The sequence below is a fragment of the Agrococcus citreus genome, assembly GCF_039527715.1.
GTDB classification, from domain to species: domain Bacteria; phylum Actinomycetota; class Actinomycetes; order Actinomycetales; family Microbacteriaceae; genus Agrococcus; species Agrococcus citreus.
Genome location: NZ_BAAAKK010000001.1, coordinates 572,068 through 620,840 on the forward strand (window position 1 = coordinate 572,068; position 48,773 = coordinate 620,840).

A 48,773-nucleotide genomic window follows, 5' to 3' on the forward strand; every position below is an offset into this window, starting at 1 on the left:
GGCGGCGCGTGCGGCGTCGGGCGGTGGCATGTGCACGCTGTTGTCGCCTGGCGCCGCTCGAGACGACAACAGGGTGCACATCGGCTCGGGCCTGGCACCCAACGAGGCCGGGAGATGCACGCAGTTGTCGCCTGGGGCCGCTCGGGACGACAACAGCGTGCACATCGCGTCAACGTCAGCGGTGAGTCAGGACGAGAGGTACACGCTGTTGTCCGCTGGCGCCGTCTTCGACGACCGGAGCGTGCACCTCTCTTCCCGCCCGGCGCCGCCGTCCACGGGGATGTGCACGCCGTTGTTGTCTGGCGCGGCTCGGGGCCGCAACGGTGTGCACATCGAGGAATCCCCAGCCGCAGCGGACCACGACGACCGATGCACGCTGTTGTCGCCTGGCGCCGCTCGAGACGACACGTGCGTGCACCTCCTGGCACCGCACGCCGCGGGGGCCGGGCGCTACCGGCGGAGCGGCCAGCCCCGGCCCGCGCTGAACGACGGGTCGGTGCGGCGGCGGTACTGCTCGAAGTCGGCGGCCTGCTCGTCGGCCCACGTCGCGGTCAGCTCGTGGAGCGAGATGGGATCGATGCGCAGCTCGGGGAACCTCGCCGTCATCACCTGCGCGACCCGGCCGGCGGCGATCGCGTCGGCACTCGCGTCGTGGGCGTCGAGCAGCTCGACGCCGTACACCTCGGTCGCGACCGTGAGCGTGCGCTTGCCGCGCCGGAAGCGATCGACGCGCCGGTCGATCACCATCGGGTCGATCACGGGGCGCGCGACGATCGTGTCGAGCCCGTAGCGACGGCACTCGGCGTCGAGGAGCGAGAAGTCGTAGGCGGCGTTGAACGCGCAGACCGCGAGGCCCTTCGCGAAGTGCGCCGCGATGGTGTCGCGGATCTCGCGCACCGCGACCGGCGCCTCGGCGCCCTCGGCGCGCGCACGCTCGGTCGTGACACCGTGCACGGCGATCGATCCCTCGGGGATCTCGACGCCCGGGTCGACGATCCAGGAGCGCTCCTCGACGACCGTGCCGGTCGCGTCAAGCACGCCGACGTAGGCGGTCACGATCCGCGCCTCGGTCGGGTCGACACCCGTGGTCTCGAGGTCGAACACGACGAGCCGGTCGATCCAGCGGTCGGGCGCGTCGGGGCTGACGTCGAGGATCGGCCGCTCGAGGTTGGGCTGCGCGGGCCGACCTCCCGGCGCGGGCACAGCTGCTTCGGCTGGCGTCTCGGCCCGCAGCGGCGTCGGGCGCGGCGGCTCGAGGGTCGTGCTGCTGAGCTGGACGTCTGCCATGAGCCCACGGTAGCCGCCACCTCCCACACCCGCCGGTAGGCTCGGCGGGTGCCCATCGAGTCCCCGTACCGCGCCCTCCTGGACGCGCTGCCGCAGCGCGAACGACGGGTCGAGATCGACGGCGTCGGCACCGCCGTGTTCGAGTACGGCGCCGAGGACGCGCCGCCGATCGTCTTCATCCACGGCTTCCGCGGCGACCACCACGGGCTCGAGCCGGTCGCCGCCCACCTGCCGGGCGTGCGCGTCATCGCCCCCGACCTGCCCGGGTTCGGGGCGTCGGATGCGCTGCCGCACGCCTCGATCGAGGCGTACGCCTCGTGGTTGCGCGCGTTCGTCGCCACGGAGGCGCGCGGCGCCGACGGCGCGCCGCCCGTCGTGCTGGGGCACTCGTTCGGCTCGATCGTCGTCGCGCACGCGGCGGCCGGAGGCCTCGATGCATCCGCCATCGTGCTCGTCAACCCCATCGCCACGCCCGCGCTCTCGGGCGCGAACCGCATCGGCTCGCTCCTCGCGCTCGGCTACTACCGCGCGGCGGCGGCCCTGCCCGAGCGCGCCGGCCTCGCCGTGCTCGGTGCGCCGCCGATCGTGCGGGGCATGAGCGCCTTCATGGCGAAGACGCGCGACCGCTCGCTGCGCGCCTGGATCCACGACCAGCACGACCGCTACTTCTCGCGCTACGCGTCGCGCCGGGCGGTGCTCGAGGCGTTCGACGCGTCGATCCGCCACACCGTCGGCGAGGTCGCGCCGCGCGTGACGCTGCCCGTGCAGCTCATCGCCGCCGACCTCGACGACATCACGCCGCTCGCGCAGCAGCACCGGCTGCGCGGCCTGTTCCCGGACGCGCGCCTCTCGGTGCTGCGCGGCGTCGGCCACCTCGTGCACTACGAGCAGCCGCGCGAGGCCGCCGCGATCGTCCGCCGCTTCCTCGCCGAGCGGTAGCGCGTGCGCGTCCTCTTCGACTGCCGCTACGTGCGGCTCGAGCGGCACGACGGCATCTCGCGCTTCTCTGCCGAGCTCGTCGCCGAGCTCTCGCGCGAGCACGAGGTGACCATGCTCGTGAGCGACGAGCGGCAGCTGTCGATGCTGCCGGCGCTGCCGCACGTGCTGGGACCCTCGCCGACCGGGCCGCTCGAGCCGCTCACGGCCTGGCGGCTGCGGCACGTGCACGCCGACATCGCCTACTCGCCGATGCAGACGATCGGCGCCGTCGGCCGCGCGTGGCCGCTCGTGACGACCGTGCACGACCTCATCTACTACCGCCACCCGGCTCCGCCGCGGAGCCTCCCGGCGCCCGTGCGCGGCCTGTGGCGGCTGTACCACCTCTCGTACGCGCCGCAGCGGCTGCTGCTCGACGCCGTCGACGGCGTCGTGACGATCTCCGAGACGACGCTCGAGCTCATCCGGCGCCACCGGCTCACGCGCCGGCCGGTCGCGATCGTGCCCAACGCGGCCGCCTCGCTCGGCGATCCCGTGGCGCACGACGCGCCGCCCACGCGGCGGCTCGTCTACATGGGCTCCTTCATGCCCTACAAGGACGTCGAGACGCTCGTGCGGGCCGCGGCGCTGCTGCCCGACCACGAGCTCCACCTGTGCAGCCGCATCGACGCCACCACGCGCGAGCGGCTCGAGCGGCTGGCGCCCGGCGCGTCGCTCGTCTTCCACGACGGCGTCTCGGACGAGGAGTACGGCGAGCTGCTGCGCAGCGCGACCGCGCTCGTGCACGCCTCGCGCGACGAGGGCTTCGGCATCCCGCTGCTCGAGGCCATGAGCCTCGGCGTGCCCGTCGTGGTCGCCGACACCGCGATCTTCCGCGAGGTCGGCGGCGACGCCGCGCGGTTCTTCCCGGTCGGCGATGCGGATGCGCTCGCGCGCGCCGTGCGGTCGCTCGAGGGGGAGTGGGCGGCCGCGTCGCGCGACTCGCTCGAGCAGTCGCGGCGGTTCAGCTGGCGCGCGTCGGCGGAGCGGCTGGGGGCGTTCCTGGAGGAGGTCGTGGGGGCGGGACGCGGGCGCAGGAAGCGCTGACGCGCGGGCTCGGGCAGCCGGGTCTCGGTACGCGCGGCTCCTTCGTCGCCGTGCTACTCGACCGTGACACCTCCGCGCTCAACGCTCCTTCGTCGCATTGAGGGCTGCGGTGTCAAAACGGCGCGACGAGGGCGTCGGCGATCGCCGTGAGCGACTCGCTCGTGCCGCCCTCGACGCGCACGGCGGCACGCGCATCCCATCGCGTCTCGCCGCGGTTGACGATCACGATCGGCACGCTCGCACGGCGAGCCACCTCGAGCAGCCGCGTGCCGGAGTTCACGACGAGCGACGAGCCCGCGACGAGCACCGCAGAGCCCGCGGCCACGATGTCGCGCGCCTCGGCGAACACCATCGGCGGCACCGTCTCGCCGAAGAACACGACGTCGGGCTTCAGCACCCCGCCGCACACGGGGCAGTCGGGCACGACGAAGTCGCGCGACGGGTCGATCTCGACGTCGCCGTCGGGCTGCAGCCGCACCTGGTCGGGCACGACGATCCACGGGTTGAGCCCCTCGATCTCGGCGGCGATCCGGTGGCGATCGAAGGTCGTGCCGCACTGCAGGCACGACACGGTGTGCATCTGCCCGTGCACGTGCGTGACCCTCGCCGAGCCGGCGCGCTCGTGCAGGTCGTCGACGTTCTGCGTCGCGATGCCCGTGAGCAACCCCGCCTCCTCGAGCAGCGCGAGAGCAAGGTGGCCCTCGTTCGGGTGCACCGAGGTGAAGCGGCGCCAACCGAGATGGCTGCCCGCCCAGTAGCGGCGGCGCGCCGCCTCGCTCGAGCGGAACGTCTCGAACACCATCGGCGTGCGGGCGGGCGCGCCCTCGCCGCGGTAGTCGGGGATCCCCGAGTCGGTGGACACGCCCGCGCCGGTGAGCACCGCGATGCGCTTGCCGCGGAGGAGGTCGATCGCTGCGTCGAGCACCCAGCCACAGTACTCGCCGGTAGGCTCGTCCATCGGGGCACCGGGGGGAGGCGCACGTGATCATCGCGATCGACTCGCTCGACGACCCCCGGCTCGACGACTACGTCGGGCTCACCGACGTCGCCCTGCGCCGCCGCACCGAGCCCGAGCGCGGCCTCTACATCGCGGAGTCGCAGACGGTGCTCGAGCGGGCGCTCCGCGCCGGCCACGAGCCGCGCTCCGTGCTCGTGGCGCCGCGCTGGCTCCCGCAGGTCGAGACGCTGCTCGGTGACCGCGACGTGCCGGTCTTCGTCGGCGAGGAGCCCGTGCTCGAGCAGATCACCGGCTTCCACCTGCATCGCGGCGCGCTCGCCTCGATGCAGCGGCCCGTGCTGCCGGATGCGGCGGCCCTGCTCGCGAACGCCCGGCGCGTCGTCGTGCTCGACGGCCTCGTCGACCACACGAACGTCGGAGCGGCGTTCCGCTCGGTCGCGGGCATCGGCGCTGACGCCGTGCTCGTCACCGGGACGTGCGCCGATCCGCTCTACCGCCGCAGCGTGCGCGTCTCGATGGGCACCGTGCTGCAGGTGCCGTGGACGCGCATCGACTCGATCCCGGCCGCGATGCCCGTGTTCCGCGATGCGGGCTTCGAGGTCGTCGCGATGGCGCTCAGCGACGACGCCGTCGACCTCGACGCCTACGCGGCGGATGCCGCCGACCGCGTCGCGCTCGTCTTCGGCTCCGAGGGGCCCGGCCTCGGTGCGAGGGCGATCGCCGCCGCCGACCGGGTGGTGCGCATCCCGATGCATCACGGCGTCGACTCCCTCAACGTCGCGGCCTCAGCTGCCGTGGCCATGTGGGCGCTCCGCGCCGCCGGCGAGCGGACGGCGACGTGACGGTCACCGCCGCGACGCAGCGCGCCCGCAGGCCGCATCCGCTCGTCGTCATGCTGCGCATCCTGATCGCGCTCGTGCTCGTCGGCGTCGTCGCGCTCGGGGCAGCCGTGCTGCTCGCGCCGACGCCCGTCGTGGCCGCGACCCCCGTCACGCCCGACGTCGAGCCGCTGCCCGAGCCCTCGATCGACTGGCCGACGACCGCGAGGGCGGCTGGCTACGGCGTCGTCGGCATCGACGGCGGCGCCGACAGCTGGGCGACGACCGGGAGCGACGAGGCGCATCCGATGGCGAGCGTCACGAAGCTCGTCACCGTGCTCGTCGTGCTCGAGGCGCGCCCGATCGAGGGCGACGACCGCGGCGAGACGATCACCCTCGACGACGACGACGTCAGAGCGCTCACGCGGGCGATCGCCGAGAACGCCCCCGTCGCTCCTGTCCGCAGCGGGATGCAGGTGACGCAGCGCGACCTCATCGAGTGGTCGCTCGTCGACTCGGCGGGGAACGCCGTCTGGTCGCTCGCGAACTGGGCCTTCGGCGACATCGACGCCTTCCTCGCCGCCGCCGACGACTGGGCCGCCCGGCACGGCTTCGAGCACACCGACCTCGACGACCCGGCGGGCCTCGAGGCCGGCAGCGTCTCGAGCGCCGACGACCTCACGCGCATCGCGCTCATGGCGGTCGAGGACCCGGTCGTGCTCTCGACGATCCAGCTCGAGTCGGTGCGCATCCCGGGCATCGGCTTCGCGCCCAACACGAACCGCCTGCTCGGCCAGCACGACATCGACGGCGGCAAGACCGGCACCCTCAAGGTGTGGGGCCGCAACCTCTTCGTCACCGCGATCCGCGAGGTCGACGGCGTCGAGCGCCGCGTGGTCGGCATCGTGATGGGCACGATCGCGGCCGACGAGACCGACGCGGCGATGGTGCAGCTCCTCGAGAGCGTCTGGCCCAACTTCGGCAGTCGCACGATCCTCGCCGAGGACACGGTGGTCGCCGAGTACCGGGCGCCGTGGGGCGCGACGACGGATGCGGTGACGACCGGTGCGCTCGAGGCGCACGTCTTCGCCGACCACGCCCCGGGCTGGACCTCGACGACCGAGCCGATCGAGGCGGGGTCGACCGGGACCGCGGTCGGCGAGGTGCGACTCGACGCCGGCGAGGTCGCGGCGCCCGTGCGCACGACCGGCATGCTGCTCGCGCCCGACGTGTGGTGGCGCGTCACGAACGCGCCGCAGGTGCTCGGCTGGTACTGGTCCTAGTCGAGCCCCGCCCCGCTCACTCCTCCAGGTGCTGGAAGGGCAGCACGGGGCTCGGCACCGGCCGCTTCGGCTGCACCGTGTCGCCCGACGACTGACCGCGCAGCCGTCGCACGACCCACGGCGCGAGGTGCTCGCGCGCCCAGTGCAGGTCGTCGAGGCGCACGCGCTGCCAGCTGCGCGCCGGCAGCGGCTCGGGCTCCATCGCCGTCAGCTCGTGCTGCACGCCGAGCACGTCGAGCACGAGCATCGCGATCGCGTGGTGCCCGAACGGCGAGAAGTGCAGGCGGTCCGGCGCCCACATGCGCGGCTGCTGCAGCTCCCTCGCCGACCACATGTCAGCGATGCGCGCGCCGTGCTTCGCCGCGATGCCGTGCAGGTTGGCGTTGTAGATGCCGACCTTGCCCCGGATGCCGCGCAGCACCGGCGTCATGGCGATGTCCGGTCCGTTGAAGAGCACGACCTCGGCGCCGGTCGCCCGCAGCCTGCCGACCACGGTGTCCATGCGCGCGGCGAGCGCGTCGGGATCGCCGCCCGGCCGGATGAGGTCGTTGCCGCCTGCGGAGATGGTGATGAGGTCGGGCTCGAGCGCGATCGCGGGCTCGAGCTGCTCGTCGACGATCTGCTGCAGCAGCCGGCCGCGGATCGCGAGGTTGGCGTAGCCGAGGTCGGGCCGGGTGCGGGAGAGCTCCTCCGCCACCCGATCGGCCCAGCCGCGCACCCCGTTCGGGAGCTGGGGCTCCTCGTCGCCCACCCCTTCCGTGAAGCTGTCGCCGAGGGCGACGTAGCGCGTGTACGGGTGCTCGAGGGCCGGATGCTGCATGCCCCCATCCTGCCGCGCGATCGCGCGCGGCGCATGTCGGCGGCGCGTGGGACGATGGCGGGGTGAGCAAGCAGGACGGGTCCGATCGCCTCGTCTCCGGCCCCGGCGTCGACGACTCGACCGCGACCATCCTGCACGTCGACCTCGACGCGTTCTTCGCCTCCGCGTCGCTGCTGAGCCGACCGGAGCTGCTCGGGCTGCCGGTCGTGATCGGGCACGACTCGACCCGGTCGGTCGTCACTGCCGCGACCTACGAGGCGCGCAAGTACGGCGTGCACTCGGCGATGCCGATGGCGAGGGCGCTGCGGCTGTGCCCGAACGCGGTGATCCTCGAGCCCGACTTCGGCCTGTACCAGCGGCTCTCGGCGCAGGTGATGGGCATCCTCGACGACGTCTCGCCCGACGTCGAGCGGCTCGGCATCGACGAGGCGTTCGTCGGCATCGCTGGCCTCCGGCGGCTCGCGGGCGGCGCGAACCGGATCGGTCCCGCGCTGCGGGCGCGCATCCGGGCCGAGACGGGGCTCGTCGCGTCGATCGGGGCGGCCGGCACGAAGTACGTCGCGAAGCTCGCGTCATCGCGCGCGAAGCCCGACGGGATGCTCGTCGTGCCCGACGATGCGGTCATCGGCTTCCTGCACCCGCAGCCCGTCTCGGCGCTGTGGGGCGTCGGTCCCGCCCAGCAGGAGCGGCTCGCGCGCTACGGCCTCCACACCGTGGGCGACGTCGCCACGACGCCGCCCGAGCGGCTCGCGGCGTGGTTCGGCCCTGCGACCGGCGCCCACCTCGCGGCGCTCGCGTGGGGCCGCGACCCGCGCAGCGTGCAGGAGCGGGCGGTGCAGGAGCGGAGCCACGAGCAGTCGTTCGGCCACAACCACACGTTCCACCACGACGTCACCGACCGCGACGAGCAGCAGAGCGAGATCCTGCGGCTCGCGACCGGCGTCGGGCGGCGGCTGCGCGATGCGGGCGTGCAGGCGCGCACGATCACGCTCACCGTGCGCTTCCACGACTTCCGCACCATCACCCGCTCGCGGACGCTGCCCGAACCGACCGACGTGACGCGCGTCATCGTCGAGACGGCGTGGTCGCTGCTCGAGGCGCTGGGCGAGATCCCGCCGGTGCGGCTGCTGGGTGTGCGCGCGAGCGGCGTGCAGGACACAGCAGACCTCGGGCTGCTGTGGGACGACTCGGCGACGTGGGGGAGCGCGGAGCGTGCGATGGACGCCGTGCACGACCGCTTCGGGGCCGCTGCCGTCGCGCCCGCGAGCATGCTGCGGCGCGAGCGGAAGCGCGCCGACACGGGGCCGTCGGGCGGCGACTGAGGCGCGGAGCGCAGACGGCGCGCACACGCAGCGGTGAGGATGCGGTGAGGCGCCTCAGGTGCACCGCGTTGCGGGCGGTCGCGGCCGCGGGCAGCGAGAGCGTGCACACGGCTCACCCGAGCCGGACCGAGACGCGACGCGTCAGCGGCGACCGAGCCAGCGCTCGAGCGGGATGGAGCCCGACTGGTTCGGCGTGAGCACCCAGATGACGAGGTAGACGCCCCAGCCGAGCACCGGCAGCGCGAACAGCAGCAGCGTCAGGATGCGGACGATCCAGACGTTGATCCGGAGCTTGGCGGCGAGGCCGCCGCAGATGCCGGCGAGCAGTCGCTCGGGACCGCGACGGAAGCCGGAGGAGCGGATGGAGTCGAAGACGGAGGCCATGGCGCGAGCGTAGCCGTGCCACCCGAGCGTCGGCAGTGCCGCATCCGCGCAGTGCTCCCCGAGGGAACGCGAAGAGGCTCACCCCGGGAGGGCAAGAGACTCACCCCGGGAACGGGAAGAGGCCCGGAGCTTCCGCTCCGGGCCTCTCTCTGTGCGCGAGGGGGGACTTGAACCCCCACGCCCTAGTACGGGCACTAGCACCTCAAGCTAGCGCGTCTGCCATTTCCGCCACCCGCGCATGGTGTCTCCACCAGGTGTGATCCAGCGGTGCGAAACCGCACTGCAGGACCGAGAGACGACTCTAGCACGACGCCCGGGCGGTCGATGACCACCCTCGGCGGCTACCCTTGGCTGGTGACCGAAGGCCTCTCCCGCACCGCGCTCGTCGCCCGCGACCTCATCCGCTTCGACACGCAGAACTGGGGCGGCGGACGATCGTCCGGAGAGGCGGATGCGGCTGCCTACGTCACCGCCGTGCTGGCCGCGATGGGCGTCGAGAGCGAGACGTTCGAGTCGGCGCCGGGACGCGCGAGCGTCGTCGCCCGCGTCGAGGGCACCGACCCGTCGCTGCCGCTGCTCGTGGTGCACGGGCACCTCGACGTCGTGCCCGCCGACGCCTCGGAGTGGAGCGTCGACCCGTTCGCGGGCGAGGTGCGCGACGGCTGCCTGTGGGGCCGCGGCGCGGTCGACATGAAGAACATGGATGCGATGATCCTCGTCGCGCTCGAGCGCATCCTCGCCGCCGGCAAGCGGCCGCGCCGTGGGCTCGTCATCGCGTTCTTCGCCGACGAGGAGGCGGGCGGCGAGTTCGGCGCCCACTGGCTCGTGCGCGAGCACCCCGAGCTCTTCGCCGGCGCGACCGAGGCGATCAGCGAGGTGGGCGGCTACTCGATCGAGATCGCCGGTCGTCGGGCCTACCTGCTCCAGACCGCCGAGAAGGCGCTCCAGTGGATCCTGCTGCGCGCCCGCGGCACTGCCGCGCACGGCTCGCAGCACATGCGCGACAACGCGGTGACGAAGCTCGCGCGCGCGGTCGCCGACCTCGGCGCGCACGAGTTCCCGGTCGAGCTGACCGACACGACGCGCGAGCTCATCGCGCGGATCGCCGAGCTGCTCGGCGTGGACGACGACGATCCCGACGCGGTCGCCGAGCGCACGGGCACGGTCTCGCGCTTCCTGCGCTCGAGCCTGCGCCACACCGCCAATCCGACGATGCTCGACGCGGGCTACAAGCACAACGTCATCCCGTCGGTCGCGGAGGCGCGCATCGACGTGCGCCCGCTGCCGGGCCGCGAGGCCGACGCACTCGACGCCATCCGCGCGATCGTCGGCGACGACATCGAGATCGAGCTCGTGCACGGCGACGTCGGCATCGAGCAGCCCTTCTCGGGCCCGCTCGTCGAGGCGATGGTCGCCTCGCTCGGCCGCCACGACCCGGATGCCCCCGTGCTGCCGTACATGCTCTCGGGCGGCACCGACAACAAGTCGCTGTCCGAGCTCGGCATCCGCGGCTACGGCTTCGCGCCGCTGCGCCTCACGCCCGACCTCGACTTCGCCGCGATGTTCCACGGCGTCGACGAGCGCGTGCCGCTCGAGGCGCTCGACTTCGGCACCGACGTGCTCGAAGACCTGCTGCTGACCTACTGAGCGGCCGCACCGCGCTGCTGACCGACCGAACCACCCGAGGACCATGGACTGGCTGATCGCGATACTGCTCGGCGCCCTGCAAGGGGCGACCGAGTTCCTGCCCATCTCGTCGAGCGCGCACCTGCGCATCGCCGGGGAGCTGCTGCCCGGGGCTGAGGACCCGGGCGCGACGTTCACCGCGATCACGCAGATCGGCACCGAGGTGGCGGTCGTGGTCTTCTTCTGGCGCGACATCTCGCGCATCATCGCCAAGTGGTTCGGCGCCCTGCGCGGCAAGGTCGCGAAGGACGACCCCGACGTGAAGATGGGATGGCTCGTCATCATCGGCACCGTGCCGATCGTGGTCGCGGGCGTGCTCTTCCAGGACCTCATCCGCGACCAGCTGCGCAGCCTCTGGATCACCGCGATCGTGCTCATCGTCTTCGGCATCGTGCTGGGCCTGTGCGACATGCTCGGCCGCCGCGTGAAGACGCTCGAGACGACCACCTACCGCGACGGGCTGCTCATCGGGCTCGCGCAGGTGCTCGCGCTCGTCCCGGGCGTCTCGCGCTCGGGCGCGACCGTCAGCATGGGTCGCGCGCTCGGCTACGAGCGCCCTGCCGCCGCGAAGTACGCCTTCTTCCTCGCCGTGCCCGCCGTCTTCGGCGCCGGCTTCTACGAGACCGCGCAGGCGATCTCGGAGCCCTCCTCGGTCGGCCTCGGATGGGGCCCCACGATCGTGGCGACGATCGTCGCGTTCCTCGTCGGCATGGCCGTCATCAAGTGGCTCATGGCGTTCATCTCGCGCCGCTCGTTCCTGCCGTTCGTCGTCTACCGCATCGCGCTCGGCGCCGTGCTGCTCGTCGCGCTCAGCGCGGGCTGGATCCAGGCACAGTGAGGTTCTCCCGATGAAGAGCTGGCAGCGAGTCGCGGTCCCGTCCCTCGACGCCATGGGGCACGGCACGGGGGAGCGGCCGAGCGTGCACGACGTGCGCCGAGACGGCCGAGCCGTGGTGCCTGCGGGCCGCGTCGCATCCATGTACACGTGCGGCATCACGCCCTACGACGCGACGCATCTGGGCCACGCGTTCACGTACCTCGCGTTCGACACGCTCACGCGCGTCTGGCTCGACGCCGGCATCGAGGTGCGCACGGCGATGAACTCCACCGACGTCGACGACCCGCTGCTCGAGCGCGCCGCGCGCGACGGGGTCGGCTGGCGTGAGCTCGCCGACCGCCAGCAGCGGCTCTTCCGCGGCGACATGGAGTCGCTCCGCATCCTGCCGCCGGACGCGTGGGTCGCCGTCACCGAGCGCATCCAGCCGATCGCTGAGGCGGTGCGGCGGATGCTCGACACGGGCGACGCCTACACGCTGCCGGCCGCCGACGCGGTCGGCGAGGGCGCCGTCGACGTGCTGTTCGACACGACCAAGCACCGCCAGTTCCCGGTCGGTGCCGGCAGCCGCACCGATCAGGCCGAGATGCTCGCGCTGACGCGCGAGTTCGGCGGCGATCCCGACCGCCCCGGCAAGCGCTCTCCGCTCGACCCGCTGCTGTGGCGCGCGGAGCGGCCCGGGGAGCCCGCGTGGGACTCGCCCGTCGGCCGCGGCCGGCCCGGCTGGCACGTCGAGTGCACGGCGATCGCGATGGAGGAGCTCGGCGCGCCGTTCACGGTGGCCGCCGGCGGCCGCGACCTGCGGTTCCCGCACCAGGAGATGCAGGGGCACCACGCGCTCGCGCTCGGGGCGCCGATGTTCAGCGACGTACGCCTCAACGCGGGCCTCGTCGCCTTCGAGGGCGAGAAGATGTCGAAGTCGCTCGGCAACCTCGTGCTGGTCTCGCGGCTGCTCGAGGACGGCGCGCGGCCGGAGGCGCTGCGGCTCGCGCTGCTCGACCACCACTGGCGCCAGGACTGGGAGTGGTTCCCGGAGCAGCTCGAGGCCGCGGAGCAGCGGCTCGACCGCTGGCTCGCCTGGTCGACGACGCCGGATGACGACCCGTCGCTCTCGGAGTCGATCGTGCCGTGGCTGCGCGTGACCCTCGCCGACGACCTGCACACGCCCGCCGCGCTGCAGGCGGTCGACACGTTCATCCTGCGTGCGCCCGCCGACGAGGGCAGCCTCGCCGCGATCGACGCGCTGCTCGGCATCGACCTCAGGAGCGTGCGCGCGCGCTGACGTCACCCGCTCGTCGATGCGCGGCCGGACTGCGTCCGGCAGCGACTCGATCAGCGGGGCAGCGTGTCAGACCGGCGGTGCCGGCGGTGCGTCGTCGGGGTCGTCGCCGGGCTTCGGGTCCTGCGCGGGCCTGCTGCCCTCGTCGCGCAGGAACCGCTCGAACTCGTGCGCGATCGCCTCACCGGACGCCTCGGGGCTCTCCACCGCGTCGCGCTGCTCCTCGAGCTTGCCGATGTAGGCGCGCATGTCGTCGTCGCGCTCGGTGAGCTCGTCAATCCCGCGCTCCCACTCGCCCGACTGCTCGACGAGGTCGCCGAGCGGGATCGTCACGTCGACCATCTCCGAGAGCTGGTCGACGAGCGCGATGACGGCCTTGGGAGCCGGCGCGTTGTGCACGTAGTGGGGCACGGATGCCCACAGCGACGCGGTGTGGATGCCTGCCTCCTGCGCGGCGAGGGAGAGCACCGTCATGATGCCCGTCGGCCCCTCGTACTCGCTCTGCAGCACGCCGAGCCGCTGCTGCAGCTCGCGGCTGTCGCTCGAGATCGCCGTCGAGATGGGGCGCGTGTGCGGCACGTCGGCGAGCATCGCGCCGACGAAGACGATCGCCTCGACCTCGCAGCCGCGCGCGATCTCGAGGAACTCGGCCGCGTACGCCGCCCAGTTGCGGCTCGGCTCTGCGCCGACGAGCGCGAAGAGCTCGCCCTCGTTGCCGCTCGAGACATCGAGCCCCGCGTCCTCGGCGAGCGCCTCGCGGCTCGAGGGCCGAGTGGGTGCGTAGGCGATCGTCGACGGCCACTGCAGCGCGCGCGTGCCGTCCTCGAGCGTGCGGATGACGGGCCGGTGCATGGCGAAGTCGACGAACTCGTCGGGCTCGATCTCGTCGAACGGCTCGAGTCCGCATGCGTCGATGAGCCGTCGAACGGCACCGCTCGCGGCGTCTCCAGCGTCGGTCCAGCCCTCGAACGCGACCACCATGATGCGGCCCTCGATCGGTCCTCGTGCCACTCCTGGCACCTCCTCCACGTCGAGGGTCGAGTCTACGCGCGCGCGGTGGAGCCCAGGTCGGGGCCGAGCGCGGGGCCCGGCGCCGACGCGGCTAGGCTGGCTCGGTGACCCTGCCTGCCGCTGTGCTGTTCGACATGGACGGGACCCTCATCGACTCCGAGCCCGCGTGGATGGCCGCGGAGGCCCGCCTCGCCGCCGAGTTCGGCATCGACTGGACGGCCGCGGACGCCGCGGCGCTCGTCGGCATCGACCTCTGGGACGGCGCGGCACACTTCATCGCCCGCGGCGTGACGATGGATGCAGACGCGATCGTCGAGCGGCTCGTCGACGAGGTGATCGCCGACCTCGGCGACACGCTCCCCGCGAGGCCCGGCGCGCTCGAGCTGCTCCGGCAGCTGCGCGACGCGGGCGTGCCGGTCGCGCTGGTCACGATGTCGACCCGAGCGCTGGTCGACCGCGTCGAGGCCGCGTTCGCGGCCGCGCTCGGCTCGACGCCGTTCGACGCGACCGTCGCGGGCGACGAGTGCGACGAGGGCAAGCCGCACCCCGAGCCCTACTTGCGCGGCGCGGCGCTGCTCGGCGTCGACGCGGCGGATGCGGTGGCCATCGAGGACTCCTTCACCGGCGTCGCGAGCGCGCTCGCCGCCGGCATCACGACCATCGGCGTGCCGCACGCCGTCGACGTCTCGCGCGTGCCGGGTGTCGTCCACTGGCCGACCCTTGCGGGGCGCACCCCCGCCGATCTGGCGGCCGCGATCAGAGAGGCCCGCGCATGATGGGCAGGACCGGTCCCTTCCAGTGGGGCGACGTGGTGCAGGTCACCGGCCCGAAGCAGCGGATGAACACCATCGTGCTCACGGAGGGCAAGCAGCTCCACACGCAGCACGGCTCCGTCGACCACGCCGACTTCGTGGGCGCCGACGACGGCTCGCTCGTCCAGATTGGCGAGGCGCCGCACCTCGCGATCCGCCCGCTGCTGCACGACTACGTCATGTCGATGCCGCGCGGCGCCGCGATCATCTACCCGAAGGACGCCGCGCACATCGTCGGCTTCGCCGACATCCACCCCGACCTCACGGTCGTCGAGGCCGGGGTCGGCTCCGGCGCGCTGTCGCTGTTCCTGCTGCGCGCGCTGCACGGCACCGGCAGGCTCGTCTCGTTCGAGCGCCGCGAGGAGTTCCGCGCGGTCGCCGAGTCGAACGTCACCGGCTTCTTCGGCGAGCGGCCCGCCAACTGGCAGACGGTGCTCGGCGACCTCGAGGAGGAGCTGCCGGCGCACGTCGCCGACGGCGAGGCAGACCGCGTGCTGCTCGACATGCTCGCGCCGTGGGACTGCGTCGAGGCGACCGCGCGAGCCCTCCGGCCCGGCGGCCTCGTGCTCTGCTACGTCGCGACCGTCACCCAGCTCTCGCGCACCGTCGAGGCCATCCGCGCCGACGGTCACTTCACGGCGCCGAAGTCGTCGGAGACGCTCGTGCGCGGCTGGCACGTCGAGGGCCTCGCGGTGCGCCCGGACCACCGCATGGTCGCGCACACGGGGTTCCTCATGACGGCGCGCCGCGTCGCCGACGGCGTCGATCTGCCGTCGTTCCGTCGGCGGGCAGCGAAGGCCGACTTCGCCGACGCCGATGTCGAGGCGTGGACCCCCGGTGCCGTGGGCGACCGCACCCCGAGCGACAAGCGAGCGCGCCGAGCGGCGCGCGACGCGCGCATCCAGGCCGAGGCGATCACGAGCGGCGGTCGCCCGGCGGCTGGGCGAGCGCAGCCCGACGGCGACGAGGATGCCTCGACCGCGCAGGTAGACTGACCCGAGTCTCCCGACCCCGAAAGGCACCGCCGTGCGCACACGCCCCCTCTCGATCGCCGCGCTGCTCGTCGCAGCAGCCGGCCTCACCGCGTGCCAGGCGCCCGCAGGCAGCATCGACGGCTGCATGCCGCTCCTGCAGCCGGGCGGCGCGACGAGCCAGGTGAGCGTCGAGGCCGCCGAGGGCAGCCCGACGGTCGAGTTCGAGACCCCGCTCGTCGCCGACGGCGACCAGGCGCAGGTGCTGGGCGGCTCCGGCGAGCGCGCGGCCGAGGGCGACATCGTCGACGCCGACTACGTCGTCTACTCCGGCAAGACCGGCGACCTCATCTCGAGCTCCTACGAGGCATCCGCCGCGGGCCAGCCGCCCGCGACGCCGCTGCGCCTCACCGTCGGCGGCGAGTCGGTGCTCGCTGACGCGCTCGCGTGCGGCGCTCCGGGCGCCAACATCGTGGTGACCACGACGATCTCGAGCCTCTTCGGCCCGAACGCAGCCTCGCCCGAGCTCGACATCACCCCGGTCGACACCGCCGTCGTCGTGCTCGGCGTCAGCGACGTGCGCCCCGGTCGCGCTGAGGGCAGCGCCCGCCCCGGCCAGGAGGGCATGCCGGCGATCGCGCTCGCTCCCGACGGCCGCCCCGGCGTCACGTTCCCCGGCAGCGCGGCGCCCGAGGAGCTCACCGTCATGGAGAGCATCCGCGGCACGGGCGAGGACGTCGCCGAGGGCGACCGCGTGCTCGTGCACTACACCGGCATCGTCTGGGAGACCGAGGAGGTCTTCGACTCGTCGTGGGACAAGGGCGCGCCCGCCGTCTTCACGATCGACGACGCGAACCTCATCCCCGGCTTCGTCGACGCGGTCGTCGGGCAGCCGATCGGCAGCCAGGTCGTCGTCTCGATCCCGCAGGAGCTCGGCTACGACGACCCCGCCACGCGCCCGGCATCGATCGGGGAGGGCGAGCACCTCCTGTTCGTCATCGACATCCTCGACCGGCTCGAGCCCGCCGCCGAGTGACGGCCAGCTGATGCCGCGCATCGAGGCCGAGGAGCGCCAGTTCTCGCTGCTGCTCGCACTCGTCGACACCCGCGGGGGCGTCACGAAGCACGAGCTCTTCGAGCGCGTGGCCGGCTACCAGGGCCAGCGTCCCGGTGATGCGCTCGAGCGCATGTTCGAGCGCGACAAGGATGCGCTGCGCGAGCTCGGCATCGTCATCGACGTCGTGCAGCCCCCGGGCGACGACAGCAACCACGACGCGCGCTACCGCGTGCTCGACGGCGTGCTCGGCGACCCCGCAGAGCTGCAGTTCGACGCCGACGAGCGCGAGCTGCTCGACCTCGCGCTGCGCGTCTGGCACGAGGGCGGGCTCACCGAGGAGGCGCAGCGGGCCGCGCTCAAGCTGCGCGCCGACCCCGAGTTCCGCGGCGGCCTGCCGCTCGAGCGCACCCCCGGGCGCAGCGAGGCAGCCGTGCTGCAGCCGCGTCAGCGCCCGCGCGAGAGCGCGTTCCAGGCGCTCAAGCGCGCCGCCGATCGCGGCCGCGAGGTCGTCTTCGACTACTTGAAGCCTGGCGAGCGCACGCCGCGCACGCGCACGGTGCAGCCGTGGGCGACGGTGCTGTTCCGCGGCCGATGGATGCTCGTCGGCCACGACCTCGGCGCGGAGGACACGCGCACCTTCCTCATGCAGCGGATCGTCTCGCCGGTCAAGGACCGAGCGCCGAAGCGCCCCTTCGAGGCGCCCGCCGACGCCGCCTCCGCCGCGATCGCCAAGCTCGAGGAGATCTGGCGCAGCGCCACGGTGCGCGTGCACGTCGTGCCCGGCAGCGACGCCGACATCCGCCTGCGCCACCGCCCGGACACCGTCGAGGAGGACGGCCTGCTCGTCATCCACCACGCCGACCGCAACCTGGTCGCGGACGAGCTCGCCGGATTCGGCGCCGACGTCTCGGTCGTGTGGCCGCAGGAGCAGCGCGAGCTCGTGCGCCAGCGGCTCGAGCGCATCCGCGATCTGCACGCGGACCGGAGCGTCGCGTGAACCCCCGCGTCGAGCGCGGCCTCGGGCTGCTCCTCTCGCTCATCCAGTACGTCAGCGCGGCCGGCTCCGTCACCGTGCAGGAGGCGGCGAACCACTTCGGCGTCGACGAGGAGCGCATCCGCGAGGCCGTGCAGCGCGTCTTCATGGCCGGGGTGCCCGATGGCGCCGGCGACTTCGTGCGCTTCGACATCGACTTCGACGCCTTCGAGCAGAGCGACGTGATCTCGGTCACGATGCGACCCGCGTTCGAGGACGAGACGGTGCGGCTGTCGCCGCGCGAGGCGAGCGCGCTCATCGCCGGGCTCACGCTCGTCGCGGGCTACACCGATGCCGCGCCCTCCCGCGTCGAGGCGCTCCGCGCGAAGCTGCGCCGCGCAGCATCGTCGGGCGCCGACACGGTCGCCGTCGATGCGCTCGCCGTGCCCCGCACCGCGCAGATCGTGCGCGACGCCATCCGCTCCCGCCGCGTGCTCGCGGTCGACTACCGCAAGCCCGGCGAGGGCACGAGCCACCGACGCGTCGCGCCGGTGCGGCTCGAGCTGCGCGAGGGACAGGTCTTCGTCGAGGGCGTCGACCTCGACCGGCAGGGGATGCGCACCTTCCGGCTCGACCGGATCGAGGCGATCGAGCCTGTCGACGACGCGTGGCCCGACGCGCTGCCCCCGCACGAGCGGGTCGTCGCCGGCACGGCGCAGATCGTCGCGACGCGCGCCGCCGCCGCGATGCTCGCCGACTACGCGACGAGCGAGCCGGTCTCGGTCGACGGCGAGCGCGTGCGGATCGACGTCGAGGTGTGGAGCGAGGCGAGCGTGCTGCGCGCGGTCGCGTCGTGCGGCGGCGACGCCGAGATCGTGGCGCCCGCGAGCCTGCGCCACGCGATGCACCGCTTCGCGGTCGACGCCCTGCGCGACGGCGAAGCCGCCGCGGCCGAGCAGGGCTGACGCCGACCGCCCCCGATTGGGGGTGAGGGTGCCGGACGCCCGGCACGGTAGGATGGTCCCGACGGCACACGACGGGGGACACGACCATGCCCGGCTTCTTCGGCAACGCAGCATCGCACTGGTGGATCATCCTCATCATCGTCATCCTCGTGTTCGGTGCCGCGAAGCTGCCGGCGCTCGCGCGCAGCATCGGCCAGTCGGTCAACATCCTGAAGAAGGAAGTGAAGAGCGACGGCACGCTGAAGGACGAGGCGGCGACCACCGAGACCGACGGCTCCACGTCGACCACCGACCGGAAGTAGCGCATGGCCCGTCCCGGGCGCACCGCGAACCCTGAGGGCCGGATGGCGCTCGCCGGACACCTCCGGGAGTTCAAGCGGCGCTTCTACATCGCCGGCATCGCGCTCATCGCGTGCGCGATCGTCGGGTTCTTCCTCGCGTCGCCGGTGCTCCAGGTGCTGAGCGCACCGCTCATCGAGCTGCGCGCGCAAGGGCTCCCCGTCGAGCTCAACATCACGAACGTGACGCAGGCGTTCGACGTGCAGATGCGCATCGGCTTCATGCTCGGCATCATCATGTCGAGCCCGATCTGGCTGTGGCAGCTGCTCGCGTTCATCGTGCCCGCGCTCCGCACGATCGAGCGCCGCTACGTCTTCGGCTTCGTCGGCGCGGCGGTGCCGCTCTTCGTCGGCGGCTGCCTGACCGGCTGGTACGTGCTGCCGCGCATCATCGGGCTGTTCGTCGGCTTCACGCCGGATGGCCTCACCGCGTTCCTCGGCGCCCAGGACTACTGGGACTTCTCGTTCAAGCTCGTCTTCGCGGTGGGCGTGGCCTACGTGCTCCCCGTCATCGTCGTCTTCCTCAACCTCGCGGGCATCGTCTCGGGCGCCGCGATCATCAAAGGCTGGCGCTGGGCGGTGCTCGCGGCGACGCTGTTCGGCGCCTTCGTGACGCCCGCGGGCGAGGTGCTCAGCATGTTCATCATCGCCGTGCCGATGGTCGTGCTCTACTTCGCGGCAGCGGGTGTCGCGCTGCTCGTCGACCGCCGCCGCCGCAAGCGCGCCGCCGCAGAGATCGGAGAGGACGCGACATGAGCCACGCCACGGATGCCTTCGCGCGCGCGATGCCCTTCGGGCTCGACCCCTTCCAGCGGGAGGCGTGCGAGGCGATCGAGGCCGGCTCGAGCGTGCTCGTCGCCGCGCCGACGGGCGCCGGCAAGACCGTCGTCGCCGAGTTCGCCATCCACATGACCATGGAGGCGCCCACCGGCCGCGTCTTCTACACGACGCCCATGAAGGCGCTCTCCAACCAGAAGCACCGCGAGCTCACCGAGGTCTACGGGGCCGCATCCGTCGGCCTCCTCACCGGCGACACCTCGATCAACGGCGACGCCCGCATCGTCGTCATGACCACCGAGGTGCTGCGCAACATGCTCTACGAGGGCCGTGACCTCTCGGCGCTCGAGTACGTCGTGATGGATGAGGTGCACTACCTCGCGGACCGGTTCCGCGGCGCCGTGTGGGAGGAGGTCATCATCCACCTCCCGCGCCACGTGCGCCTCGTCTCGCTCTCGGCGACCGTCTCGAACGCCGAGGAGTTCGGCGCGTGGCTCGACGCGGTGCGCGGCGACACGAGCGTGATCGTGAGCGAGCACCGACCGGTCCCGCTCGACGCGCACGTGCACATCCGCGGCCGCCTCGTCGACCTCTTCGACTCGAAGGCGGGGGAGGAGTCGCACAAGCCCGGGCGCGAGCTCGTCGAGCTCGCGCGCGGCAGCGACCTCGCCGACTCCGCCGCGCACGGGCACCGCGACCGCGGCGGCCACAACCGCTACCGGTCGCGGCGCCCCCAGAAGGGCGGCCGACGGCCGAACGGGCCTGGCCGCGGCGGCTTCGGCAACCGCGTCGACCGCGTCGAGCTCATCCGGATGCTCGACCAGCGCGACATGCTGCCGGCGATCGACTTCATCTTCTCGAGAGCCGGCTGCGACGCGGCCGTCGAGCAGGTCGTCGCGGGCGGGGTGCGGCTCACGACCCCGGAGGACCGGGCGGAGATCCGCGCGATCGTCGACGAGCGCACGCGGCTGCTCGACGACGCCGACCTCGCCGTGCTCGGCTACTACGAGTGGCTCGACGGCCTCGAGCGGGGCGTCGCCGCGCACCACGCGGGACTCCTGCCGGTGTTCAAGGAGGTCGTCGAGGAGCTCTTCCGCGCGCGGCTCGTCAAGGTGGTCTTCGCGACCGAGACGCTCGCGCTCGGCATCAACATGCCCGCGCGCACCGTCGTGCTCGAGCAGCTCGAGAAGTTCAACGGCGAGGCGCGCGTGCGCATCACCCCGGGCGAGTACACGCAGCTCACCGGGCGAGCCGGGCGCCGCGGGATCGACACCGAGGGCCACGGCGTCGTCATCTGGAACGGCAACCTGCAGCCGGTCGAGGTCGCGTCGCTCGCCTCCCGCCGCACGTACCCACTGCACTCGAGCTTCCGGCCGACGTACAACATGGCCGTCAATCTCGTCGACCGGCTCGGCGTCGTCGGCACGCGCGAGGTGCTCGAGACCTCGTTCGCGCAGTTCCAGGCCGACCGCTCCGTCGTGCAGCTCGCCCGCCGGGTCGTCGACCAGCGCGCGAGCCTCGCGGGCTACGAGGCGTCGATGACGTGCCACCTCGGAGACTTCTCCGAGTACGCGGCGCTCCGCCGCCAGCTCACCGACCTCGAGCGCGACGACCAGCGGCAGGGCGTGAGCCACGGCGAGCACGAGCGGCTGCAGCGCGACCTCAAGCGCGTGCGCGCGGCGATGCGCGCGCATCCGTGCCACGCGTGCCCGGAGCGCGAGCAGCACGCCCGCTGGGGCGAGCGCTACTGGCGCCTGCGCCGTGACATCGAGAAGGCCGAGCGCCAGATCGACCGCCGCACGGGGCAGATCGCCGAGCGCTTCGACCGCATCACCGAGATCCTCCGCGAGCTCGGCTACCTCGAGCAGCACGAGCAGGGCGAGCGCGTGTCGGCCGCCGGCGACGTGCTGCGCCGCATCTACGGCGAGCGCGACCTGCTCACCGCGGAGAGCCTGCGGCGGGGTCTGTGGAACGGGCTCGACGCGCCAGCCCTCGCTGCGATGGGATGCGCGCTCGTCTTCGAGGGCAGGCGCGACGACGGCATGCTGCCCGAGCGGATGCTGCCGAAGGGCCCCTTCCTCGACGCGCTCGACGCGACCCAGCGGCTCTGGTCGCAGCTCGACGACCTCGAGCAGGACCACCGGCTGCCGGGCACGCTGCCGCTGCAGACGGGGCTGACGCTCGCGATGCACCGGTGGGCGCGCGGCTACCCGCTCGAGGGCGTGCTGAGCGACACCGAGCTCGCCGCCGGCGACTTCGTGCGCTGGACGAAGCAGACGATCGACGTGCTCGAGCAGGTCGAGCAGGTCGCGCCGAAGCGGCTCTCGCGCACCGCGGGCGAGGCGGTCGAGCGCATCCGCCGCGGCGTGGTCGAGGCATCCGGGTCGGCCCTGTGACCGCGACGACCGCTCGCACCTCCTCGACCGCGCGCCTGCGGGGACGCGCGCCGCTGCCGCTCGCCTACGCGTGGGCCGCGGCCATCCTCGGCGGAGCGATCCTGCCGTTCGCGTTCCAGCCCTTCGACTGGTGGTTCCTCGTCGTGCCCGCCGTCGCGCTCGCGCTCGTGTCGCTCCGCGGCCGCTCGCTGCCCTCCGCGTTCTGGCTCGGCTTCGTCACGGGTGCCGTCTTCTTCCTGCTGCACATCCAGTGGATCACCGTCTACCTCGGCGCCGTGCCGCTCGTCGCGCTCACGGCGTGGATGGCGGTGTGGTGGGGGCTCGGCGGCATCGCGCTCGCACTGGCGTGGCGCTGGGGAGAGCCGCGCATGCAGGGGGCGCTGGGCGCCTTCCTCGGCATGCCCGCGCTGCTCGGCGCCGTCTGGACGCTGCGCGAGTCGCTCTCGTCGAGCGTGCCGTGGGGCGGCTTCGCGTGGGGCAGGCTCGCGCATACGCAGGCGTCGAGCCCGCTCGCCGACACGACGAGCTGGGTCGGGTTCGCGGGGCTCACGTTCGTGCTGGCCGCGCTCTCGGCGCTGCTCGCGCAGCTCGTGCTGCAGCACCGCCGGATGGCGCGCCGACGCCTGACGATCGCTGCCGCGGCGCTCATCGCGGTCGTCGCGATCCCGGCGTTCCCGGTCGAGGCGACCGGCAGCATCCGCGTCGGCGCCGTGCAGGGGGCGAGCGAGGCAGGGCTCCTCGCGCCGTACACGCGCGGAGAGATCCTGCAGGAGCACGTCGACGCGACGCGGCTGCTCGCGGGGGAGGAGCTCGACCTGCTCGTCTGGCCCGAGAACGCCGCCGAGTTCTACGCCGACGAGGACCCGGCGACGATGGCCGCGCTCGACCTCGTCGCCTCGACGTTCGACGCGCCCCTCGTCGTGGGCTCGGTGACGCGCGACGGCGAGGACACCTACAACGCGCTGCTCCAGGTCGAGCCGGGGGAGGGCGCGGTCGCGGAGTACCGCAAGCGGCACCCCGTGCCCTTCGCGGAGTACCTGCCGGAGCGGTGGCTGTTCGCGCCCATCCTCGACGCGCTCGGGTTCCTCGAGCTCATCCCGCGGGACTTCTCGGTCGACCCCTCGAGCGCGAACGCGTTCGACGTCGCCGGCACGACCGCGGGCGTCGCCATCTGCTTCGACATCATCGACGACCACCTCGCCCGAGAGATGGTCTCGGAGCACGGCGCCGAGATCATCCTCGCGCCGACGAACAACGCCGACTTCGGCCGCGGCTCGGCCGAGAACGTGCAGCAGCTCGCGATCGCGCAGCTGCGCGCGGTCGAGGCGGGGCGCGCCCTCGTGAACATCTCGACCGTCGGCACGAGCGCGATGGTGCTGCCCGACGGCACGGTGCTCGATCGCCTGCCCCAGTACGAGCCGGGCGCGATGCTCGAGGAGCTGCCGCTCTCGACGACCGTCACCCCCGGCATCCGTCTGGGAGCATGGATCGACGCGGCGCTGTGCATCGGCGCCGTCCTCGCGCTCGCAGGCCTCGCGCTGGCCGGCCGTGCGGACCGTCACCGCAACGATCGAAGGAGAGCGGATGCCTGACGTGATGATCGTCGTGCCCACGTACGACGAGGTCGACGGGCTCGAGCGCACCGTCGGCCGGCTCCGCCAGTCGGTGCCGCACGCCGAGCTCGTCATCATCGACGACGGCAGCCCTGACGGCACGGGCGAGCTGGCCGATCGGCTCGCGAAGGCCGATGCCGGCACGCTCGTCATCCACCGCACGGAGCGCGGCTACCGCTCCGCGGTGATCGAGGGCATCCGCTTCGCCATGGCGCGCGGCGCGACCAAGGTGGTCGTCACCGACGCCGACGGCTCCTACGACGCCGACGGGCTGCCCGAGCTGCTCGCGGTCTCGGCGAGCGGCGTCGACCTCGTGATCGGCTCCCGCTTCGTCGAGGGCAGCGACGTGCGCAACATGAGCCGACGCCGGCGGCTGTCGTCGCGTGTGGGCAACGCCTACGCACGCGGCCTGCTCGCGACGAACGTGCAGGACCTCACGAGCTCGCTGCGCGTCTACCGCACGCGCATCCTCGAGCAGATCGACCTCGACGCGATCCAGGTCGACGCGTACGCGTTCCAGATCGCGATGGCCGTGCGGGTCGCGCAAGCGGGCGGCACGATCGCCGAGGTGCCGATCGGCTTCATCGAGCGAGCGGTCGGCGCCTCGAAGATGCGCCTGGCAGAGGAGCTCGGCGCGCTCACCGCGGTCACGAAGTGGTCGCTCTCGGGCGTGCGCGCCCTGCCCAAGGCGCCGCGCTGACAGCTCGCCGAGTGGCGCCTTCGGCACCTGACTGGCGCCTCCCGCACCTGAGTGGCGCCTCCCGCACCTGACTGGCGCCTCCCGCACCTGAGTGGCGCCTCCCGCACCTGAGTGGCGCCTCCCGCACCTGAGTGGCGCCTCCCGCACCTGACTGGCGCCTCCCGCGCCTGACTGGCGCCTCCCGCACCTGAATGGCGCCTCCCGCACGTGAGAGGCGCCTCCCGCACCTGACTGGCGCCTCCCGCACCTGAGTGGCGCCTCCCGCACCTGAGTGGCGCCTCCCGCACCTCAAGGGTCCGCGTGAAGCGAGCGGCCGAAGAAAACCGCCAGTCACACGCGGTAGGCGCCACTCACCGCCGGAAGCCGCCACTCACCCGCGCAAGGCGCCAGTCGGCGCGGGACTGACCACTCAGGTGCGGGAGTGACCACTCAGGCCCGGGCGTGACCACTCAGGGAGGGAGGCGGTCAGAGGAGGGGGAGGGCCAGGTCGCAGCGGTCGGTCACGATGCCATCGACGCCGAGGGCGAGCAGCTCGCGCATCTCGGACTCGTCGTTGATCGTCCAGACGTGCACCTCGACGCCCGCCCGCTGGAACGCCGCGACGCTGCGCTCGGTGACGATCTCGATGCCCTTCGCGCGGCGCGGCACCTGCAGGGCGACGACGGGCTCGAGGATGCGTCGCAGCCGGCCCTGCAGACCAAGCCGCTGCGCCACGATCGCCTGCGCGACGATCGACTGCGACGCGCTCGTCGCCACCTCCGGGAGCAGCTCCTGCGCCTGCTTGCGACGGCGCTCCGAGAACGACGTGAGCAGCACGCGCTCGACGGCCTTCGCCTCGACGACCGCCCGCACGGCCGGCACGACCGACGCATCCGACTTCATGTCGATGTTCCAGTGCGCGTCAGGCAAGGCGAGCAGCGCCTCCCGCAGCCCCGGTACGCGCTCGCCTTGACCCAGGTCGATCTGCTGCAGGTCGCGCCACAGCGTGCGCTCGATCACCACGTCGGTGCCGGCGACGCGATCGAGCCCCGGGTCGTGCGCGAGGACGGCGACGCCATCGGCGGTCGCGTGCGCGTCGGTCTCGAGGAACGTCGCACCGGCGTCGACCGCCGCGATGAACGCGAGCATCGTGTTCTCCGGCGCCGCGAGGGCGAGCCCGCGATGCGCGAGCACCCTCGGCGGCGCCGGAGACAGGAACGGGCTCACGCCCGGGGAGCGCCGCCGTCGTCGGGAGCGCCCGGCTGGCCGCTCAGGTCGGTGCCCTCGTCGGCGCTCGATCGGGGCGCCTCCGCGGCCGCCTCCCTGGCGGTCTCGATGGCCTCGCTGTAGTCGGTGCCCGGCGTCTCGTCGGCGAGCGACGTGCTCGACGACACGTTGTCGATGCGGCCGGCGTCCTTCGGGTCGATGCCGCTCGCCTGCAGGGTCTCGGCGATCGAGGGCACCTCGACGTCGCTCACCGAGTCGGCCTGGAAGGTCTCGTCGAGGATCGAAGGCTCCGCGGCGTCGGAGTGCTTGCCCTTCGGCTTCGAGAACGGCACCTCGGCGCGGCCCTCGAGGAACCCGCGGCTGACGCTCTGCAGCGCCTCCGTGAGCTCGGACGGGATGATCCACAGCTTGTTCGCGTCGCCCTCGGCGAGCTTCGGGAGCGTCTGCAGGTACTGGTAGGCCAGCAGCTTCTCGTCGGCATCGCCTTCGTGGATGGCGGCGAAGACGCGCTCGATGGCCTCCGACTCACCCTTGGCGAGCAGCACCTGTGCCTCGGCGTCACCCTTGGCGCGCAGCACCTGGGCCTTCGCCTGACCCTCGGCCCGCAGGATCTCCGACTGGCGGAGACCCTCCGCCTCGAGGATCTGCGACTGCTTCGAGCCCTCTGCGGTGAGGATCGCGGCGCGGCGGTCGCGCTCGGCGCGCATCTGCTTCTCCATCGAGTCCTGGATGGAGTGGGGCGGGTCGATCGCCTTGAGCTCGACGCGGCCGACGCGCAGGCCCCATTTGCCGGTCGCCTGGTCGAGCACGTTGCGCAGCTGGCCGTTGATCGTGTCGCGGCTCGTGAGCGCCTCTTCGAGGTTCATGCCACCGACCACGTTGCGGAGCGTCGTCGTGGTGAGCTGCTCGACCGCCGAGAGGTAGTCGGCGATCTCGTAGGTCGCGGCGCGCGCGTCGGTGACCTGGAAGTAGACGACCGTGTCGATCGACACGACGAGGTTGTCCTCGGTGATGACGGGCTGTGGCGGGAACGACCGCACCTGCTCGCGCATGTCGACGTGGTACGAGACCCGGTCGATGAACGGCACGAGGAAGTTGAGGCCGGGCTGCAGCACGCGGTGGAAGCGACCGAGCCGCTCGACCACGCCCGTGAAGCCCTGCTTGATGATGCGGATCGCCCTGAACAGCGTGACGAGCACGAAGAGGACGACCAGGATCACGACGATGAGCAGGAACGCTCCGAGGATGAATTGTCCGTCGAACGGCATTGATGCTTCCTTCGGGTTATCGCTGGGCGGGGACGACGATGGCCGTCGCCCCTTCGATGGCGGTGACGAGGATGCGCTCGCCGACGTCGGGATCGCGCGGCTGCACGGCGGGGGAGAGGCGGGCGGTCCAGACGTCGCCGTTCGCGAGCGTCACCTCGCCGGCGCCGCGCACGAACGAGCGCGTCACCTCCCCGGCCATGCCCAGCAGGGCCTCGATGCCCTGCTTGTTGACCTCGCCCGATTCCTGCAGCCGCTCGAGCAGCCTCGGGCGCACGAGGAACAGCAGCAGCAGCGCCGCGGCCGACGCGATCAGGATCTGGGCCCACCACTCGAGGCCCGTGATGCTCGAGACGAGCCCGACCGTCGAGGCCAGGCCGATCATCAGGAACGTGAACTCGAGCGTGACCATCTCGATGATGAAGCACACGAGTGCCACCACGAGCCACACGACCCACGCGTACTGGACGAGATCCACGACCCCAGCATAGGGAGCGGATGCTGTGACGCGGCGCGGCACGCACGTCGCGGCCCGGGGCCGTCGCGCGGCGTGGCAGTAGTGTCGTCGCGAACGAAGGAGCACTCGTGCCAGACCACGCCCCCGATCACGCAACCGGCCACTCCGCCGGCCCCCTCGAGCCAGGCTCGCTCACGGGCCGCACGGCCCTCGTCACCGGCTCGAGCCGCGGCATCGGCGCCGCGACCGTCGCGCTGCTGGCCGCAGCCGGAGCCGACGTCGTCGTCAACTACCGCGCGAAGGCGCCTCGAGCCGAGAAGGTCGTCGCAGCGGCGCGCGACCAGGGCGTCGAGGCGATCGCCGTGCAGGCCGACCTCACCGACGGCGAGAGCGTGGCCGCCATGTTCGAGGCCGCTCGCGCGCGCTTCGGTCGGCTCGACATCCTCGTCATGAACGCCTCGGGCGGCATGGAGAGCGGCATGGGCGAGGACTACGCCATGCGCCTCAACCGCGACGCGCAGGTCGCGCTGCTCGACGCGGCGCTGCCGGTCCTGCGCGACGGCGCACGCGTCGTGTTCGTCACGAGCCACCAGGCCCACTTCATCCGCACGACCCCGACGATGCCCGAGTACGAGGCCGTCGCGCGCTCGAAGCGTGCGGGCGAGGACGCACTGCGCGAGCGGATCCCGGCGCTCCGCGAGCGGGGCATCGAGCTCGTCGTCGTCTCCGGCGACATGATCGAGGGCACCATCACCGCGACGCTGCTCGAGCGCGCCAACCCCGGCGCGATCGCGAGCCGCCGCGAGGACGCCGGCAAGCTGTACAACGTCGAGGAGTTCGCGCGAGAGGTCGCGCTCGCCGCCGTCGAGCCGGTGCCGGGCGACAGCACGCGCCTGGTCGGCGACGTCGCCGGCTTCGGCGACGCCGAGGGCACGGTTCGCTGATGCGAGCCGAGGACATCGAGCGGCTCGTCTCGCTCTCGAGGCCCGCCGTGCACCCGAGCGGCGCGTGGGCGATCGTCGCCACGAGCCGCCCGAGCCTGCGGGCGAACCGCAACGTCGGCCAGCTGTGGCGCGTCGACCTCGCCGACGGCGTCCGACACCGGATCAGCGGCGGCGTCGCCGATCGCGCACCGCAGCTGACGCCCGCGGGCGACACCGTGCTGTTCCTCCGAACCGATGCCGCCGGCAAGCCGCAGGTGTGGGCGATGCGCGCCGACGGCGGCGAGCCCGTGCAGGCGACCGCCGTCGACGGCGGCGTCGACGAGTTCGCGATCGCGCCCGACGGCGACCGGATCGCGTTCACCTCGACGATCGTCGAGCCGGGTCGGTACGGCTCGGTCGAGGGCCTCGACGCGGCGCACGAGTCGCCCCGGCTCATCACGCGCAACCGCAACCTCGCGAACGGCACCGGCAGCCTCGTCGGCCGCCACACGCACGTGTTCGTGGCCCCGATGCCCGACCTCGACGGCGAGCCCTTCTACGAGCGCGCGCCGCATCCCCACGACGGTCCGTCGACGCGCGACGACATGCCGCGCGCCGCCGAGGCGACGCAGCTGAGCCACGGCGAGTTCGACCACCGCGCTCCGGTCTTCTCGAGCGACGGCCGCCGCGTGCTGTGCGTCACCGCGCGCCACGCGACCCGCGACGACGACCTCGTGAACGCGGTCGTCGAGTTCGACGCCGACACCGCGTCGGGCGAGCCGCACATCATCCTGTCGTCGCGAGCCGGCCTCGCGGTCGACCAGGTGCAGCCGACGCCCGACGGCGGCTTCGTGCTGCTCGCCCAGCACATGGGCGAGTCGGGCCGCGACTTCGTCGCCCGCAGCACGCAGCTGCTCGTGCTCGAGCAGCCCGGCGCACACCCGGAGGAGGTCACCGACGAGTCGACCGACCTCGGCGAGGGCGGCAGCCACGCGACCGTCGTCGACGACGGCGTGCTCGTGCAGGAGCGCCGGCGCGGCCGAGTGCGCCTGCTGCACGTCACCGGCGGCGGCACCAAGGAGCTCATCGGCGGCGACCTCGAGGTGATCGGCCACGGCGTCGGCTCCGGCGTGACGGTCGCGACCGTCGCGACGCCGACCTCCGCAGGCGAGGTGGCAGTGCTCGACGACCGCGGCGTGACCGTCGTGACCGACTTCGGCGCAGCGCTGGCCGAGACCGGCATCGTCGAGCCCATCGAGCACGAGCTGCCCACCCGCGACGGCGGCACCGTGCACGGCTGGGTCTTCGTGCCCGAGGGCCCCGGCCCGCACCCCGTGCTGCTGAACATCCACGGCGGGCCGTTCGCGCAGTACGGCGTGGGCGTCTTCGACGAGGCGCAGGTCGCGGTCGCCGCGGGCTATGCCGTGCTGCAGTGCAACCCGCGCGGCTCGGCCGGCTACGGCCGCGAGCACGGCCTCGCGATCCGCCAGTCGATGGGCACCGTCGACCTGCACGATGTGCTCGACTTCCTCGATGGCGCGATCGCCGCGCACGACGAGCTCGACGGCGACCGGCTCGGCATCATGGGCGGCTCCTACGGCGGCTACCTCACGGCGTGGACGATCGCGCACGACCACCGCTTCGCGGCGGCGATCGTCGAGCGCGGCTTCCTCGATCCGGAGTCGTTCGTCGGCACGAGCGACATCGGCTGGTTCTTCGGCGGCGAGTACTCCGGCACCGACGCGGATGCCGTGCGCGCGCAGAGCCCGATGGCGCGCGTCGGCGACGTGACGACACCGACGCTCGTCGTGCACTCCGAGGAGGACTGGCGCTGCCCGCCCGAGCAGGCGCAGCGGTACTGGTCCGCGCTCAAGCGCCAGGGCGTCGAGACGGCGCTGCTGCTGTTCCCCGGCGAGAACCACGAGCTCACGCGCGCCGGGCAGCCCCGGCACCGCGTCGAGCGCTTCGAGCACGTGCTGCGCTGGTGGGCGAAGCACCTCCCGACGGCGCAGAACCACGCCTGACGGACCCACGATGATCGGCGACAGCCCGCTCGTGCAGGTCGCGCAACGCGCGGTCGACCTCGAGCGGGCTGCCGCCTTCTACGCCCGGCTCCTCGACGTGCCGGTCGCCGCTGCGTTCGATCCGCCGGGGCTCGCGTTCCTCGTGCTCGGCGACACCCGGCTGCTGCTCGAGCGGGGAGCGCCGTCGGCGCTGCTCTACTTCGCCGTCGACGACCTCGACGCGCGCGTCGAGGGGCTGCGCGCATCCGGCGTCACGATCGTGACGGAGCCGCACACGATCTTCGGGCACGCGGACGCGACGCTCGGCCCCGCCGGCACGGAGGAGCGCATGGCGTTCATCGCCGACAGCGAGGGCAACACCGTCGCGCTGGTCGAGCACCGTCCGGGCGGTCGCGACGACGCTGCGCGAACGACGCCCGGGGAAGACTCCTAGGGACGACTCCTCGGGGGACGGCTCCTAGGTCATCGCGCCGCTCTCGGCGTCGACCGCCTTGAAGACGCGATCGCGCGCCGCCGTGTCGATGAGGCCGAGGCGATGCACGATGCGCGCCGCGTCGTCGTAGGTGCTGTGGAAGCGGATGCCCGCCGCCTCGAGCTGCGCGCGATCGTCGCCCGTGATCGGCACGACCTCGTGGATGAGCACCGCGACGACGAAGTCGGGCCCGCGCCGCAGCATCTCGGCGCCCACCTGCGCGTCGGCCTGCCCGCTGTCGCCCAGGAACATGAAGCGGCACTCGGGGAAGAGCATGCGCTCGCGCTCGAAGTTCTGGAGCTTGCGCTCCTTGATCGACGCCTTCGTGAACAGGTTGAGGAACGAGCCGCCCAGCACCGAGTGGGGCGGGAGCCCGAGCCCCGAGAGCCCGTTCCGCGTGTACTGCTCGATGAGGCCCTTCGGCCCCTCGGGACGCGCGGTGACGAAGGTGAGGTCGCCCGGTCGCGACGGCTCGGCCGCGCGCCCGGCGTCGAGGGCGATGAGCAGCTCGACGACGCCCGGGTAGACCTTGCCGCGCGGGTAGCGGTCGTCGTGCAGCATCGCGCGCACGGTGTCGTCGATGTCGCACAGGATGCGCAGATCGTGCGACGGCGCGATCTCGGCCTCGGCCGCGATGTGCGCGAGCACGACCTCGCGGTCGGCCTCGGTGAGGCGCTCGAAGACGACGTGCTCGAGGTCGTGGCGGTCGCCGGTCGCGTTGAGCAGGTACTTCATGTCGCGGAACTCGCTGCCCGAGAGCGAGACGAGCGTCGAGCGGATGCCCGCCGAGATCACCGGGTTCGGCGCGAGCCGGCGCAGCGCGTGCACGACGCGCGCGCGCATCGCGGGGCTCAGCTCGTCGACACGTTGCTCGCACAGCAGCTGCACGAGCTCGCGGCGCTCGTCGCGGCGGAGGATGCCGGTGATGCGGTTGCCCGAGATCGTCGCGACGGTGCGATCGAGGTCGCTCTGCCCGAGCAGTGCTTCGAGCGAGCCGACGGGGGTCGCCCGCAGCTCGGTGAGGGATGGCGTGGGGTTCACACTGGCGATCCTGTCACCCGAACGCGAAGTGCGCCGACATCGATGCGCGCGTCGAGCCGCGCGACGCGGCCGACGGCGTCGCCGTCGAGCTGCACCGGCAGGGCCGCGTCGACCGCCCCGAGGGTCACGCGGCTCGTGCGGCGATGGCGCAGGACGCCCTCGGCGCGCGCGATGCCGGCACCCGCAGCGGCGATGCGTCCCCAGTGCGCCAGGCGCAGCGGGCTCACGGTCGCGACGTGGAGCATCCCGTCATCGAGGCGCGTGCCTGGCAGCACCTGCAGTCCCGCCGGGATGCGCGCGGCGTTGTGCACGAGCACGCTCCACGCGTGCGCCGACTCCACCGGCCCGCCGTCGAAGCGGCCCCGCACGGCGAAGCTCGGCCGGCCAAGCCGACGCGCGCCCGCAGCGACGTAGGCCGTCCAGCCGACGCGGCGCTTCGCGCGCAGCGACGACGCCTCCACGGCGAGCGCGTCGTTGCCGACGCCGACCACGACGAGGAACGGCCGCTCGGGCTCGTGCGTGCCGTCGGCGCGCGTGAGCACGACGCGCCCGAGGTCGACGAGCGCGGTCGCGCCGGCGACGGCGACGCGCGCTGCCGCGCCGACGTCGCGCAGCGGCAGCTCGAGGTTGCGCGCGAACAGGTTGGCCGTGCCGGCGGGCACGATGCCGAGCGGTACCCCGGTGTGGGCGAGCACGCTCGCCACCTCGCGGACGGTGCCGTCCCCGCCGATCGCCACGACCGCATCCGCGCCGGTCGAGAGCGCGTCGCGCGCCTGCGCCGCGCCGTCGTCGCTCAGCGTCGTCGGCTCGACGCGCACGTCGACGCCGCGGCTCGCGGCCTCCCTCAGCACCGCGTCGACGGCGCGCTCGAAGCCTCGGGCGGTCGGATTGCCGATGACGACGAGCTCTGGCACGCGGCCAGGCTAGCGAGCGGCGGAGCGGGGCTCGTCGATCGAGAGGCGCACCCCGAGCCACGCCGCCATCGCCTCGAGCTCGTCGTCGACGGCGCGGCGCTGGCACGCGTCGGCGTCGACGTCCCAGTGGATGCGCGCGACGCGCAGTGCGCCGACGTCGCGATCGGTGCGCGCATCGACCTTGCCGATGAGGCGATCGCCGTCGAGGATCGGCAGCGCGTGCACGCCCCACCGCCGCTTCGCTGCGGGGGTGTACTGCTCGAGCGCGTATTGGAACCCCCACAGGTCGACCATGCGGCGCCGATCGGCGATGAGGCGGTCGAGCGGCGACAGCAGCGCCACTCTGCCGACGAAGTCGGCCGCCGTCGCCTCGGGATCGAGCCGCCAGGTGCCGCGCATCCCCTCAATCCGCACGGGCTCGCCGGTGTCGCCGAGGTGGGTCGCGCGCTCGATGCCGTTCGCGCGCAGCCAGCGCTCCCGCCACGTCACCCACGCCTCATCGACGGCGGCGAGGTCGACCTCCGGCAGCACGCGCTCCGCGAGCTCCCAAATGCGCGACTGACCGATGCGCTCGGCGACCACGACCTCGCCCCGGACCTGCAGCAGCTCGAGCAGCATCGCGACGTCGCGCCCGGTGTTCCAGCCGCTCGAGCGGTACGGCGCGTCGACGGTGTCGTCGATCTCGGACTGGGGGAGCGGCCCGTCGAGCCGCAGCTGCTCGAGCACCCGCTCGCGGAACCCGACGTTCGCCTCGAGCCACGCGCGAGCACCCTCCCCGATCGCCGCGGGCTCCCGCCCGATCGCGAGGAGCCAGGGCAGGTCGCGCATCGCCCGGAGCCCGATGGCCCAGGCTGGCATGGGGTGACGGTGCGGCCCGAGGTGCTCGAAGAGCGACTGGTCGACCTCGACCGCCCGCCGCACGGCGTCGAACGCCAGCTCGGGCAGGCGCGTGAAGGCGATGTGCTCGGCCGACGGGCAGACGATGTCGGTCGGGTTCAGCGGCAGCAGGGTCAGCTGCGCGACGACCTCGGCGAGGTCGTCGGAGCCGTCGACGAGCGCGCGGTCGGCGTCGAGCAGCTGCGCGCGCACGGCGATGCGGCGCGCGTCATCGCGCGAGAGGGTGCGGACGGCGGGCGACATGGGGCCGATCGTAGGGCGCGCCGCCGACGCGCGTCAGCCGCCCGCGAGAGGATCCCGGTGTGGAGGAGTTACTTCGCATCGTGCCGGCCAACCTCGCGAGCCCCGGCGACCTCGACGCCGTCTTCGGCGCGCGGGGCGTCGGCGCACGATGCCGGTGCCAGCGATACCGGCTCGCGGTCGGCGAGAGCTTCGGCGCCACGCCGGTCGAGGAGCGCATCGCGCGGCAGATCGACCAGACCGGGGCAGGCGATCCGAGTGCGCCGTCGACGAACGGGATGGTCGCCTACCTCGACGACGAGGCGGTGGGCTGGGCGGCCGTCGCGCCCCGCTCGGAGCATGAGGGCCTCCTGCGCGTCTTCAGCGTGCCGTGGGCGGGCCGCGACGAGGACCGTTCCGATCCTTCCGTCTGGGCCATCACCTGCCTCTTCGTGCGTGCGGGGCATCGCAAGCGGGGGATCAGCCGCGCGCTCGCGGCGGCGGCGGTCCGCTTCGCGGCGGAGCGTGGCGCTCGGGCCGTGGAGGCGTACCCGATCATCACGACCGCCGTGATCGATGAGGAGCTCCACGTCGGCACGGTGCCGACCTTCGCCGCCGCGGGGATGACGCAGGTCTCGCAGCCGACGAAGCGCCGCGTCGTGATGCGCCTCGAGCTCGACTGAACGGCCCGCGGTGGCGGCGATGCCAGGATGGGCGCATGTCAGACATGCGCCGTCGTCTCGAGACCGTCATCGTCGCCGCAGGCCGGCCGCCGCACGTGCCCGGCGCGCCGCTGAACGAGCCGGTGACCTTCGCGAGCTCGTTCGTCGCCGGTGGCGAGCTGGAGTACGCGCGCTATGGCAATCCCACCTGGACGGCGCTCGAAGCGGCGATCGGAGCGCTCGAGGGCGGTGCGTGCGTCTCGTTCGCGAGCGGCATGGCCGCCGTGAGCGCGGTCGTCGGCTTGGTGCCCGCCGGGGGAGCCGTCGTCGTCGCGCGGCACTCGTACCAGCACACGCTCGCGCTGCTCGACGACGGTGCCCGCGCAGGTCGCTTCGAGGTGCGTCGCGTCGACGTGGCCGACGCGGACGCCGTCGAGGCCGCCCTGCCGGGAGCTGCGATGGTCTGGCTCGAGTCGCCCACGAACCCGGCGCTCGAGATCGCCGACATCGAGCGGCTCGCAGCGTCCGCCCGCGCGGCAGGGGCGCTGAGCGTCGTGGACAACACCTTCGCGTCACCGCTGCTGCAGCGGCCGCTCGAGCTCGGTGCCGACATCGTCGTGCACTCGGCGACGAAGCTCATCGCCGGCCACAGCGACGTCGTGCTCGGCGCCGTCGTGACGGGTGACGCAGCGCTGACCGAGCGCATCCGCTCGCACCGCGGCCTGCACGGCGCGATCCCGGGACCCATGGAGGCCTTCCTCACGCTCCGGGGCCTGCGCACCCTCTCGGTGCGGCTCGAGCGCGCCGAGGCGAACGCGCGCGAGCTCGCGCGACGGCTCCAGGATGCGCCCGGCGTCGTCGAGGTGCGCGACCCCGGCTTCGGCACGGTGCTCGCGCTCGTGCTCGAGGATGCCGCTGCCGCAGACCGGGTGGTCGAGCGCGTACGGCTCTGGATCCCAGCCACGAGCCTCGGCGGCGTGGAGTCGCTGCTCGAGCGTCGTCGCCGCTGGGCCACGGAGGCGCCCACGATCCCCGAGGGCCTCATCCGGCTGTCGGTCGGCATCGAGCACATCGACGACCTCGCCGACGACTTGCTGGGCGCGCTCGCCGGAGCGTGAGCGGCCGGGGCCGGCGACCTCAGTGATCGCCGCCTGAGCAGGCGGGGACCGGCCGGGACGGGCGCACTCGCCCAGCGACGGGACGAGCGCTGCTCAGCGCAGGCGCAGGCGCGAGCGCGGCACCACGGTCGCGCCGGCAGCGCGCCAGTCCGACCGCTGCGCCTCGTGCTCGATGGGGGAGAAGGCGGCCTTCGCCGAGCCGAGATCGGTGTGCCGACCGAGCGACGCGCCCGTGCCGTCGACCGCGACGAACTCCTCGAGGCTCTCCTCGACGAAGCCGAGGAAGACCGCGCCCTCGTCGTCGAGCCGGCTGGCGACCCACAGACCGTTGCCCGGCGATGCCCAGGTGATCGTGGGGTCGAGAGGAGCGGCCGTGCGGTGCGGTCTGGCGAGCGTGTCGGTCATGGCAGGCCCCTTCTCGTAGTTCGTTAGTTCGACAATCGAAATGTATCACGATCGAGCGGTATGGTGAGACCGGATGCTCGACGGATGCAGGGGAGGAGCGGGACGATGCACGTGACGACGCACGCGGAGGCGAGCTCCGGCTACTGGTACCCCGAGCACGGCGTGCCCTCGAGCGTCGACGTGCTCAACCTGCTGCGGCGATACCGAGCGGCTGAGGGCGCGATGCGCGCACGGACGTGCTCGTCGATGGGCATGGGGGAGACCGACCTCCTGGCGCTCCGGACGCTGCTCCAGGCGCAGCGGCGCGGCGAGGTGATGCGCCAGCGCGACCTCGCGGCAGCGCTCGATCTCGCCTCGCCCTCGGTGACGGCGCTCGTCGACCGGCTCGCGAAGAGCGGGCACGTGCGCCGCGAGCCGCATCCGCACGACCGCAGGGCGACGATCGTCGTGCCCACGCAGGACACCGACGACGAGGTGCGCTCCACGCTCGGCGCGATGCATCAACGGATGATCGGCGTGATCGATGGCATGGACGAGCCGGAGCGCCGCGCCGTCGCCGAGTTCCTCGCGAGCATGTCGAGCGCGATCGAGCAGGTCGACGAGCACGAGGAGCATCCCGTCGACGCGGCGGTCGCAGGCTGACGCGCATGAGCGCTGATGTCGAGCTGCTGGAGGCCGTCGCCGATCGCCTGCGGCACGACGAGCCCTAGGCTCGGTGCGTGACCTCACGCACGCTCCCCGACGGTGCGACGCTGCGCGCCGCCCGCCCCGGCGACGAGCCGGCCATCCTCGTGCTCATCCAGGCCCTCGCGCTCTACGAGCGAGAGCCGGATGCCGTCGAGAACACCGCGGCGCTGCTCACCGAGACGCTCTTCGGTGACGCGCCCAAGACGTTCGCCCACGTGGTCGAGCGCGACGGGGAGATCGTGGGCATCGCGATCTGGTTCCTCACGTACTCGACCTGGACCGGCACGCACGGGATCTGGCTCGAGGACCTCGTCGTCGACGAGGCGCAGCGCGGCCGCGGCTACGGGCGTGCGCTCATGTCGGCGCTCGCGGCGATCTGCGTCGAGCGCGGCTACCGGCGCTTCGAGTGGACGGTGCTCGACTGGAACGCGCCGTCGATCGGCTTCTACCGCGCGATCGGCGCCGAGCCGCTCGACGAGTGGACGACGCAGCGCCTCACCGGTCGACGTCTCGAGGAGCTCGCCCAGCCGGTCACGCCTCGGGCCTGACCGCGCCGGGGTTCGCGGACGCGCGGCGCACACCTGGCCTGCTTCCGGGCCGACAATGAAGCGCCGATAATGCACATTATGTCGGATTGGGGATTCAGGACCACCCCATCGCGGCTCTAGGAGGACGCGCTCCTCCCCGCGTCAGTCGGTGACGGGATCGACGACCCGGTAGCCGAGCTCCTGAGCGACAGCGCCCATGGCGGAATCGTGCGTGACGACCGACGCGTCGAAGCCGACCGCGACCAACGATGCCAAGTGGATGGCGTCGAGCGTGCGAACGTGCGGGACGATCGCCTCCGCGCCGGCCAGGATCGCATCGGTGAGCGGAACCAGCTCGAGCCGGTCCACGATCGCGTCGCGCAGCTCGACGGGCAGCCGCTCGCGCCGCAGCACTCGAGTCAGCTCGGTCCTGATCAGTCGGGACGAGATGAGCGTCACGTCGGGATCGCTGCTGACCTCCTCGAGCCACCGGCCAGCCGCGGGCGTGACCCCCAGCAGCGCATGCAGCGCGACGGACGAGTCGAGGTAGAAGACCGTCACCGGTCCCCGCGCATGTCTTCCAGCAGCTCGTCGAGCACGGCTGCGCTCGGCGACGTGTATGAGGCCGGGAGCTCCGGCAGGCGAATGCCATCGCGGTGCTTCGCTGGCACGAGCGCGATCCCAGGCTGGGGCGGGACGATGCGCCCCACTTCGCGGTTGTGGCGGGTGATCCTGTAGGTCTCCCCCGCTTCGACCTCGGCCAGCATGGCCGTCGGGTTCTGACGGAGCTCGCCGACCGTGATCGTCTTCATCTCGGGAGCGTACGCCGTTTGTCTATTCATGTCTACATTTCGTCCAGAGGACGCGGCTGACCCGCAGCGAAGCCTGTCGCTTCAGAACGGGCTCCGATCGTCATAGCTCCACGGCGCGCCGTCGCGGTCGAGCAGCGCATCGACCGCCTCGTCCACCGCACGCAGCGCGCATCGCCGCACGACGTGCTCCAGGCCCCGCCCGTGCACCGCGCCGGCGATCGCTCGACGGAGCGCTGCCGGGAGCTGTGCTGCGGCACCCGCGACGGTGCTCGCGAGGGCGACCAGCTCGTCGTCCGACAGCGCACCGATGCCCCACTCGTCTCGCGCCGCCTCGGCCTCGAACCGGAGCTCCCACGGCGACCTCGTCGGCTGGGCCATCGCGGCGAGCCAGTCGTAGTCCCCATCCCGCTCGAGCTGGCGCAGCCGTGGCAGCACCAGGTCGGCGGCGAGGTGCCGCTCGTCGGCGGGAAGCAGCCGACGCAGCTGCGGCCGCAGCGCGTGCACGCTCCGGCCGATGCGGACGGCGATCTCCTCCAGACCGCAGCCCTCCCTGCTCGCCTGCATGATGCCGGCGAAGTCCTCCTCCGTCCATGGCATCCCGTGTCGGTACGGCTGCTCCCCCGACGATGCCGGGTCGAGCTCGGTGGTGGGTGCGGTGCTGGTCATGCGGAGACTGTGCGGCATCCGCGCGACGCACGTCGACGAGCGACCGCCGCGCTGTGGAGAACGCGGCACGGGGCCTATGCGCGTGAGGCGACGTCGACGCGCCGCGCGAGCTCCGTGCCGGGCGCGGCGACGCGATCGACCGTCTCGAACACGATCCGCTCCATCGCTCTCGCGGCGGCCGAGAGCCCGACGTCGGTGCGCCGCGCGAGGTTCACCGTGCGCGAGAGCTGCGGGCGCACGAGCAGAGTGCTGCGCAGGCCCGGACGGTCGATGACCACCATCGCGGGGACGACGGCCACGCCGATGCCGCGCTCGACGAACCGCAGCACCGCATCCATCTCGGCACCCTCGACCGCGATCGTCGGCGTGAGCCCCGCGGCCGCGAACGCCGCGTCGGTCGCGACCCGGAGGTCGTAGCTGCGGCTGAATGCGACCTGCGGCATGTTCGCCAGCTGCGCGAGCGTGAGCTCGCGCCGCTCCCCCTCCCCCGCGGCCGCGCTCGAGATCACCACGAGCTCCTCCGACAGCAGCGGGACGAGCTGCGTGGCGGGCGGTGTGCGCTGCTCGCCGCGCGTCACCACGAGCGCGAGGTCGAGCGCCCCCTCGTCCATCGCCGCCACGAGCGAGCGAGAACCGCCCTCGGTGATGTGCAGCTCGATCCCCGGATGCGCCGAGCGGTACGCCGCGAGCACGTCGGCCACGAGCGACACGCACAGGGTCGGCGGCGCGCCGAGGCGCACGCTCCCCTGGCGGAGTCCCGCGAGCTCGTCGAGCTGCTCGCGCGCTGCGCTCGCGTCGGCGAGCATGCGCCGCGCGATGGGCAGCAGCACCTCCCCCGCTGCCGTCAGGGTCACGCCGGCGGGCGCCCGACGGAAGAGCTCGGTCCCCGCCTCCGCCTCGAGCGCAGCGATCTGACGGCTCAGCGACGGCTGCGCGAGGAAGAGCTCCTGCGCGGCTCGGGTGAAGTGGCCGAGGCGCGCGACGGCCTCGAAGGAGCGGAGCTGGTCGAGCTTCATCGTCATACGGTACCGACATGACGGCGCGTCGAACAATGCATTGGACGCATAGCAGTCGCCTTCCTACGGTGGAGGCATGACCGCACCGCACGCGCCCGAGCGCATCCTCTCGACCTCCGTCCTCGTCATCGGCACCGGCGGCGCCGGCCTGCGCGCCTCGATCGAGCTCGCGCAGCGCGGCGTGCAGGTGCTCGCCGTCGGCAAGCGCCGCAAGCACGACGCGCACACGACGCTCGCGGCGGGCGGCATGAATGCCGCGCTCGCGACCATCGACCCGGAGGACACCTGGCAGCAGCACGCCGCCGACACCCTGCGGGAGTCGTACTTCCTCGCCGACCCCGCCATCGTCGAGACGGTCGCCCGGAACGCCCCGCGCGCGATCGCAGAGCTCGAGGAGTGGGGCATGCCCTTCGCCCGCGAGGACGACGGCCGCATCTCGCAGCGCTTCTTCGGCGCCCACACCTACCGCCGCACCGCATACGCCGGCGACTACACCGGGCTCGAGCTGCAACGCACTCTCATGCGGCGCGCGGCCGAGCTGCAGGTGCAGATCGTCGACACCATTTACATCACCCGGCTGCTCGTGGCCGACGGCACGATCTTCGGCGCGTACGGGTTCGACGTCGTCGACGGCACGCCGGTGCAGATCCATGCGGATGCGGTGATCCTCGCCGCCGGCGGGCACACCCGGATCTGGCGGCACACGTCGTCGCGCCGCGACGAGAACACCGGCGACACGTTCCGGCTCGCAGCGCTCGCCGGAGCGAGGATCCGCGACGCCGAGCTCGTGCAGTTCCACCCGTCCGGCCTGCTCGAGCCCGACGACGCCGCCGGCACGCTCGTATCGGAGGCCGCGCGCGGCGAGGGCGGGATCCTCACGAACGCGCTCGGCGAGCGGTTCATGGATCGGTACGACTCCGAGCGCATGGAGCTCTCCACCCGCGACCGCGTCGCGCTCGCGGGCTTCACCGAGATCGCCGAGGGCCGGGGCACCGAGAAGGGCGGCGTCTACCTCGACGTCTCCCACCTGCCGCGCGAGCGCATCCTGCAGCAGCTGCCGCGGGTCTACCGCACCCTCATCGATCTGCAGATGCTCGACATCACGACGACGAAGATGGAGATCGCGCCCACCGCGCACTACTCCATGGGCGGTGTCTGGGTCGCGGCCGACGACCACGGCACCGGCGTCGACGGCCTCTACGCGATCGGCGAGGCCTCGTCGGGCCTGCACGGCGCGAACCGCCTCGGCGGCAACTCGCTCATCGAGCTGCTCGTCTACGGGCGGATCACCGGCGAGCACGCTGCAGCCTACGCGGCGTCGCGCACCCGGGTCCGTCGCGACCCCGAGGCGGTCGCGGCCGCTCGCGCCGAGATGGCATCGCTGCTGCGCGACGAGGGATCGGAGTCGGCGCGCCGTCTGCAGCGCGACGTGCGGAACCTCATGAGCGAGCACGCTGGCGTCGTGCGCACCGAGGAGGGCCTGCGCGCGGGGCTCGAGGCGCTCGCGACGCTCGAGGAGCGCGCGCAGCACGTCACCGCGCACCCCGACATCGCCGGCTTCGACGACCTCGCCCACGCCTTCGACCTGCTCGGCTCGCTGCTCGCCGCTCGCGCGACGCTCGAGTGCGCCCTGGAGCGCCGCGAGACGCGCGGCGCGCACAACCGGGCCGACTTCCCCGAGGCCGATCCCGCCCTCCAGGGCAACTTCGTGTGGTCGCCGAGCGAGGGCGTCGCCTTCGAGCCGCTCGCCCCTGCCCCGGACAGCTTCCGTGCCCTCGCGGAGGCCGGCATGGACGACTCGGTCGACGGCAAGCTCGTCGAGTAGCGCCGCGGCTCGACGCAGGCGCCCAAGAGGATCGGGGCGTGCCGGGACCTCTGGTACTACCTCCCGAGCGCACTGCTGCGCGAGGACGTCGCCCTGCGCGATCGGGCCAGGCTGCACGCCGTCACGCTCGGCCTGCTGCTCATCCCCGTCGTCGCCTTCGTCGCCCTCTCGCTCGTGCGGGGCGTCGCCGTCCGACCAGCGTCGAGGCGCTGCTGCGGCACCTCTCCAGCGGACGCGCCACGCCCTCATGGTGTTCCCCATGGCGATCGCTGGCAGGCTGGGCACCATGCGCGGTCGACGCACCGCCACCGTCGCACCTCAGGAAGGCAGACCATGCACCTCATCGCCACCGCCGCGCACGAGTCGAGCGTCGCGCTCGACAACCCCTTCATGATCGCCATCATCGTCTCGGCCGTCGCGGTCACGGGATCTGTCCTCGCGCTGCTCGGCGCCTTCGGGCTCGTCGCGATCGGGCGCGACGACTGATCGCGCGGCACATCGCCCGCGCAGGCCGGGGCTGACGCGCGTGGCGCAGCGCCTCCGAGGCCGACTGCTGACGGCGCTCTCCGGCGACGCCGACGGCTCGCCGGCCTGGGTCCGCGAGCTCGCTGAGGGCGACGACGCCGGGCACTTCGCCGAGGACGGCGCGGCGTGGACCGTGCACGCGAGCATGGCGACCCTCGTCGCCGGCATCCGTGCGCTGCTGCTGCAGGCGCTGCATCCCGGAGCGATGGCGGGCGTGCACGACTGGTCGAGCTACCAGCGCGACCCGCTCGGCCGGCTGGCGGGCACCGTGCGCTGGGTCATCTGCGTGACCTACGGATCGACGGAGCAGGCGCAGCGCGAGACCGCTCGGGTCGCCCGCTTCCACGCTCGCGTCGAGGGCAGCTACGTCGACGGCCGCGGCGCTGACCGCGAATACAGCGCCAACGACCCCGGGCTCGCGGAGTGGGTGCACCTCGCGTTCACCGACGCGTTCCTCACGTGCCAGCAGACCTGGGGCCGATCAGGACCGCGCGGCCGCATCCCTGGCGGACCCGACGCGTACGTCGCGGAGTGGGCAGCTGCGGGTCGGCTCATGCGCGTCGCCGAGCCGCCCACGACCGCGGCGGAGCTGCGTCGCCGCATCGACGGCTACCTCGAGCGCGGCGAGCTGCGGGGCGACGAGCGCGTGCGCGAGGTCGTCGCCTTCCTGCGTCGCCCGCCGCTGCGCGGCGTCGCGGGGGTCGGCTATCGCCTGCTCTTCGCGGCCGCGGTCGCGACGCTCCCCCGCCCGTACCGCCGGCTGCTCGGTGTGCGCCGCTCGGTGCTGCCGGTCGTGACCGCCACGCGCCTCGCGCTGGCCCTCGCCGGCAGCGCGCTCGCGTCGGGCGACGGCCGTCCCGCGCACGCGTGGGCGCGGGATCGGCTGCGTCGGCTCGAGGCGGATGCGCGCACGGCGTGACCTGCCGCACGCGCCGCCGTCACTCTGCCATCCGCTCCCCCTCGGGCGAGAGCACCCACCAGACCTCATTGACGCCCTGACCGGCGACGTCGCCGGGTGCCGCGTCGTCGATGTAGTAGTACAGCGGCCAGCCGTTCAGCGTCACCTGCGTCGCGCCGTCGACACCCGTGATGGTGCCCACCTCGCCCGTGACGCCCTCGACCTCAGGAGCGCCGGCATCCGTCGTCACCGCCGGCCAGTTGACGGCGCACTGCCCCTCGCACGAGCTCGACCCGCTGCCCTGCGTGTCGTTGTCGAACATGTAGACGGTCATGCCCTCGCCGTCGACGACGATCTCGCCGAGCGCGGAGTCGCCGACCATGAGCGACGTCGAGGTCGCGGGCGCGCTCGACTCGTCGGTCGACGCCGAGGGCTCGGCCTCCGACGATGAGGCGGCCGGCGAGGAGGCGGCCGGCGGTGTGGTGGATTCGGGCGTCGAGCTCGCGCAGCCGGTGAGCGCGACGACGAGCAGTCCGGCGGCCAGTGCCGCGGACGTGATGCTGGAGTTCATGGAGCGTCCCTTCGTCGTGGCCGCGGATGCGGTCACTGAGAACACGCAGCAGCGGCGCCGGAGGTTCACTCGCCGTGGAGCTCGGCACGCATGAGCACCTCGTCGGTCTCCTCCATGCGGATCTCGACCGCCGCGATCTCGTCGACGGCGAGCGCCGTCGCGGCCGAGAGCCTCGCCGTCTCGCCGGGCACTGCCCGCCAGCTCGAGACCTCGCTGACGACCCCCTCCCGGTCCTCGACGACGAGCGTGTACGGCAGGCCGGGCGAGCCGCCCGCTCCCCCAGCGCCCCGGTAGCTGCACTCGAGGTCGATGCGCGTGCCCCACGCTGCAGCGCCGAGCTCTGCCGTCGCGGTGAGCGGGGCGTCGACGACGGCGACGAGCTCGACGGCGCGCCCGGCGGCAGGCGCGAGCAGCGCGCCGACGCCCACCGCGATCGCGACGAGCAGTGCAGCCGCGGCCGCGAGCCCGCCGGTCCACCACGCGCGCCTGCGGCGCTGCTCGCGAGCCGCGCGCGCGAGGAGCGCCGATCGGCCGACGGCTCCGACGGGCAGCGCGGTCACGACGGCATCCTGCTCGAGCGACCCGGTCGCGTCGAGCGATCCGTCCTCCTGCGGGGACCCGGCGTCCTCGAGCGACCGAGCGCGCTCGGGATCGACCCGCGCGAGCAGGCCCAGCGTCGGTGCGACCTCCGCGACGGCGCGCACGCACCGCTCGCACGACTCGAGGTGCTCCTCGAACGCCCTCCGGTCGGCAGGGCTCAGCGCGCCGAGCAGGTAGGCGGCATCCCACTCGGCGACATCGGCGTGCTCGAGGCTCATCGCGTCACTCCCTTCTCCTGCAGCGCGAGGCGCAGCGCGCGCAATCCGTAGTGGAGCCGCGACTTCACCGTCCCCTCCGGGACGTCGAGCTCGTCGGCGATCGCGCCGACCGAGCGGCCGCCGTAATAGGCGCGCACGATGACCGCCCGGTGCTCGGCGCTCAGCTCGGCGAGCGCATCCTCGATGAGCATCGCCTCGAACAGCGCGTCCGTCGCATCCGGTGACTCCCGCTCGGGCGCCTCCGGCAGCAGCACCTCGTGCCTCCGACGCGCGCTGCGCGACTCGTCGATGACGAGGTGGCGCGCGACGGTCATCATCCATGCGCGGGCGGTCGCGGGATCGGCGAGGATCTTCGGGCTGCGCCAGGCTCGCAGGAGCGTCTCCTGCACGACGTCGTCGGCGCCCGCGCGATCGCCCGTCAGGTGCACGACGTAGCGCCACACCGGCGCGGCGTGCGCGTCGTACAGCTCGCCCAGGGCCGTCGCGTCATCAGGTGGCATCGCCGTGCACCTCCTCATGGATGACACGAGGTCGCGCGGTCTGGAGTTCAACGTTGAACCTTCGGCGACCGAGCCTCGTGTCAGTGAGTATGGACCCCCTCCAGACCATCGGCGCCTTCGAGGTCACCGGCCTCCCGCTGCATCCGCTGCTCGTGCACGCCGTCGTCGTGCTCGCGCCGCTCACGGCGCTCGCGCTCATCCTCGGCAGCGTCTGGCCCACGGCGCGCCGCCGGCTCGGCATCGTGACCCCGCTCGCCGCGCTGCTGCTCGTCGCGCTCGTGCCCATCACCGTCGCGGCCGGCCAGGCGCTCAGCGAGGTGCTCGGCCCGGCGCCCGCCATCGACACGCACAGCGGCTACGGGCAGATGCTGCTGCCGTGGGTGATCGGCATGTTCCTCGTCGCCGCGGCGCAGTGGGCGTGGTTCCGCTGGGGCGCCGAGCGGACGACGGATGCGGGGCCGCGGCGCCGCCGTGCCGTCCCGATCGTGCTCGCCGTGCTCGCGGTCGGGCTCGGCGTCGGCACGACCGTCATGGTCGCGCTCATCGGCGACTCCGGCGCGCGCGCCGTCTGGGGCGGGATCCTCGGATGAGCGCTCCCGAGCGACCCGACCGCACCCGCGCCGCGCCGTCCCCGCGGGACTACGCTCGGCCCACCCGACCCCCGCTGCGCGACCGGCGCAGCGGCCCGACCGACTGGAGCACGCTCATGACCCGCAGGACTCGCACGATCGCGATCATGCTGACCGCCGCATCCCTCGCCCTCGCGGGCTGCAGCGCCTCGACCCCCGCCGAACCCGACGACAGCGCGGCACCGACGGTCAGCGAGACGACCGACGCCACGAGCGCACCCGCCACCGACGAGTCGTCGAGCGAGCCCGCGGCCGACGCGCCGACGAGCCTCATGGCCGTCGTCGGCACCGAGGACGACCCCGAGGCGTACGAGATCGAGCTCACCGACGAGAGCGGCGCGACCATCACGACGCTGCCTGCGGGCGACTACTCGCTCACGTTCGTCGACCGCTCGACGATGCACAACTTCCACATGACCGGTCCGGGCGACGTGGACGTGCGCACCGACGTCCCCGGCTCCGACGAGTCGACGATCGAGATCACGCTCGTCGAGGGCACGTACGAGTACGTCTGCGACCCGCACGTGTCGAACATGAGCGGCTCGGTCGAGGTCACCGCCTGAGGTCGAGCGGTCGGGGCCGAACCGCACGCGCCCCGATCGCTCAGGACTGGCAGGATGCGGGCATGGATACCTCCGCCGCGGTGCTCACCCCCGACCTCGCGCGCGCGGCCCGGGCGCTCGCGCAGGTCTCTGCCCAGACCGTCGCGACCGCGTCGGAGCTGACCCGCGCCGAGGTGCGCGACTTCGAGCACGGACGCACCGCGCTCGGACCCGACGCGCTGCGGCGGCTCCGTCGAGCACTCGAGGCCTACGGCGTCATCTTCCTCGACGAGGACGCGCGGTTCGGTGCCGGCGTGCGCAAGAAGTTCAACCGCCTCAAGGTCCGACGGCTCGAGACGTGGGAGAACGAGGGCGGGCCGTGGGCGGAGGACGACATCTAGGCACCGACCGCACCGCGGGGCTGCGGCTACGCTCGCGGCATGGCACGCGTCCTCATCACCGGCATGTCCGGTGCCGGGAAGTCGACGCTCCTCGACGAGCTCGCCCGACGCGGGCACCGCACGATCGACACCGATCACGACGGGTGGCAGCCGGAGCACGGGCGCTGGGACTCGACCAGGATGACGGCCTTCCTCGCCGGCTCGGCCGACGTCGTGGTCTCGGGCACGGTCGAGAACCAGGGCGACTTCCTCGACCGGTTCGAGCTCGTCGTGCTGCTGAGCGCTCCGCTCGAGGTGCTGCTCGAGCGCGTCGCGCGGCGGTCGAACAATCCCTACGGGCACGCGCCCGCGGAGCGCGACGACATCCGCCGCTACGTCGTCGAGGTCGAGCCGCTGCTGCGGAGGGGCGCCGATCTCGAGCTCGACGGCCGCCTGCCCGTGGCTCGACTGGCCGACCTCGTCGAGCGCGCGATCGCGGCAGACTGAGCGCGGCAGACTGAGCCAGTGACGACGCGACTGCTGCTCCTCAGCGACACCCACCTGCCCGTGCGGGCGAAGGCGCTGCAGGACCAGGTGTGGCGGCTCGTCGACGAGGCGGATGCGGTGATCCACGCGGGCGACTGGGTGAGCGTCGCGCTCCTCGACGAGCTCGAGGCGAGGGCCCAGCGGCTCGTCGGGGTGGCGGGCAACAACGACGGCGCTGAGCTGCACGAGCGGCTCGGCGAGGTCGCCCGCGTCGAGATCGATGGCGCGCGGATCGCCGTCGTCCACGAGACGGGCGCGGCCGCTGGGCGCGAGCGCCGGTGCGACGAGCGGTTCGGTCCGGCCTCGCTCGAGCCCGCTGACGTGCTCGTCTTCGGCCACTCGCACATCCCGTGGGACTCGACGACCCCGGCAGGGCTGCGCCTGCTCAACCCCGGCTCCCCCACCGATCGCCGCCGGCAGCCGGTCGGCACCGTGATGACCGCGATCGTCGACGACGGCGCGCTGCTGCACGTGACGCTGGTCCCGACGCCGCGCTGAGGGCTATCGTCCAGCCATGGACGACGACGCGGGCGCGGCTGCGGCGCAGCCCTACCGGGGCATCAAGATCGGGCTCGCCGACCTCGGCGCACTGACGCTCGCATGCGGCGCGATCGCCGTCTTCGTCTCGGCGAACGACGCCGGTGCCGCGTCGCTCGCGATCGCGGGCGCCGCGCTCATCGCGCTCGGCGTGCTGCTCGAGCGGATCAGCTGGGTCAAGGCGGGTCCCGTCGAGCTGCAGCTGCTCGAGCTCGCCAGGATCCAGGCGGAGGCCGCGGCAGCGGTCGAGGCAGGCGACCGGGAGCGGGCGGTGCGGCTCAACGAGCAGGCGGCGACCATCGTCGCCACCGTCAGCCCGCTCGCGGCGCGGTACGGCCGCATCCGCGGCGCTCGCGCGCACGGCGGGGCGGATGCGTCACCACCGTCGAGCGCTTCGGACGAGGACCGCTCCGCGCACTGATCGGTCGCGGCGCGCGGACGCGGGCCTTCCCACCGCACTCTCGGGCTATTTCCGGGCGGGGTACATCCGGGTCGCACCTCGGTACGATGGGCCCGACGGTGGAGGACACCATGCAGGCAACCGACCCGCTCCAGCCAGGGAGCGTGCTCGCCGGGCGCTACCGGCTCGGGCCGCTGCTCGGCTCGGGCGGCATGGCCTTCGTGCATCGCGCCACCGACGAGGTGCTGGGCCGCGAGGTCGCGCTGAAGGCGCTCGTGCGGACGACCACCGACCCGGTCGAGCTGCAGCGCATCCAGTCGGAGATCGACCTGCTCGCGTCGCTCAGCCATCGGTCGCTCGTCACCCTCTTCGACGCCGGCACGACGACGCTCGACGACCGCACCGTCACCTATCTCGTGATGGAGCTCGTCGACGGCCCCACGCTCGACGCACGGCTCGCCGTCGGCCCGCTCGCGGAGCCAGACATCGCCCGCATGGCGCACGACCTCGCCGAGGCGCTCGTCGTCGTGCACGCTCGCGACGTCGTGCACCGCGACCTCAAGCCGGCGAACATCCTGCTCGCGCCCTCGCCGCTGCCCGGGCGTGAGTTCGAGGCGAAGCTCGCTGACTTCGGCATCGCGTCGATCGTCGACGCCGCCCGGCTGACCGCGACCGGCATGGTGCTCGGCACTGCCGCCTATCTGAGCCCCGAGCAGGCGACGGGCACCCGCGTGGGGCCGTCGTCGGACATCTACTCGCTCGGGCTCGTGCTGCTCGAGACGCTCACCGGAGACCGGGAGTTCCCGGGGACGGTGCTCGAGTCGCTCGGCGCGCGGCTCGTGCGCGACCCGGTCATCCCCGGGTCGGTCGGCTACGAGTGGAAGTCGCTGCTCACCGCCATGACCGCTCGAGACCCGGAGTGGAGGCCCACCGCGGCCGAGCTGCTCGAGCGCCTCGCCGGGCGATCGGGCGGAGCGCCGGCGG

General features: G+C 73.0%; 54 protein-coding genes and 1 tRNA gene. 35 read left to right on the forward strand and 20 right to left on the reverse strand.

The genetic code is table 11. The features are described 5' to 3' along the window. Positions 1–450: 450 nt before the first annotated feature. Positions 451–1,287 carry an exonuclease domain-containing protein gene (locus ABD106_RS02790; protein WP_343917067.1) on the reverse strand — a complete coding sequence of 279 codons (837 nt, stop codon included), beginning with the start codon at positions 1,285–1,287 and terminating at the stop codon, positions 451–453. 48 nt (positions 1,288–1,335) lie between these two features. Here ABD106_RS02790 and ABD106_RS02795 point away from each other — a divergent pair, with 48 nt between their 5' ends. Together ABD106_RS02795 and ABD106_RS02800 are read left to right on the forward strand one after the other, a co-directional pair. Continuing rightward, positions 1,336–2,226 carry an alpha/beta fold hydrolase gene (locus ABD106_RS02795; RefSeq protein ID WP_343917069.1) on the forward strand — a complete coding sequence of 297 codons (891 nt, stop codon included), beginning with the start codon at positions 1,336–1,338 and terminating at the stop codon, positions 2,224–2,226. 3 nt (positions 2,227–2,229) lie between these two features. After that, entirely contained in the window at positions 2,230–3,309 is a 1,080-nt protein-coding gene (locus tag ABD106_RS02800; RefSeq protein WP_343917071.1) for a glycosyltransferase family 4 protein, read from the forward strand. Positions 3,310–3,421: 112 nt separating this feature from the next. Here the strand turns inward: ABD106_RS02800 and ABD106_RS02805 are convergent, their stop codons facing one another. Continuing rightward, the gene (locus ABD106_RS02805) at positions 3,422–4,267 is read right to left on the reverse strand and encodes a Sir2 family NAD-dependent protein deacetylase (protein WP_425545701.1); all 846 of its coding nucleotides are present in this window, start codon (positions 4,265–4,267) and stop codon (positions 3,422–3,424) included. Positions 4,268–4,290: 23 nt separating this feature from the next. Between ABD106_RS02805 and ABD106_RS02810 the strand changes: the two genes are divergently transcribed. Next, complete coding sequence (locus ABD106_RS02810) at positions 4,291–5,109, forward strand: TrmH family RNA methyltransferase (protein ID WP_343917075.1); 819 nt, start codon at positions 4,291–4,293, stop codon at positions 5,107–5,109. Then, the gene (locus tag ABD106_RS02815) at positions 5,106–6,368 is read left to right on the forward strand and encodes a D-alanyl-D-alanine carboxypeptidase family protein (RefSeq protein WP_343917077.1); all 1,263 of its coding nucleotides are present in this window, start codon (positions 5,106–5,108) and stop codon (positions 6,366–6,368) included. The genes ABD106_RS02810 and ABD106_RS02815 overlap by 4 nt, the downstream gene beginning before the upstream one ends. A 16-nt stretch (positions 6,369–6,384) precedes the next feature. Here ABD106_RS02815 and ABD106_RS02820 read toward each other — a convergent pair whose 3' ends face one another. Further along, positions 6,385–7,188 carry an SGNH/GDSL hydrolase family protein gene (locus ABD106_RS02820; protein WP_343917079.1) on the reverse strand — a complete coding sequence of 268 codons (804 nt, stop codon included), beginning with the start codon at positions 7,186–7,188 and terminating at the stop codon, positions 6,385–6,387. Between the two features lie 62 nt (positions 7,189–7,250). Here ABD106_RS02820 and dinB point away from each other — a divergent pair, with 62 nt between their 5' ends. Beyond that, positions 7,251–8,510: a DNA polymerase IV gene (gene dinB / locus ABD106_RS02825; RefSeq protein WP_343917081.1), complete on the forward strand. Its 1,260-nt coding sequence runs from the start codon at positions 7,251–7,253 to the stop codon at positions 8,508–8,510. A gap of 141 nt (positions 8,511–8,651) precedes the next feature. Here the strand turns inward: dinB and ABD106_RS02830 are convergent, their stop codons facing one another. Beyond that, positions 8,652–8,894 (reverse strand): PspC domain-containing protein, encoded by a 243-nt coding sequence (locus tag ABD106_RS02830; RefSeq protein WP_343917083.1) that lies wholly within the window; start codon positions 8,892–8,894, stop codon positions 8,652–8,654. A 152-nt stretch (positions 8,895–9,046) separates the two neighbouring features. Continuing rightward, a tRNA-Leu gene (locus tag ABD106_RS02835) sits at positions 9,047–9,132 on the reverse strand. Positions 9,133–9,218: 86 nt separating this feature from the next. Between ABD106_RS02835 and ABD106_RS02840 the strand changes: the two genes are divergently transcribed. From ABD106_RS02840 to ABD106_RS02850, 3 genes are read left to right on the forward strand one after another with little or no spacing between them, the layout of a single operon-like run. Next, entirely contained in the window at positions 9,219–10,541 is a 1,323-nt protein-coding gene (locus ABD106_RS02840) for a M20/M25/M40 family metallo-hydrolase (RefSeq protein ID WP_425545702.1), read from the forward strand. 43 nt (positions 10,542–10,584) lie between these two features. Then, positions 10,585–11,418 carry an undecaprenyl-diphosphate phosphatase gene (locus ABD106_RS02845; protein ID WP_343917087.1) on the forward strand — a complete coding sequence of 278 codons (834 nt, stop codon included), beginning with the start codon at positions 10,585–10,587 and terminating at the stop codon, positions 11,416–11,418. Positions 11,419–11,428: 10 nt separating this feature from the next. Further along, positions 11,429–12,697: a cysteine--1-D-myo-inosityl 2-amino-2-deoxy-alpha-D-glucopyranoside ligase gene (locus ABD106_RS02850; protein WP_343917089.1), complete on the forward strand. Its 1,269-nt coding sequence runs from the start codon at positions 11,429–11,431 to the stop codon at positions 12,695–12,697. A 66-nt stretch (positions 12,698–12,763) separates the two neighbouring features. Here ABD106_RS02850 and ABD106_RS02855 read toward each other — a convergent pair whose 3' ends face one another. Further along, positions 12,764–13,705 (reverse strand): PAC2 family protein, encoded by a 942-nt coding sequence (locus ABD106_RS02855; protein ID WP_343917091.1) that lies wholly within the window; start codon positions 13,703–13,705, stop codon positions 12,764–12,766. Between the two features lie 104 nt (positions 13,706–13,809). Between ABD106_RS02855 and ABD106_RS02860 the strand changes: the two genes are divergently transcribed. The 10 genes from ABD106_RS02860 to ABD106_RS02905 all read left to right on the forward strand — a co-directional run bounded on the left by ABD106_RS02860 (position 13,810) and on the right by ABD106_RS02905 (position 24,307). Further along, positions 13,810–14,481, forward strand: a complete 672-nt coding sequence (locus tag ABD106_RS02860; RefSeq protein WP_343917093.1) for an HAD family hydrolase — start codon at positions 13,810–13,812, stop codon at positions 14,479–14,481. Beyond that, complete coding sequence (locus tag ABD106_RS02865) at positions 14,478–15,512, forward strand: tRNA (adenine-N1)-methyltransferase (RefSeq protein WP_425545703.1); 1,035 nt, start codon at positions 14,478–14,480, stop codon at positions 15,510–15,512. Before ABD106_RS02860 ends, ABD106_RS02865 begins: the two co-directional genes overlap by 4 nt. Positions 15,513–15,543: 31 nt before the next feature. Then, positions 15,544–16,524 carry an FKBP-type peptidyl-prolyl cis-trans isomerase gene (locus tag ABD106_RS02870; RefSeq protein ID WP_343917095.1) on the forward strand — a complete coding sequence of 327 codons (981 nt, stop codon included), beginning with the start codon at positions 15,544–15,546 and terminating at the stop codon, positions 16,522–16,524. A gap of 10 nt (positions 16,525–16,534) precedes the next feature. After that, positions 16,535–17,542, forward strand: a complete 1,008-nt coding sequence (locus ABD106_RS02875) for a helix-turn-helix transcriptional regulator (protein WP_343917097.1) — start codon at positions 16,535–16,537, stop codon at positions 17,540–17,542. Beyond that, a complete protein-coding gene (locus ABD106_RS02880; RefSeq protein WP_343917099.1) occupies positions 17,539–18,483 on the forward strand; it encodes a helix-turn-helix transcriptional regulator in 945 nt (314 codons plus the stop codon). The genes ABD106_RS02875 and ABD106_RS02880 overlap by 4 nt, the downstream gene beginning before the upstream one ends. An 86-nt stretch (positions 18,484–18,569) precedes the next feature. Continuing rightward, positions 18,570–18,785 (forward strand): twin-arginine translocase TatA/TatE family subunit, encoded by a 216-nt coding sequence (locus ABD106_RS02885; protein ID WP_343917101.1) that lies wholly within the window; start codon positions 18,570–18,572, stop codon positions 18,783–18,785. A 3-nt stretch (positions 18,786–18,788) separates the two neighbouring features. Next, positions 18,789–19,577, forward strand: a complete 789-nt coding sequence (tatC, locus tag ABD106_RS02890; protein ID WP_343917103.1) for a twin-arginine translocase subunit TatC — start codon at positions 18,789–18,791, stop codon at positions 19,575–19,577. Then, positions 19,574–21,994 carry a DEAD/DEAH box helicase gene (locus ABD106_RS02895; protein ID WP_343917105.1) on the forward strand — a complete coding sequence of 807 codons (2,421 nt, stop codon included), beginning with the start codon at positions 19,574–19,576 and terminating at the stop codon, positions 21,992–21,994. The genes tatC and ABD106_RS02895 overlap by 4 nt, the downstream gene beginning before the upstream one ends. Then, on the forward strand, positions 21,991–23,586 hold the full coding sequence (lnt, locus tag ABD106_RS02900; protein WP_343917107.1) for an apolipoprotein N-acyltransferase: 1,596 nt from the start codon (positions 21,991–21,993) through the stop codon (positions 23,584–23,586). Before ABD106_RS02895 ends, lnt begins: the two co-directional genes overlap by 4 nt. Next, positions 23,579–24,307, forward strand: coding sequence for a glycosyltransferase (locus ABD106_RS02905; RefSeq protein WP_343917109.1), 729 nt, complete (start codon positions 23,579–23,581; stop codon positions 24,305–24,307). Before lnt ends, ABD106_RS02905 begins: the two co-directional genes overlap by 8 nt. Before the next feature lie 465 nt (positions 24,308–24,772). Here the strand turns inward: ABD106_RS02905 and ABD106_RS02910 are convergent, their stop codons facing one another. From ABD106_RS02910 to ABD106_RS02920, 3 genes are read right to left on the reverse strand one after another with little or no spacing between them, the layout of a single operon-like run. Next, positions 24,773–25,513, reverse strand: a complete 741-nt coding sequence (locus ABD106_RS02910; protein ID WP_343917111.1) for a glycerophosphodiester phosphodiesterase family protein — start codon at positions 25,511–25,513, stop codon at positions 24,773–24,775. Beyond that, positions 25,510–26,781, reverse strand: a complete 1,272-nt coding sequence (locus ABD106_RS02915) for an SPFH domain-containing protein (protein WP_343917113.1) — start codon at positions 26,779–26,781, stop codon at positions 25,510–25,512. Before ABD106_RS02915 ends, ABD106_RS02910 begins: the two co-directional genes overlap by 4 nt. A 16-nt stretch (positions 26,782–26,797) precedes the next feature. Continuing rightward, complete coding sequence (locus ABD106_RS02920; protein ID WP_343917115.1) at positions 26,798–27,256, reverse strand: NfeD family protein; 459 nt, start codon at positions 27,254–27,256, stop codon at positions 26,798–26,800. A 107-nt stretch (positions 27,257–27,363) separates the two neighbouring features. Here ABD106_RS02920 and ABD106_RS02925 point away from each other — a divergent pair, with 107 nt between their 5' ends. The 3 genes from ABD106_RS02925 to ABD106_RS02935 are packed head-to-tail and all read left to right on the forward strand — an operon-like array spanning position 27,364 to position 30,615. Next, complete coding sequence (locus ABD106_RS02925) at positions 27,364–28,179, forward strand: SDR family oxidoreductase (protein WP_343917116.1); 816 nt, start codon at positions 27,364–27,366, stop codon at positions 28,177–28,179. Next, the gene (locus ABD106_RS02930) at positions 28,179–30,182 is read left to right on the forward strand and encodes a S9 family peptidase (RefSeq protein ID WP_343917118.1); all 2,004 of its coding nucleotides are present in this window, start codon (positions 28,179–28,181) and stop codon (positions 30,180–30,182) included. Before ABD106_RS02925 ends, ABD106_RS02930 begins: the two co-directional genes overlap by 1 nt. A gap of 10 nt (positions 30,183–30,192) precedes the next feature. Further along, on the forward strand, positions 30,193–30,615 hold the full coding sequence (locus ABD106_RS02935; protein ID WP_343917120.1) for a VOC family protein: 423 nt from the start codon (positions 30,193–30,195) through the stop codon (positions 30,613–30,615). A 24-nt stretch (positions 30,616–30,639) separates the two neighbouring features. On the opposite strand, the gene ABD106_RS02940 is transcribed toward ABD106_RS02935, so the two are convergent. Genes ABD106_RS02940 through ABD106_RS02950 form a run of 3 tightly spaced genes read right to left on the reverse strand, consistent with a single transcriptional unit; the run spans position 30,640 to position 33,749 of the window. Next, positions 30,640–31,695: a phosphatase domain-containing protein gene (locus ABD106_RS02940; protein WP_343917122.1), complete on the reverse strand. Its 1,056-nt coding sequence runs from the start codon at positions 31,693–31,695 to the stop codon at positions 30,640–30,642. Further along, positions 31,692–32,609, reverse strand: coding sequence for a diacylglycerol/lipid kinase family protein (locus tag ABD106_RS02945; RefSeq protein ID WP_343917124.1), 918 nt, complete (start codon positions 32,607–32,609; stop codon positions 31,692–31,694). The genes ABD106_RS02940 and ABD106_RS02945 overlap by 4 nt, the downstream gene beginning before the upstream one ends. A 9-nt stretch (positions 32,610–32,618) precedes the next feature. Further along, positions 32,619–33,749 (reverse strand): DNA glycosylase AlkZ-like family protein, encoded by a 1,131-nt coding sequence (locus ABD106_RS02950; RefSeq protein ID WP_343917126.1) that lies wholly within the window; start codon positions 33,747–33,749, stop codon positions 32,619–32,621. A gap of 59 nt (positions 33,750–33,808) precedes the next feature. Between ABD106_RS02950 and ABD106_RS02955 the strand changes: the two genes are divergently transcribed. Further along, positions 33,809–34,408, forward strand: a complete 600-nt coding sequence (locus ABD106_RS02955; protein WP_343917128.1) for a GNAT family N-acetyltransferase — start codon at positions 33,809–33,811, stop codon at positions 34,406–34,408. 35 nt (positions 34,409–34,443) lie between these two features. Continuing rightward, entirely contained in the window at positions 34,444–35,505 is a 1,062-nt protein-coding gene (locus ABD106_RS02960) for a trans-sulfuration enzyme family protein (RefSeq protein WP_343917130.1), read from the forward strand. A 93-nt stretch (positions 35,506–35,598) separates the two neighbouring features. Here the strand turns inward: ABD106_RS02960 and ABD106_RS02965 are convergent, their stop codons facing one another. Next, positions 35,599–35,910 carry a hypothetical protein gene (locus tag ABD106_RS02965; RefSeq protein WP_343917133.1) on the reverse strand — a complete coding sequence of 104 codons (312 nt, stop codon included), beginning with the start codon at positions 35,908–35,910 and terminating at the stop codon, positions 35,599–35,601. 105 nt (positions 35,911–36,015) lie between these two features. On the opposite strand from ABD106_RS02965, the gene ABD106_RS02970 reads away from it, so the two are divergent. Both ABD106_RS02970 and ABD106_RS02975 read left to right on the forward strand, forming a co-directional pair. Beyond that, complete coding sequence (locus ABD106_RS02970; RefSeq protein WP_343917135.1) at positions 36,016–36,552, forward strand: MarR family winged helix-turn-helix transcriptional regulator; 537 nt, start codon at positions 36,016–36,018, stop codon at positions 36,550–36,552. Between the two features lie 77 nt (positions 36,553–36,629). Beyond that, the gene (locus tag ABD106_RS02975) at positions 36,630–37,145 is read left to right on the forward strand and encodes a GNAT family N-acetyltransferase (RefSeq protein ID WP_343917137.1); all 516 of its coding nucleotides are present in this window, start codon (positions 36,630–36,632) and stop codon (positions 37,143–37,145) included. 141 nt (positions 37,146–37,286) lie between these two features. Here ABD106_RS02975 and ABD106_RS02980 read toward each other — a convergent pair whose 3' ends face one another. The 4 genes from ABD106_RS02980 to ABD106_RS02995 all read right to left on the reverse strand — a co-directional run bounded on the left by ABD106_RS02980 (position 37,287) and on the right by ABD106_RS02995 (position 39,624). Beyond that, positions 37,287–37,685 carry a PIN domain-containing protein gene (locus tag ABD106_RS02980; protein ID WP_343917139.1) on the reverse strand — a complete coding sequence of 133 codons (399 nt, stop codon included), beginning with the start codon at positions 37,683–37,685 and terminating at the stop codon, positions 37,287–37,289. Next, positions 37,682–37,936, reverse strand: a complete 255-nt coding sequence (locus ABD106_RS02985; protein ID WP_343917141.1) for a type II toxin-antitoxin system Phd/YefM family antitoxin — start codon at positions 37,934–37,936, stop codon at positions 37,682–37,684. Before ABD106_RS02985 ends, ABD106_RS02980 begins: the two co-directional genes overlap by 4 nt. A gap of 81 nt (positions 37,937–38,017) precedes the next feature. Next, positions 38,018–38,602, reverse strand: coding sequence for a hypothetical protein (locus tag ABD106_RS02990; protein ID WP_343917143.1), 585 nt, complete (start codon positions 38,600–38,602; stop codon positions 38,018–38,020). A gap of 74 nt (positions 38,603–38,676) precedes the next feature. Then, the gene (locus ABD106_RS02995) at positions 38,677–39,624 is read right to left on the reverse strand and encodes a LysR family transcriptional regulator (protein ID WP_425545704.1); all 948 of its coding nucleotides are present in this window, start codon (positions 39,622–39,624) and stop codon (positions 38,677–38,679) included. Positions 39,625–39,694: 70 nt separating this feature from the next. On the opposite strand from ABD106_RS02995, the gene ABD106_RS03000 reads away from it, so the two are divergent. From ABD106_RS03000 to ABD106_RS03010, 3 genes are all read left to right on the forward strand, one after another. Then, on the forward strand, positions 39,695–41,443 hold the full coding sequence (locus ABD106_RS03000) for an L-aspartate oxidase (protein ID WP_343917147.1): 1,749 nt from the start codon (positions 39,695–39,697) through the stop codon (positions 41,441–41,443). A gap of 333 nt (positions 41,444–41,776) precedes the next feature. Beyond that, on the forward strand, positions 41,777–41,929 hold the full coding sequence (locus ABD106_RS03005; protein WP_343917149.1) for a hypothetical protein: 153 nt from the start codon (positions 41,777–41,779) through the stop codon (positions 41,927–41,929). A gap of 31 nt (positions 41,930–41,960) precedes the next feature. After that, complete coding sequence (locus ABD106_RS03010) at positions 41,961–42,887, forward strand: oxygenase MpaB family protein (protein ID WP_425545719.1); 927 nt, start codon at positions 41,961–41,963, stop codon at positions 42,885–42,887. A gap of 19 nt (positions 42,888–42,906) precedes the next feature. On the opposite strand, the gene ABD106_RS03015 is transcribed toward ABD106_RS03010, so the two are convergent. The 3 genes from ABD106_RS03015 to ABD106_RS03025 all read right to left on the reverse strand — a co-directional run bounded on the left by ABD106_RS03015 (position 42,907) and on the right by ABD106_RS03025 (position 44,755). Beyond that, positions 42,907–43,437, reverse strand: coding sequence for a COG4315 family predicted lipoprotein (locus ABD106_RS03015; protein ID WP_343917153.1), 531 nt, complete (start codon positions 43,435–43,437; stop codon positions 42,907–42,909). Between the two features lie 65 nt (positions 43,438–43,502). Then, the gene (locus ABD106_RS03020; RefSeq protein WP_343917155.1) at positions 43,503–44,255 is read right to left on the reverse strand and encodes a zf-HC2 domain-containing protein; all 753 of its coding nucleotides are present in this window, start codon (positions 44,253–44,255) and stop codon (positions 43,503–43,505) included. Next, the gene (locus ABD106_RS03025) at positions 44,252–44,755 is read right to left on the reverse strand and encodes a sigma-70 family RNA polymerase sigma factor (protein ID WP_343917157.1); all 504 of its coding nucleotides are present in this window, start codon (positions 44,753–44,755) and stop codon (positions 44,252–44,254) included. Before ABD106_RS03025 ends, ABD106_RS03020 begins: the two co-directional genes overlap by 4 nt. 89 nt (positions 44,756–44,844) lie before the next feature. On the opposite strand from ABD106_RS03025, the gene ABD106_RS03030 reads away from it, so the two are divergent. The 7 genes from ABD106_RS03030 to ABD106_RS03060 all read left to right on the forward strand — a co-directional run. Continuing rightward, positions 44,845–45,345, forward strand: coding sequence for a DUF2231 domain-containing protein (locus ABD106_RS03030; RefSeq protein ID WP_343917159.1), 501 nt, complete (start codon positions 44,845–44,847; stop codon positions 45,343–45,345). A 116-nt stretch (positions 45,346–45,461) separates the two neighbouring features. Then, positions 45,462–45,947, forward strand: coding sequence for a cupredoxin domain-containing protein (locus ABD106_RS03035; RefSeq protein ID WP_343917161.1), 486 nt, complete (start codon positions 45,462–45,464; stop codon positions 45,945–45,947). 62 nt (positions 45,948–46,009) lie between these two features. Continuing rightward, complete coding sequence (locus tag ABD106_RS03040; protein WP_343917163.1) at positions 46,010–46,327, forward strand: XRE family transcriptional regulator; 318 nt, start codon at positions 46,010–46,012, stop codon at positions 46,325–46,327. 39 nt (positions 46,328–46,366) lie between these two features. Then, complete coding sequence (locus ABD106_RS03045; protein ID WP_343917165.1) at positions 46,367–46,813, forward strand: AAA family ATPase; 447 nt, start codon at positions 46,367–46,369, stop codon at positions 46,811–46,813. A gap of 18 nt (positions 46,814–46,831) precedes the next feature. Then, positions 46,832–47,350, forward strand: a complete 519-nt coding sequence (locus ABD106_RS03050) for a metallophosphoesterase family protein (protein ID WP_343917167.1) — start codon at positions 46,832–46,834, stop codon at positions 47,348–47,350. A gap of 16 nt (positions 47,351–47,366) precedes the next feature. Next, positions 47,367–47,810 carry a hypothetical protein gene (locus ABD106_RS03055; RefSeq protein WP_343917169.1) on the forward strand — a complete coding sequence of 148 codons (444 nt, stop codon included), beginning with the start codon at positions 47,367–47,369 and terminating at the stop codon, positions 47,808–47,810. A 110-nt stretch (positions 47,811–47,920) separates the two neighbouring features. Further along, positions 47,921–48,773 (forward strand): serine/threonine-protein kinase (locus tag ABD106_RS03060; RefSeq protein ID WP_343917171.1); only part of this gene is annotated, 853 nt, incomplete at its 3' end.

Coding starts and splice junctions, on each gene's coding strand:
- ABD106_RS03015 (WP_343917153.1), bottom strand. CDS start 43,437: ATGAACTCCAGCATCACGTCCGCGGCACTGGCCGCCGGACTGCTCGTC.
- ABD106_RS03025 (WP_343917157.1), bottom strand. CDS start 44,755: ATGCCACCTGATGACGCGACGGCCCTGGGCGAGCTGTACGACGCGCAC.
- ABD106_RS03040 (WP_343917163.1), top strand. CDS start 46,010: ATGGATACCTCCGCCGCGGTGCTCACCCCCGACCTCGCGCGCGCGGCC.
- ABD106_RS02790 (WP_343917067.1), bottom strand. CDS start 1,287: ATGGCAGACGTCCAGCTCAGCAGCACGACCCTCGAGCCGCCGCGCCCG.
- ABD106_RS02830 (WP_343917083.1), bottom strand. CDS start 8,894: ATGGCCTCCGTCTTCGACTCCATCCGCTCCTCCGGCTTCCGTCGCGGT.
- ABD106_RS02845 (WP_343917087.1), top strand. CDS start 10,585: ATGGACTGGCTGATCGCGATACTGCTCGGCGCCCTGCAAGGGGCGACC.
- ABD106_RS02985 (WP_343917141.1), bottom strand. CDS start 37,936: ATGAAGACGATCACGGTCGGCGAGCTCCGTCAGAACCCGACGGCCATG.
- ABD106_RS02930 (WP_343917118.1), top strand. CDS start 28,179: ATGCGAGCCGAGGACATCGAGCGGCTCGTCTCGCTCTCGAGGCCCGCC.
- ABD106_RS03000 (WP_343917147.1), top strand. CDS start 39,695: ATGACCGCACCGCACGCGCCCGAGCGCATCCTCTCGACCTCCGTCCTC.
- ABD106_RS02885 (WP_343917101.1), top strand. CDS start 18,570: ATGCCCGGCTTCTTCGGCAACGCAGCATCGCACTGGTGGATCATCCTC.
- tatC (WP_343917103.1), top strand. CDS start 18,789: ATGGCCCGTCCCGGGCGCACCGCGAACCCTGAGGGCCGGATGGCGCTC.
- ABD106_RS02915 (WP_343917113.1), bottom strand. CDS start 26,781: ATGCCGTTCGACGGACAATTCATCCTCGGAGCGTTCCTGCTCATCGTC.
- ABD106_RS02960 (WP_343917130.1), top strand. CDS start 34,444: ATGTCAGACATGCGCCGTCGTCTCGAGACCGTCATCGTCGCCGCAGGC.
- ABD106_RS03030 (WP_343917159.1), top strand. CDS start 44,845: ATGGACCCCCTCCAGACCATCGGCGCCTTCGAGGTCACCGGCCTCCCG.
- ABD106_RS02905 (WP_343917109.1), top strand. CDS start 23,579: ATGCCTGACGTGATGATCGTCGTGCCCACGTACGACGAGGTCGACGGG.
- ABD106_RS02875 (WP_343917097.1), top strand. CDS start 16,535: ATGCCGCGCATCGAGGCCGAGGAGCGCCAGTTCTCGCTGCTGCTCGCA.
- ABD106_RS02840 (WP_425545702.1), top strand. CDS start 9,219: ATGACCACCCTCGGCGGCTACCCTTGGCTGGTGACCGAAGGCCTCTCC.
- ABD106_RS02895 (WP_343917105.1), top strand. CDS start 19,574: ATGAGCCACGCCACGGATGCCTTCGCGCGCGCGATGCCCTTCGGGCTC.
- ABD106_RS03005 (WP_343917149.1), top strand. CDS start 41,777: ATGCACCTCATCGCCACCGCCGCGCACGAGTCGAGCGTCGCGCTCGAC.
- ABD106_RS02935 (WP_343917120.1), top strand. CDS start 30,193: ATGATCGGCGACAGCCCGCTCGTGCAGGTCGCGCAACGCGCGGTCGAC.
- ABD106_RS02820 (WP_343917079.1), bottom strand. CDS start 7,188: ATGCAGCATCCGGCCCTCGAGCACCCGTACACGCGCTACGTCGCCCTC.
- ABD106_RS03020 (WP_343917155.1), bottom strand. CDS start 44,255: ATGAGCCTCGAGCACGCCGATGTCGCCGAGTGGGATGCCGCCTACCTG.
- ABD106_RS02850 (WP_343917089.1), top strand. CDS start 11,429: ATGAAGAGCTGGCAGCGAGTCGCGGTCCCGTCCCTCGACGCCATGGGG.
- ABD106_RS02965 (WP_343917133.1), bottom strand. CDS start 35,910: ATGACCGACACGCTCGCCAGACCGCACCGCACGGCCGCTCCTCTCGAC.
- ABD106_RS02865 (WP_425545703.1), top strand. CDS start 14,478: ATGATGGGCAGGACCGGTCCCTTCCAGTGGGGCGACGTGGTGCAGGTC.
- ABD106_RS02970 (WP_343917135.1), top strand. CDS start 36,016: ATGCACGTGACGACGCACGCGGAGGCGAGCTCCGGCTACTGGTACCCC.
- ABD106_RS02995 (WP_425545704.1), bottom strand. CDS start 39,624: ATGACGATGAAGCTCGACCAGCTCCGCTCCTTCGAGGCCGTCGCGCGC.
- ABD106_RS02990 (WP_343917143.1), bottom strand. CDS start 38,602: ATGACCAGCACCGCACCCACCACCGAGCTCGACCCGGCATCGTCGGGG.
- ABD106_RS03045 (WP_343917165.1), top strand. CDS start 46,367: ATGGCACGCGTCCTCATCACCGGCATGTCCGGTGCCGGGAAGTCGACG.
- ABD106_RS03035 (WP_343917161.1), top strand. CDS start 45,462: ATGACCCGCAGGACTCGCACGATCGCGATCATGCTGACCGCCGCATCC.
- ABD106_RS03055 (WP_343917169.1), top strand. CDS start 47,367: ATGGACGACGACGCGGGCGCGGCTGCGGCGCAGCCCTACCGGGGCATC.
- ABD106_RS02805 (WP_425545701.1), bottom strand. CDS start 4,267: ATGGACGAGCCTACCGGCGAGTACTGTGGCTGGGTGCTCGACGCAGCG.
- ABD106_RS02950 (WP_343917126.1), bottom strand. CDS start 33,749: ATGTCGCCCGCCGTCCGCACCCTCTCGCGCGATGACGCGCGCCGCATC.